General features: G+C 61.2%; 56 protein-coding genes and 1 riboswitch (2 of these 57 cut by a window edge). Of the genes, 23 read left to right on the plus strand and 33 right to left on the minus strand.

Annotated elements, in window-relative coordinates:
- Positions 1-458 carry the end of an NADPH-dependent 2,4-dienoyl-CoA reductase gene (locus HCZ30_RS04265; RefSeq protein ID WP_167636658.1) on the plus strand. The gene continues 1,567 nt to the left of window position 1, outside the view, so 458 of the gene's 2,025 nt are visible here — the last part of the coding sequence; its start codon lies off the left edge, out of view; the stop codon is at positions 456-458.
- A 155-nt stretch (positions 459-613) separates the two neighbouring features.
- The gene (locus HCZ30_RS04270) at positions 614-1,519 is read left to right on the plus strand and encodes a LysR family transcriptional regulator (protein WP_167636660.1); all 906 of its coding nucleotides are present in this window, start codon (positions 614-616) and stop codon (positions 1,517-1,519) included.
- Here the strand turns inward: HCZ30_RS04270 and HCZ30_RS16800 are convergent, their stop codons facing one another.
- Genes HCZ30_RS16800 through HCZ30_RS04285 form a run of 3 tightly spaced genes read right to left on the minus strand, consistent with a single transcriptional unit; the run spans position 1,520 to position 3,879 of the window.
- Positions 1,520-2,440 (minus strand): OmpA family protein, encoded by a 921-nt coding sequence (locus HCZ30_RS16800; RefSeq protein WP_167636662.1) that lies wholly within the window; start codon positions 2,438-2,440, stop codon positions 1,520-1,522.
- 3 nt (positions 2,441-2,443) lie between these two features.
- Positions 2,444-3,160, minus strand: a complete 717-nt coding sequence (locus HCZ30_RS04280; protein WP_167636664.1) for a GNAT family N-acetyltransferase — start codon at positions 3,158-3,160, stop codon at positions 2,444-2,446.
- On the minus strand, positions 3,157-3,879 hold the full coding sequence (locus HCZ30_RS04285; protein ID WP_167636666.1) for a competence/damage-inducible protein A: 723 nt from the start codon (positions 3,877-3,879) through the stop codon (positions 3,157-3,159). The genes HCZ30_RS04280 and HCZ30_RS04285 overlap by 4 nt, the downstream gene beginning before the upstream one ends.
- A gap of 41 nt (positions 3,880-3,920) precedes the next feature.
- Here HCZ30_RS04285 and sfsA point away from each other — a divergent pair, with 41 nt between their 5' ends.
- The 3 genes from sfsA to HCZ30_RS04300 are packed head-to-tail and all read left to right on the plus strand — an operon-like array spanning position 3,921 to position 6,167.
- On the plus strand, positions 3,921-4,649 hold the full coding sequence (gene sfsA / locus HCZ30_RS04290; RefSeq protein ID WP_167636668.1) for a DNA/RNA nuclease SfsA: 729 nt from the start codon (positions 3,921-3,923) through the stop codon (positions 4,647-4,649).
- Positions 4,650-4,691: 42 nt separating this feature from the next.
- A complete protein-coding gene (gene map, locus HCZ30_RS04295) occupies positions 4,692-5,504 on the plus strand; it encodes a type I methionyl aminopeptidase (protein WP_167636670.1) in 813 nt (270 codons plus the stop codon).
- Positions 5,505-5,552: 48 nt separating this feature from the next.
- The gene (locus HCZ30_RS04300; RefSeq protein WP_167636672.1) at positions 5,553-6,167 is read left to right on the plus strand and encodes a hypothetical protein; all 615 of its coding nucleotides are present in this window, start codon (positions 5,553-5,555) and stop codon (positions 6,165-6,167) included.
- Here HCZ30_RS04300 and HCZ30_RS04305 read toward each other — a convergent pair.
- Genes HCZ30_RS04305 through HCZ30_RS04315 form a run of 3 tightly spaced genes read right to left on the minus strand, consistent with a single transcriptional unit; the run spans position 6,164 to position 8,585 of the window.
- Positions 6,164-6,811 (minus strand): HAD family hydrolase, encoded by a 648-nt coding sequence (locus HCZ30_RS04305; protein ID WP_167636674.1) that lies wholly within the window; start codon positions 6,809-6,811, stop codon positions 6,164-6,166. The two genes, HCZ30_RS04300 and HCZ30_RS04305, sit on opposite strands and share 4 nt — an antisense overlap.
- A complete protein-coding gene (gene rsmD / locus HCZ30_RS04310; protein WP_167636676.1) occupies positions 6,811-7,371 on the minus strand; it encodes a 16S rRNA (guanine(966)-N(2))-methyltransferase RsmD in 561 nt (186 codons plus the stop codon). The genes HCZ30_RS04305 and rsmD overlap by 1 nt, the downstream gene beginning before the upstream one ends.
- Positions 7,368-8,585, minus strand: coding sequence for an NAD(P)/FAD-dependent oxidoreductase (locus HCZ30_RS04315; RefSeq protein ID WP_167636678.1), 1,218 nt, complete (start codon positions 8,583-8,585; stop codon positions 7,368-7,370). The genes rsmD and HCZ30_RS04315 overlap by 4 nt, the downstream gene beginning before the upstream one ends.
- 83 nt (positions 8,586-8,668) lie before the next feature.
- Between HCZ30_RS04315 and HCZ30_RS04320 the strand changes: the two genes are divergently transcribed.
- Entirely contained in the window at positions 8,669-9,157 is a 489-nt protein-coding gene (locus tag HCZ30_RS04320) for a peroxiredoxin (RefSeq protein ID WP_167636680.1), read from the plus strand.
- A gap of 33 nt (positions 9,158-9,190) precedes the next feature.
- On the opposite strand, the gene HCZ30_RS04325 is transcribed toward HCZ30_RS04320, so the two are convergent.
- Genes HCZ30_RS04325 through HCZ30_RS04355 form a run of 7 tightly spaced genes read right to left on the minus strand, consistent with a single transcriptional unit; the run spans position 9,191 to position 15,780 of the window.
- Entirely contained in the window at positions 9,191-10,039 is an 849-nt protein-coding gene (locus HCZ30_RS04325) for a mechanosensitive ion channel family protein (protein ID WP_167636681.1), read from the minus strand.
- Positions 10,023-10,304 (minus strand): 4a-hydroxytetrahydrobiopterin dehydratase, encoded by a 282-nt coding sequence (locus HCZ30_RS04330; protein WP_167636682.1) that lies wholly within the window; start codon positions 10,302-10,304, stop codon positions 10,023-10,025. The genes HCZ30_RS04325 and HCZ30_RS04330 overlap by 17 nt, the downstream gene beginning before the upstream one ends.
- The gene (locus tag HCZ30_RS04335) at positions 10,304-11,476 is read right to left on the minus strand and encodes a GNAT family N-acetyltransferase (protein WP_167636684.1); all 1,173 of its coding nucleotides are present in this window, start codon (positions 11,474-11,476) and stop codon (positions 10,304-10,306) included. Before HCZ30_RS04335 ends, HCZ30_RS04330 begins: the two co-directional genes overlap by 1 nt.
- A gap of 31 nt (positions 11,477-11,507) precedes the next feature.
- Positions 11,508-12,257 (minus strand): glycerophosphodiester phosphodiesterase family protein, encoded by a 750-nt coding sequence (locus HCZ30_RS04340; protein WP_167636686.1) that lies wholly within the window; start codon positions 12,255-12,257, stop codon positions 11,508-11,510.
- On the minus strand, positions 12,257-12,718 hold the full coding sequence (locus HCZ30_RS04345; protein WP_167636688.1) for a RidA family protein: 462 nt from the start codon (positions 12,716-12,718) through the stop codon (positions 12,257-12,259). The genes HCZ30_RS04340 and HCZ30_RS04345 overlap by 1 nt, the downstream gene beginning before the upstream one ends.
- A 33-nt stretch (positions 12,719-12,751) precedes the next feature.
- Positions 12,752-14,047: an HlyD family type I secretion periplasmic adaptor subunit gene (locus HCZ30_RS04350; RefSeq protein ID WP_167636690.1), complete on the minus strand. Its 1,296-nt coding sequence runs from the start codon at positions 14,045-14,047 to the stop codon at positions 12,752-12,754.
- On the minus strand, positions 14,044-15,780 hold the full coding sequence (locus HCZ30_RS04355; protein ID WP_167636692.1) for a type I secretion system permease/ATPase: 1,737 nt from the start codon (positions 15,778-15,780) through the stop codon (positions 14,044-14,046). Before HCZ30_RS04355 ends, HCZ30_RS04350 begins: the two co-directional genes overlap by 4 nt.
- Positions 15,781-15,958: 178 nt before the next feature.
- Between HCZ30_RS04355 and HCZ30_RS04360 the strand changes: the two genes are divergently transcribed.
- Genes HCZ30_RS04360 through HCZ30_RS04370 form a run of 3 tightly spaced genes read left to right on the plus strand, consistent with a single transcriptional unit; the run spans position 15,959 to position 17,720 of the window.
- Positions 15,959-16,699 (plus strand): MlaA family lipoprotein, encoded by a 741-nt coding sequence (locus tag HCZ30_RS04360; protein ID WP_246212593.1) that lies wholly within the window; start codon positions 15,959-15,961, stop codon positions 16,697-16,699.
- Positions 16,699-17,295, plus strand: a complete 597-nt coding sequence (locus tag HCZ30_RS04365; RefSeq protein WP_167636697.1) for an MlaC/ttg2D family ABC transporter substrate-binding protein — start codon at positions 16,699-16,701, stop codon at positions 17,293-17,295. Before HCZ30_RS04360 ends, HCZ30_RS04365 begins: the two co-directional genes overlap by 1 nt.
- A complete protein-coding gene (locus HCZ30_RS04370; RefSeq protein WP_246212595.1) occupies positions 17,295-17,720 on the plus strand; it encodes a hypothetical protein in 426 nt (141 codons plus the stop codon). Before HCZ30_RS04365 ends, HCZ30_RS04370 begins: the two co-directional genes overlap by 1 nt.
- A 29-nt stretch (positions 17,721-17,749) precedes the next feature.
- Here HCZ30_RS04370 and HCZ30_RS04375 read toward each other — a convergent pair whose 3' ends face one another.
- Entirely contained in the window at positions 17,750-19,879 is a 2,130-nt protein-coding gene (locus HCZ30_RS04375) for a transglycosylase domain-containing protein (RefSeq protein ID WP_167636699.1), read from the minus strand.
- 265 nt (positions 19,880-20,144) lie between these two features.
- On the opposite strand from HCZ30_RS04375, the gene HCZ30_RS04380 reads away from it, so the two are divergent.
- The 3 genes from HCZ30_RS04380 to HCZ30_RS04390 all read left to right on the plus strand — a co-directional run bounded on the left by HCZ30_RS04380 (position 20,145) and on the right by HCZ30_RS04390 (position 22,314).
- Complete coding sequence (locus tag HCZ30_RS04380; RefSeq protein ID WP_167636701.1) at positions 20,145-20,483, plus strand: P-II family nitrogen regulator; 339 nt, start codon at positions 20,145-20,147, stop codon at positions 20,481-20,483.
- A 24-nt stretch (positions 20,484-20,507) separates the two neighbouring features.
- Positions 20,508-21,836 carry an ammonium transporter gene (locus HCZ30_RS04385; RefSeq protein WP_167636704.1) on the plus strand — a complete coding sequence of 443 codons (1,329 nt, stop codon included), beginning with the start codon at positions 20,508-20,510 and terminating at the stop codon, positions 21,834-21,836.
- A gap of 139 nt (positions 21,837-21,975) precedes the next feature.
- Entirely contained in the window at positions 21,976-22,314 is a 339-nt protein-coding gene (locus tag HCZ30_RS04390) for a P-II family nitrogen regulator (protein WP_167636706.1), read from the plus strand.
- A 36-nt stretch (positions 22,315-22,350) separates the two neighbouring features.
- Here the strand turns inward: HCZ30_RS04390 and HCZ30_RS04395 are convergent, their stop codons facing one another.
- The 3 genes from HCZ30_RS04395 to smpB all read right to left on the minus strand — a co-directional run bounded on the left by HCZ30_RS04395 (position 22,351) and on the right by smpB (position 25,013).
- Entirely contained in the window at positions 22,351-23,535 is a 1,185-nt protein-coding gene (locus tag HCZ30_RS04395; RefSeq protein ID WP_167636708.1) for an aromatic amino acid transaminase, read from the minus strand.
- Positions 23,535-24,401 carry a 3-mercaptopyruvate sulfurtransferase gene (gene sseA / locus HCZ30_RS04400; RefSeq protein WP_167636711.1) on the minus strand — a complete coding sequence of 289 codons (867 nt, stop codon included), beginning with the start codon at positions 24,399-24,401 and terminating at the stop codon, positions 23,535-23,537. Before sseA ends, HCZ30_RS04395 begins: the two co-directional genes overlap by 1 nt.
- A gap of 135 nt (positions 24,402-24,536) precedes the next feature.
- Positions 24,537-25,013, minus strand: coding sequence for an SsrA-binding protein SmpB (gene smpB / locus HCZ30_RS04405; protein ID WP_167636713.1), 477 nt, complete (start codon positions 25,011-25,013; stop codon positions 24,537-24,539).
- A 102-nt stretch (positions 25,014-25,115) separates the two neighbouring features.
- Between smpB and HCZ30_RS04410 the strand changes: the two genes are divergently transcribed.
- Positions 25,116-25,565 (plus strand): ion channel, encoded by a 450-nt coding sequence (locus HCZ30_RS04410; protein ID WP_246212597.1) that lies wholly within the window; start codon positions 25,116-25,118, stop codon positions 25,563-25,565.
- Here HCZ30_RS04410 and HCZ30_RS04415 read toward each other — a convergent pair whose 3' ends face one another.
- Both HCZ30_RS04415 and dapA read right to left on the minus strand, forming a co-directional pair.
- Complete coding sequence (locus HCZ30_RS04415; protein WP_348640348.1) at positions 25,566-26,441, minus strand: DMT family transporter; 876 nt, start codon at positions 26,439-26,441, stop codon at positions 25,566-25,568. It abuts the gene before it with no gap.
- On the minus strand, positions 26,438-27,307 hold the full coding sequence (gene dapA, locus HCZ30_RS04420; protein WP_167636715.1) for a 4-hydroxy-tetrahydrodipicolinate synthase: 870 nt from the start codon (positions 27,305-27,307) through the stop codon (positions 26,438-26,440). Before dapA ends, HCZ30_RS04415 begins: the two co-directional genes overlap by 4 nt.
- Positions 27,308-27,453: 146 nt before the next feature.
- Between dapA and HCZ30_RS04425 the strand changes: the two genes are divergently transcribed.
- The gene (locus HCZ30_RS04425; protein WP_167636717.1) at positions 27,454-29,439 is read left to right on the plus strand and encodes a transglycosylase SLT domain-containing protein; all 1,986 of its coding nucleotides are present in this window, start codon (positions 27,454-27,456) and stop codon (positions 29,437-29,439) included.
- On the opposite strand, the gene HCZ30_RS04430 is transcribed toward HCZ30_RS04425, so the two are convergent.
- A complete protein-coding gene (locus HCZ30_RS04430) occupies positions 29,436-30,314 on the minus strand; it encodes a DMT family transporter (RefSeq protein ID WP_167636719.1) in 879 nt (292 codons plus the stop codon). The two genes, HCZ30_RS04425 and HCZ30_RS04430, sit on opposite strands and share 4 nt — an antisense overlap.
- Positions 30,311-30,982 (minus strand): tRNA (5-methylaminomethyl-2-thiouridine)(34)-methyltransferase MnmD, encoded by a 672-nt coding sequence (mnmD, locus tag HCZ30_RS04435; protein WP_167636721.1) that lies wholly within the window; start codon positions 30,980-30,982, stop codon positions 30,311-30,313. The genes HCZ30_RS04430 and mnmD overlap by 4 nt, the downstream gene beginning before the upstream one ends.
- A gap of 47 nt (positions 30,983-31,029) precedes the next feature.
- Between mnmD and HCZ30_RS04440 the strand changes: the two genes are divergently transcribed.
- Positions 31,030-32,070, plus strand: a complete 1,041-nt coding sequence (locus HCZ30_RS04440) for an NAD(P)/FAD-dependent oxidoreductase (RefSeq protein ID WP_167636723.1) — start codon at positions 31,030-31,032, stop codon at positions 32,068-32,070.
- Here the strand turns inward: HCZ30_RS04440 and HCZ30_RS04445 are convergent.
- Positions 32,067-32,618 (minus strand): NADPH-dependent FMN reductase, encoded by a 552-nt coding sequence (locus tag HCZ30_RS04445; RefSeq protein ID WP_167636725.1) that lies wholly within the window; start codon positions 32,616-32,618, stop codon positions 32,067-32,069. The two genes, HCZ30_RS04440 and HCZ30_RS04445, sit on opposite strands and share 4 nt — an antisense overlap.
- A 73-nt stretch (positions 32,619-32,691) precedes the next feature.
- On the opposite strand from HCZ30_RS04445, the gene HCZ30_RS04450 reads away from it, so the two are divergent.
- Positions 32,692-34,323 (plus strand): thiamine pyrophosphate-binding protein, encoded by a 1,632-nt coding sequence (locus HCZ30_RS04450; RefSeq protein ID WP_167637078.1) that lies wholly within the window; start codon positions 32,692-32,694, stop codon positions 34,321-34,323.
- A gap of 71 nt (positions 34,324-34,394) precedes the next feature.
- Here the strand turns inward: HCZ30_RS04450 and cobO are convergent, their stop codons facing one another.
- Together cobO and cobN are read right to left on the minus strand one after the other, a co-directional pair.
- Complete coding sequence (cobO, locus tag HCZ30_RS04455) at positions 34,395-35,003, minus strand: cob(I)yrinic acid a,c-diamide adenosyltransferase (protein WP_167636727.1); 609 nt, start codon at positions 35,001-35,003, stop codon at positions 34,395-34,397.
- Between the two features lie 472 nt (positions 35,004-35,475).
- Entirely contained in the window at positions 35,476-39,201 is a 3,726-nt protein-coding gene (gene cobN / locus HCZ30_RS04460; protein WP_167636729.1) for a cobaltochelatase subunit CobN, read from the minus strand.
- 48 nt (positions 39,202-39,249) lie between these two features.
- Here cobN and HCZ30_RS04465 point away from each other — a divergent pair, with 48 nt between their 5' ends.
- A complete protein-coding gene (locus HCZ30_RS04465; RefSeq protein WP_167636732.1) occupies positions 39,250-39,426 on the plus strand; it encodes a hypothetical protein in 177 nt (58 codons plus the stop codon).
- Here HCZ30_RS04465 and HCZ30_RS04470 read toward each other — a convergent pair.
- Together HCZ30_RS04470 and cobW are read right to left on the minus strand one after the other, a co-directional pair.
- On the minus strand, positions 39,423-39,878 hold the full coding sequence (locus HCZ30_RS04470; protein ID WP_167636734.1) for a GNAT family N-acetyltransferase: 456 nt from the start codon (positions 39,876-39,878) through the stop codon (positions 39,423-39,425). The genes HCZ30_RS04465 and HCZ30_RS04470 overlap by 4 nt on opposite strands.
- Positions 39,875-40,936 carry a cobalamin biosynthesis protein CobW gene (gene cobW, locus HCZ30_RS04475; RefSeq protein WP_167636736.1) on the minus strand — a complete coding sequence of 354 codons (1,062 nt, stop codon included), beginning with the start codon at positions 40,934-40,936 and terminating at the stop codon, positions 39,875-39,877. The genes HCZ30_RS04470 and cobW overlap by 4 nt, the downstream gene beginning before the upstream one ends.
- A 35-nt stretch (positions 40,937-40,971) precedes the next feature.
- A riboswitch (cobalamin riboswitch) is annotated at positions 40,972-41,190 on the minus strand.
- Positions 41,191-41,401: 211 nt separating this feature from the next.
- Here cobW and smc point away from each other — a divergent pair.
- A complete protein-coding gene (gene smc / locus HCZ30_RS04480) occupies positions 41,402-44,857 on the plus strand; it encodes a chromosome segregation protein SMC (RefSeq protein ID WP_167636738.1) in 3,456 nt (1,151 codons plus the stop codon).
- On the opposite strand, the gene HCZ30_RS04485 is transcribed toward smc, so the two are convergent.
- The 7 genes from HCZ30_RS04485 to HCZ30_RS16860 all read right to left on the minus strand — a co-directional run bounded on the left by HCZ30_RS04485 (position 44,809) and on the right by HCZ30_RS16860 (position 50,341).
- Positions 44,809-45,741 carry a glycosyltransferase family 2 protein gene (locus HCZ30_RS04485; RefSeq protein WP_167636741.1) on the minus strand — a complete coding sequence of 311 codons (933 nt, stop codon included), beginning with the start codon at positions 45,739-45,741 and terminating at the stop codon, positions 44,809-44,811. The two genes, smc and HCZ30_RS04485, sit on opposite strands and share 49 nt — an antisense overlap.
- Positions 45,741-46,904 (minus strand): lytic murein transglycosylase, encoded by a 1,164-nt coding sequence (locus HCZ30_RS04490; RefSeq protein ID WP_167636743.1) that lies wholly within the window; start codon positions 46,902-46,904, stop codon positions 45,741-45,743. Before HCZ30_RS04490 ends, HCZ30_RS04485 begins: the two co-directional genes overlap by 1 nt.
- A gap of 54 nt (positions 46,905-46,958) precedes the next feature.
- The gene (gene cbiB / locus HCZ30_RS04495; protein ID WP_348640349.1) at positions 46,959-47,858 is read right to left on the minus strand and encodes an adenosylcobinamide-phosphate synthase CbiB; all 900 of its coding nucleotides are present in this window, start codon (positions 47,856-47,858) and stop codon (positions 46,959-46,961) included.
- Entirely contained in the window at positions 47,855-48,787 is a 933-nt protein-coding gene (locus tag HCZ30_RS04500; RefSeq protein WP_167636745.1) for a threonine-phosphate decarboxylase, read from the minus strand. Before HCZ30_RS04500 ends, cbiB begins: the two co-directional genes overlap by 4 nt.
- A complete protein-coding gene (locus HCZ30_RS04505; RefSeq protein ID WP_167636747.1) occupies positions 48,787-49,158 on the minus strand; it encodes a DUF1636 family protein in 372 nt (123 codons plus the stop codon). Before HCZ30_RS04505 ends, HCZ30_RS04500 begins: the two co-directional genes overlap by 1 nt.
- Before the next feature lie 107 nt (positions 49,159-49,265).
- The gene (locus tag HCZ30_RS04510; protein ID WP_167636749.1) at positions 49,266-50,240 is read right to left on the minus strand and encodes a glutathione S-transferase family protein; all 975 of its coding nucleotides are present in this window, start codon (positions 50,238-50,240) and stop codon (positions 49,266-49,268) included.
- 29 nt (positions 50,241-50,269) lie between these two features.
- Positions 50,270-50,341, minus strand: coding sequence for a hypothetical protein (locus tag HCZ30_RS16860; protein ID WP_432442754.1), 72 nt, complete (start codon positions 50,339-50,341; stop codon positions 50,270-50,272).
- Between the two features lie 182 nt (positions 50,342-50,523).
- Between HCZ30_RS16860 and HCZ30_RS04515 the strand changes: the two genes are divergently transcribed.
- The 5 genes from HCZ30_RS04515 to cobJ form a co-directional block, all read left to right on the plus strand.
- Positions 50,524-51,804: a sirohydrochlorin chelatase gene (locus HCZ30_RS04515; protein ID WP_167636751.1), complete on the plus strand. Its 1,281-nt coding sequence runs from the start codon at positions 50,524-50,526 to the stop codon at positions 51,802-51,804.
- Between the two features lie 71 nt (positions 51,805-51,875).
- Positions 51,876-52,514, plus strand: coding sequence for a precorrin-8X methylmutase (locus HCZ30_RS04520; protein WP_167636753.1), 639 nt, complete (start codon positions 51,876-51,878; stop codon positions 52,512-52,514).
- On the plus strand, positions 52,511-53,707 hold the full coding sequence (cbiE, locus tag HCZ30_RS04525) for a precorrin-6y C5,15-methyltransferase (decarboxylating) subunit CbiE (RefSeq protein WP_167636755.1): 1,197 nt from the start codon (positions 52,511-52,513) through the stop codon (positions 53,705-53,707). The genes HCZ30_RS04520 and cbiE overlap by 4 nt, the downstream gene beginning before the upstream one ends.
- Positions 53,704-54,405: a precorrin-2 C(20)-methyltransferase gene (gene cobI / locus HCZ30_RS04530; RefSeq protein WP_167636757.1), complete on the plus strand. Its 702-nt coding sequence runs from the start codon at positions 53,704-53,706 to the stop codon at positions 54,403-54,405. The genes cbiE and cobI overlap by 4 nt, the downstream gene beginning before the upstream one ends.
- On the plus strand, positions 54,396-55,090 hold the start of the coding sequence (gene cobJ, locus HCZ30_RS04535; protein ID WP_167636760.1) for a precorrin-3B C(17)-methyltransferase. It continues 1,147 nt past the right edge of the window; only the first 695 of its 1,842 coding nucleotides appear in the window; it begins with the start codon at positions 54,396-54,398; its stop codon lies off the right edge, out of view. Before cobI ends, cobJ begins: the two co-directional genes overlap by 10 nt.

The following is a 55,090-nucleotide window of genomic DNA, read 5'->3' on the forward strand; positions in this document are numbered from 1 at the left end:
ACCTGCCCGAATGGCTGACCGAATGGGGCGTCACCGATCCTGAACAGCAGCGCGGCGGTATCGCTCCCGAAGGACCCCAGCCGACCGAGCCGTTGCGTCAGGTGACGCTGCTTCAGCGGAAGGCCGAAAAGCCCGGTCGTCGCCTCGGCAAAACGACCGGCTGGATTCACCGTGCGACGCTTCAGATGAAGGGCGTAAAGATGAAGGGCGGTGTGAACTACGAACGCATCACGCCCGAAGGCATCTGGATCAGCGAGGGCGAGGCGCGCGAGAACGAGCAACTGATCCCGTGCGACACCATCGTGCTGTGTGCAGGACAAGAATCGGACCGCTCTCTGGCTGACGAACTCGCGGCAAAGGGGATTCCCTGTCACGTGATCGGCGGCGCGGATGTTGCGGCGGAGCTAGATGCGAAACGTGCTATCGATCAAGGGACGCGTCTCGCTGCGAGCCTTTAATTACAGGCCTCTCTACGCATTCCATAAGATAATTCGCTAAAATTCCGTTCACCATAGCATGGGCGGAATCCGCGATATTGTCAGGCAACGGCCCAGATTGTGCCCGATTTGGACACGATAACCAGCTTGAGGAATTGGTAGAGAGGACCACGCGAATGGATCGCCTCACAGAGATGGAAGCGTTCGCCACAGTTGTGGATCAGGGTGGATTTACAGATGCAGCCAAGAAGATGGGCATCTCGAAATCGGCCGTGTCCAAGCACGTGTCGTCCCTTGAGGCGCGCCTTGGCGCACGCCTTCTGAACCGCACCACGCGCCGCGTGAGCCCGACCGAAATCGGCCTTGCATACTACGACCGCGCGCGACGCGTTTTGAATGACGCAGGCGAGGCAGACGCGCTGGTCACGTCGATGCAATCCGCGCCGTCGGGTCTGCTCCGCATTAGCGTTGCAACGGACTTCGGCGTGAATCACCTTTCGCCTGTGCTGAACGGCTTCCTTCAGGAATTCCCCGACATCACCGTGAACATGGTGCTGAACAACCGCTACGTGGAGCTGATTTCCGAAGGTTTCGACATGGCAATCCGCGTGGGCGAGCTGGAAGACAGCACGTTGCGCGCCCGCAAACTGACCGACACCACGCTGCGCATGATCGCCTCGCCGAGCTATTTCCAGCAGTATGGCCGTCCGCAGAAGATCGACGATCTGAACGACCACAAGCTGCTGCACTACTCAAATCAAGCGAACAATGCCGTCTGGAAAATCACCGCGCCGAGCGGCGAGAAGCGTCAGGTTCGCACTGCCGGCTGGCTTACGGTCAATGATGGCCAGTCGCTGCTGAACGCATGTGCGTCGGGCCTCGGTATCGCTTACCTGCCGTCGTTCCTCTATGCGGATGCGATGAAGCGAGGGCTTGTGCAGGAAGCCATTCCGGACCTTCCGGCAGAGAAGCAGGGTATCTATGCCGTCTACCCGCCGGGTCGTTTCACCCAGCCGAAGGTGCGCGCGTTCATCGATTTTCTGGTGAATTCGTTCGCGGACAAGGGCCCCGATAACTGGTGATCAGTTACTAAGCGCGATGGCCTCGACCCGCCGGTTGGCGTCGCGGCCATCTTGCGTCAGGTTCGACCTGCGTGGCGCGAGGTAGCCCATGCCCTGCGCATCCATGCGGTCGCGCGAAATGCCATAGGTTTCGGCAAGGCGATCTAGCACAGCGCGGGCACGTGCCTTCGACACGTCGATATTGGCGTTCAGCGAACCTTGGCTATCAGTGTGGCCGACCAGAGCTATCCTTACCGTTGGGTTAGATTCGAGATAGGTTGCCAGATTGGCGAGCGATTGGTAGGTGTCGCCGCTCAGTTCGGACGAGCCTGTCTCGAACGTCAGATCCCAAAGCTCCACATGACCGGTCGTCATAAAGGCGCTGGCCATGTCGTCACTTGCCGGTTCCTGTTCGGCAGCGACAACCGGCGCGGCTTCGCTGTCGGCCACAGGCTCTTCGTTTAAACGGCCGATGCTGATAACCTCCACATACCCAGCGCCGAGCGTTTTGCTGACGAACAGCACAACCGTTTCACCCGCCTTTTTCGCGAGGAGATAGCGGTAATCACCGAGGTCAACGAGCATTGCGGGCGGCGGCGTCAGGTCCAGACCGAAGCGGAAATCGAAGCCGCCGCAACTATCGGTGCGGCACTCGAAGCCGATTGTGTATCCGTCCTCGGTCAGTTGCTGCCGCAGAGGGGCAATCAGCTGTAGCGTTGTGAGGCGGTCGGCATCAATGCGCCAGACCTGCCGTGCGACATCACCCGCGGTGTCTTCGGCGCTCATCCCGCGGTCGATATTCCAAGGTCCGGTCGGTACGGCGAAGCTCGTTGCGGCTTCGGTGTCTTCGTAAACAAGCGTCGCGTTTCCGGGCAAGGAAATCGCGGTCGCCAGCGTGGGCAGCAGCATAAATATGAGCGCAATGGAAAGACGGATCGCCACAGGTCACTCCGCCTTGATGCGGTAGTGGTAGTCCGCGACATGTTCGAAGCCCATGCGCTGGTAAAGCGCGTTTGCGGGGCCGTTAGCTTTGACGACGAGGAGCGCGATCTCCTCAGCTCCGTTCTCGCGTGCCCAGAAGGCCATCGCGCGGATCATGTGTTGCGCAAGGCCGCGACGACGGAAGCGGGGCAGGGTGACAAGGCCATGGAACATCGCGACGCCGTTGTGGATGCCGACATATCCCGTGCCCGCAGGGGTATCGTCCAGACGCCCAAGGATGGTCATACGTTGGCATTCTGCACGCTCCATGACCGCAACGCGGGCAGGGCCGACGCCATCCTCCAGCCAGATTTCGCGCTCAACGGCGAGCGGGGGCCAGACCTCGAACGTTGTGACGGCAGGAGGGCGGTCTGTCGCGATAGGTTCGATCGGGGCGCTCATCAGCGTCACAGGGTCTTTGATCACGTAACCCTGTGCGGCGAGCATCTCGTCCAGTTCCGTATCGCCATGCCGGATCATAAACAGCTTGGGCTGGTCCAAGGCGGTCATCTGCGCTTCGGCGGCGGGCAGATCGGCAAGCGTACCGCTGCCTGTAGTCGCCGAAACGCGGCTGCCAGCACCGAGGCCCTTGCGGAACGTCCACGGCCCGTCGGTCCACTTTTCCGCCGCAGGCCACGTCGCGTCAATCACGTCATAGAGCGTTTCGGGACTGGCCGTCATGCAGGGAAAAGTCCCGCCAGTTTCACCATTGCCGCATCGAGTTTTGCGGCATCCGTGCTGCGCATCACGATGTTCGCGCCGAACATGCCGTTTTCGGTGAACGGGTAGGAGCCGATGGAAATCTCGGGGTACTCCGCCGCAAGTTCGCCAAGCGGGCCAGCTATGTCGCCCTCGCCGCGGTTGATGCGGTAGGTCTGTGAAAGGAGCGGCGCGCCGCCTGTGAGGGTCGGCAGGACCGAGGCCACCATCGCCTCGAACACCGACGGCACACCCGCCATGACGTTCACGTTTTCCATGGTAAAACCAGGGGCGATGCTGACGGGGTTTTCGATCAGAGTTGCGCCGTCAGGAATGCGGGCCATGCGCTGGCGGGCTTCGTTGAACTCTTTGTTCTGGCGTTTGTAATGCGCGTCAAGCAGGTCATACGCATCCTTCCGCACACCAATATTCGCGCCGAAAGCGGCGGCAATGCAGTCCGCGGTGATGTCGTCGTGCGTCGGCCCGATACCACCCGAAGTAAAAACGTAGTCACAGCTTTTGCGCAGGGTATTCACCGCATCGACAATCACGTCGCGGTCGTCGGGCACCATACGCGCTTCTTTCAACTGGATACCCGCTTCGGTCAGCTGGCCCGCGAGGAAATGCATGTTCGCATCGCGGGTGCGGCCAGAGAGGATCTCGTCACCGATAATCAGGATTGCAGCGGTAGGGTTCGACATCGGCTTCTCCAAATCTGGTCTCTTCGGTATAGGGTTCGGCTATGAAGTTTTCCACTCCTCTTGTGCTCGCCCGTCTGATCCGTCGCTACAAACGCTTCCTTGCCGATTGCAGGCTGGAGGACGGGACGGAAGTGACTGCGCATTGTGCAAATCCGGGGAGCATGATGGGGCTGGCCGAGCCCAACTCCAAGATCTGGCTGGAGCCGAACGACGATCCCAAGAAGAAGCTGAAATACGGCTGGCGTCTCGTAGATCACGAGAACGGCCACTTTACGGGCGTGGACACCTCCGTGCCGAACCGCGCGCTGAAACTGGCATTGCAGGAGCGGCGCGTGGCTCCGCTTGCCGCCTATTCGGACGTGCGGGCCGAGGTGAAATACGGTGACAACAGCCGCGCCGATTTCCTGCTGACCGAAGACGGCCTGCCCGATGCATGGGTTGAGGTGAAATCGGTGACGCTGTGCCGTCAGGATGGACTTGCAGAATTCCCCGACTCTGTGACCGCGCGCGGGGCAAAGCATATGGCAGAACTCGCCGAAATGGCGCGTCAGGGGCATCGCGCCATTCTGCTGTTCCTTGTGCAGCGGACCGACTGCGATCTGGTGATGCCTGCACACGACATCGACCCGAAATACTCTGCTGCGCTGAAGGCCGCGATGGATGCGGGTGTCGAGGTTATTGCCCTCGGGACCACGATCACGCCTGAAGGTGTCGAAGTTGCCGCAGAAATCCCGTTCACGTTTGAAGGCGGTAGGGGTGGCCCTGCCTGACGTTCGGGATTAAATAAGCCCAAGTTTGATAGGAGTGGACCAGTGAGCGACGAAGATCTGCGCGGGCGCGTGACCCGAGAAGGTATCCGGATTTACGACGATGCGGACTTTGCCGGTATGCATGCGGCTGGTCAGGTCGCGGCGCAAATCCTTGATGACATCGCTCCGTTCGTTCAGGTCGGCGTAACCACCGGCGAGCTTGACGAGCGCATCACTGCGATGGTCGACGAGTCCGGCACCACTTCGGCCACCATTGGCTACCGCGGTTACCAGCACGCCAGCTGCATCAGTGTGAACCACGTCGTCTGCCACGGTATTCCGGGCAACAAGGCGCTGAAGGACGGCGATATCCTGAACATCGACGTCACCGTCATCAAGGACGGTTGGTTCGGTGACACGAGCCGCATGTACGTTGCGGGCAAACTGCCGCGTAAGGCAGAGCGTCTGATCCAAGTGACCCACGACGCGCTGATGCTCGGCATTGAAGCCGCAAAGCCGGGCAACACCTTCGGTGACATCGGTCACGCCATCCAGACCTACGTCGAAGCCCAGCGCATGTCGGTCGTCCGCGATTTCTGTGGTCACGGTCTGGGCCGCGTGTTCCACGCTCCGCCGAACGTGCTGCACTACGGTCGCAAGGGCTCGGGGCCGGTGCTGGAAGAGGGCATGTTCTTCACCATCGAGCCGATGGTGAACCTCGGCCGCGCCGAAACCAAGGTTCTGTCCGACGACTGGACCGCCGTGACCCGCGATAAATCGATGTCGGCGCAGTTCGAGCACTCGATCGGGATCAAGGCTGACGGAGCGGAGATTTTCACGCTCTCCCCCGGCGGCATTTTCCACCCGACCTACTGATTTCTGCGGTTCTCTTCACGGAGCGCCGCTTTACTTTGGCACCTCCGAATGACCACCGAGACGAACCAGAAAGTTGCCACGCGGGACCATGTCCTGCTGCGCTGGCTGAGGGCCGTTCTGTCGTTCTTTGGTCAACTGGCCGAAGCCACGGTCGTGAGGCTGGCTTTGATGGTGTTGATGGCGTGGGTTTACCTCGACGCGCCGGACCTCGACCTGTCGCTGATGTCGGTCCTGCATCACCGCTCGATCATCACCCACTCACTGCTGCCCGCGCTCGTTTTCCTGATCTTCCGGCGAGAGGTCGGAGCCGCTCCGTTGGCGGGTGCGATTATCGGGATCAGCGTCCACATGTCCTGCGATATGCTGTCGCCGATGGTGGGCTACGGGCAAATCTGGTTGCCCGCGCCGTTCAAGATGCCGCTCGGGTTCTTTAGCTATTTCTGGATCGCGGGGAACGCGCTGGGCGGATACTTCATCGCGTACCGCTTGATGCAACGATACCTGCCCGAAGGTTTCGGGAAGCCAGTGTTCATCGTCCTCGCCGGAGCGATGGGCGCTTACTACGGGATTGAAAACGAGGGCTATCTGGGTGCCTTCGTCATCGCCACGCTCGTCCCGCTGCTGGTCGCGATCCATGCGTGGCGGGGACGTAGCAAGGTCTAGCCAACCAGCCGTTCGTGCAGTTCCTGCATCGACATGACGATCTCTGCGCCAGTTGGCTCCAGTAATTCGCGGCCGCCGTGTTCGTTGTAGCCGTAGAAGCGCGTACCGGCGTTCCGCGCAGCGCCTTCACCAGCGACGCTATCGTCGATCATGAATGTGCGCTCCGGCGCGGCCTTCGCCTGCTCCATCGCCATCTTCAGCATGCCGGGCTGGGGTTTGGGTGCGCCGCTGGTGTGGCCGGAGTACATGCGGCCATCGGCAAAGCGGTCGAACAACCCGTGCGGCCCAAGCGTGTGCTGCATCTTCTCGATCGCGCCGTTTGATGCGATGGCGATGCGGGTGCCTTGCGCTTCTAGCGCGTCGAATAGTTCGACAACGCCAGCCGAGAGCGGGACGCCTTCGGCCAGCACTTCGAACATTTCCTCGTAGACCTGCGCGCTCCAATTATCAGGCAGATCGAGGTTTTTCAGACGTCCGGTGCGGTGGATTTCATGGATGGTCTGCCCGACGAACAGCTCATGCACATCGTCTGCCTGAATCTCCATTCCGTATTTGCGCAGGTGCTTGGCGATCACGGCGCAGGTCGGACCTTCACTGTCGACGATCACACCGTCGCAGTCGAAAATAACAAGATCGGGGGTCATCAAATGCTTTCTAAAAATGTCACATGCGTATCCCCGTATCGCCGCTGATTGAGGACTTCGAAACCTTCGGGCGCAAGCTGGGGGGCGCTCTCTTCGAAAACGATGAGAGCTTCGTCCGCGATCCAGCCATTTGCCTTGGCGTTGGTCAATGCCGTCATGCCGAGGCCCATGCCGTACGGCGGGTCGAGGAACACGAGCGATGCAGGCGCGGCGGTGCAGGGGCCAAGCTTCGTCGCATTACGCACCACGATGGTGGTGTCGGCCTGACGCTTACATTTCGCAATGTTCTCGCGAATCAGTTTTTGCGCAACGCGCCCATCGTCGACAAAAGTGACATGGCTCGCGCCGCGGCTGATCGCTTCAAGGCCGAGCGCGCCGGTGCCTGCAAACAGGTCCAGCACAACCGCATCGCTAATCGGATCGCCGAAACGACCACCCATCAGGACGTTGAACAGGCTTTCGCGCACGCGGTCCGTGGTCGGGCGCAAATGCGCGCCCGGATCACCTTTGCCGACCGAGGCCAGAGCCAGTCCGCGATGTGCGCCGCCGATGATCCTCACGCGCGGAGCAGAGCCTTCATGTTGGTGTTCTCGTCGCAAAGGATCGCAGGTTCGACCGACTTGCCCGCTTCGATGAGGCGCTTGGCGACCATGTAGTCTTTGGCGGCGTTCATGGCATCGCAGGCGATCAGCTTGCCGCCCTTGAAGTACCAGTGCACGCGGCTGTCCGGCGCGTCCGAGAAGGTTTTGACGTGCACTTCGTCGTAGCCGAGGTTCAGGCCAGCGATCTGAAGTTTGGTGTCGTATTGGTCCGACCAGAACCACGGCTTCGGCGTGTAGGGCACGTTCTGGCCAAGCATGTTTTTCGCCACGACCTCCGCCTGATCAATGGCGTTGCCGACGCTTTCGATGCGCAGGCGTTGGCCTTCATAGGTAAGGTTCGCACAGTCACCCGCAGCCCAGACGCCAGGCATGGAAGTCGCGCCATGAAGGTCCGTGTCGATGCCGTTGGAGCAAGCGATTCCCGAAGCATCCGCGAGGATCGTGTTCGGCAAAATGCCTACACCGGCAATGGCGAAATTGACGTCCAACTCAGTGCCGTCGGTCAGGATCGCGCCAGTCACGCGGTCGGTGCCGGTCAGGCGGTCGAGGCCGACACCCTCGATAATCTTCACGCCATTGGCAGTATGGAGATCGCGGAAATAGTCAGAGGTCTGTTCGCACGCGACACGCTGCAAAATGCGCGGCGCCATTTCGATGACGGTGACGTTCAGGCCCTTCTTGGCCGCGACCGCCGCAGCCTCAAGCCCGATGTAGCCGCCGCCGATGACCAGCAGGTTGCGACCGCCTTCGAACTCGGGCGCCATCAGGTCGACGTCAGCCAGATCGCGGACGGTATAGAGGCTGTCCAGCTCGCCGCCGATTTCGCCCGGCAGGACGCGCGGGTAGGAACCGGTGCAAAGCGCCAGCTCGTCGTATTTCATCTCGACCTCGCCCTGAAGGATGATGGTCTTCTCTTCGGGACGCAGTTCGACCACGCGGGTCTGAAGCATCACGTCGATGTTGTTGTCGGTGTACCAGTCCTCAGAGCGGAGCATCAGGCGATCAAGGCCCATCTCGCCCAGAAGGTACGCTTTGGAGAGGGGAGGGCGCTGGTAGGGATGCACAGGCTCTGCGCAGATAAGCGTGATTTTCCCGTCAAATCCCTCGGAGCGCAATTTTGCAACGAGCGAAGCCCCCGCCTGGCCGCCACCGACGACTACAAAATGCTGCATTTTCCCCTCCGATTTTTGTGTTCGTTGTCGCTCGAACCTATATCCTCGGTTCGAAGACATTCAATTCCGAACAGGGGAAAACTATGACGATTTCCGTTGGCGACAAACTACCCGAGGCAACTTTGTTGCGTATGGGCGCCGAAGGTCCCGAAAGCGTAGAACTGTCGACGCTGACCAAAGGCAAAAAGACCGTGATCTTCGGTCTTCCGGGCGCTTACACCGGCACCTGCACCACCTCGCACGTGCCGAGCTTTATCAACGCCAAGGACGATCTGGCCGCCAAGGGCGTGGACGAGATCATCTGCGTTTCGGTCAACGATCCGTTCGTGATGGGCGCTTGGGGCGAATCGACCGGTGCGTCGAACGCAGGCATCCAGATGCTTGGCGATCCGTCTGCTGCATTTATCAAGGCGATCGGCCTCGATTTCACCGCGCCTCCTGCAGGCCTCTACGACCGTTCGCAGCGTTTCGCGCTGTTCGCCGAAGACGGCGAAGTGAAGGTGTTGAACCTCGAAGACAATCCGGGTGTCTGCGACATCTCCGGCGGCGCTTCGATGGTCGACCAGATCTAACGAAAAAGCGGGGCCAGTTGGCCCCGCTTTCTTTTAGTCGGCAGGCTGTTCGTAAACAGTCCGCGTCGGGAACGGAATTTCGATCCCGTTGTCGTCCAGCGCTTCTTTGACCTTACGCTTCATGTCGGCCTGATACTGGAAGTAATCCGAGGCATTCACCCAGACACGGCACAGGAAATCGACCGAGAAGTCGCCGAGGTTGTTCACCTGCAAGAACGGCTCCGGATCGGTGTGCGAGCGCGGATCGCTCATGATGGTGTCGCGGATCACCTGCTCGGCCTTTTTCAGATCGCTACCGTAGCTGACGCCAAAGGTCCATTCGGCGCGGCGTGTCGGGTTGACCGAGTAGTTGATGATCGTGTTACCCCAAACCTCGCTGTTGGGAACAATGACGTGCACGTTGCTGAGGTTCGCGAGCTCTGTGTAGTTGAGCGAGATATTCTTGACCGTACCTACCGAGTCATTGATCTCCACGAAGTCGCCCATTTTGATCGGACGGAAGAGAATGATCATCACGCCTGCTGCGACGTTAGATAGCGTGCCTTGAAGCGCGAGGCCAATGGCAAGACCGGCCGCACCGAGAACCGCAACTATCGAGGTCGTCTGGATGCCGAAAGTGTTCAGAACGAATAGCGCGGCAAAGGTGAGGACGATGTAACGCGCAATGTCGCCGAGGAAGTGGAACAGCGTATCGTCAAGCTGGCGGTGGGATTCACCGACCGCGATGATGCGGCGGCGGACCCAGCCCGAAATGGCAAAGCCAAGGACGACGATAAGGATAATAGCGAGGATATCACCGGCGAGTCCGGCGAGAAAATCAAGCGTCAGGTAGTCGCCAACAGTGTTTCCATTCCAAATTTCAGTATTAAGTAGCTGTTCCATCAAGTCCCTTTAATTCATCAAATTTTTTGGCCAGTTTGACGTCTTTTTCCGTCAGGCCACCGGTGTCATGTGTGGTCAGCTTAACGTTGACCGTCTTGTACACATTGGACCACTCGGGGTGGTGATCCCACTTTTCGGCCCAAATGGCCGCACGCGTCATAAACCCGAAGGCTTCGACAAAGTTCCTGAATACAAAGGTTTTGCAGACGGCTTTGCCCTCATCGCAGAGGTCCCAGCCCGCATCTGTCAGTTCTGTCGTATCCATTAATCCTGCTCTTCTACCGTTGTCTGTTTGAACGGGCCATAGCTCGTGAGAATTTCTATTTCCTCGTCCACCATCCGTTTTTCCTGAACGATGAAGTCCTCGACCGCCTGCCTGAAGCGGCTGTCGGCAATCCAGTGGAGCGAGTGCGTTTCGTGAGGCAGGTAGCCGCGCGCCAGCTTGTGTTCACCCTGCGCGCCCGCTTCGACCCGCAGCCCGTGGGCAATGGCGTAGTCGATGGCCTGATAATAGCAGAGCTCGAAGTGCAGGCAGGGGAAGAACTCCGTGCAGCCCCAATAGCGGCCGAAAATGGTTTCGGCCCCGATGAAGTTCAGCGCACCCGCAACGTAGCGGCCGTCAAGTTCGGCAAGCACAAGAAGCACGTCGTCGCGCATGGTTTCCTGCACGAGGTCGAAGAATGCGCGGGTCAGGTAAGGCGAGCCCCATTTGCGGCTGCCGGTGTCCTGATAGAACTGCCAGAACGCGTCCCAATGTTCGGGTTTTAGATCATCACCCGTGAGGTGGATGATCTCGCCGCCAAAAGCCTGTGCTTGCTGACGCTCCCTACGGATCGTCTTGCGTTTACGGCTGGAGAGTTCGGCAAGGAAATCATCGAAGGTCTCGTAGTCACGGTTTTCCCAGTGAAACTGCTGACCCGTCCGGTGAAGGAGGCCGAGCGCCTCGCCTGCGATGGCTTCGGCTTCAGTGCAGAACGTGACGTGGAGCGATGACAGCCCGTTGTTCGCGGTGACCTCGACAGCGCCCTGCACCAACGCGGCTAACCCCTCCGCCTCGAACCCTTCGCGAGTGAGGAAGCGGCGACCAGTGGCGGGGGTAAAGGGCGCGGCGATCTGGAGCTTGGGGTAGTACTCGCCGCCAGCGCGTTCGTATGCATGGGCCCATGAGTGATCGAAAACGTATTCGCCCTGACTGTGACCCTTGGCAAAGAGCGGCGCCACGCCAATGATCTGTCCGCCTTTGTGGACCGACAGATAAAGCGGCTGCCAACCGGTCCGCGGCCCGACCGAGCCGCTCTGCTCCAGCGCGAACAGAAAACGGTGTGTCATGAAGGGATCGAGGGGTCTGTCGCCCGTCGCAAATGCGCAGGCGTCCCACTCTTCGGCAGGGATTTCCGCGATGCTGTCGTGGGTTCTGACTTCTAGCGCTTCGGTCATACGGGCAATGGTGTGTGCCCGCGCCAAATGGTCAAGCGCGATAACCCTCGAAGGTCACATTATCTGCAATCTCTCGTGCAGCTTTTTCCGCCTCTGTCGACCGAATGGTCCAACATAGGATATTCGCGCCGTTCGCTTTCAACTCTGCGATGCGGGGATCGGCCAGATCGGTGTGCTGATGGCTGACAAAGCAAGAGCCGGTGCGCTCGTAATCGGGGATGCCGCGGAGCGCCTCTCGGGTCGCTGCGGGAATCGTTGGCCAGTCTTCGGCGGCGTAGTTGCAGGTCGTCAGACCGCGCGGCACCTCGGGCAGAAGTTCTGCCATTTTGGCGATGGAGTGCGGATTGAACGACATCAGCGCGACGGGACCGGAGTAGCCTTTGAGCGTTTCCGCAGTCGCGGCTTCCAGCGCTCCGATATTCGGGCCAAGCGCGCCGTCCTGATCCTTGATCTCGATGAGCAGGGGAACCTTGCCGTCCACGGTCGCCAGCACCTCTGCCAGCGTCGGAACGCCCTCGTCACCGCCAAGCAGTGTCATCCGGGCAAGTTCGGCTGCGGTGCGCTGGGCAATCGGGCCGTTTTCGCCTGTCAGTCGGGTGAGGCTGTAGTCGTGGAAGACCATAGCCACACCGTCCTTGGACAGTTGGAGGTCGATTTCGATCCCGTAGCCTTCATCGATAGCCGCGCGGATGGCGGCCAGACTGTTTTCGGGTCGGCCCGCTGCCTTGTCGTGGAAGGCACGGTGGGCAATCGGGTAGTCGATGAAGCTACGGGGAATCATTATTCGATCTCGAAAATGCCGTCGATTTCGACCGCAACGCCGAGCGGCAGCGCGGCCACGCCGACGGCGGAACGCGCATGACGGCCCTTGTCGCCGAGCGCTTCGACGAGGAAGTCCGACGCGCCGTTGATGACTTTCGGCTGTTCGTGGAAGTCATGCGCAGACGCAACAAAGCCGTTCAGCTTCACAACGCGCTTCAGGCGGTCGAGGTCGCCGTCACATGCTGCCTTGAGCTGGGCAAGCAGGCTGATGGCGCACTGTTTGGCCGCCGCAGCGCCCGCCTCGGCGGCCATGGTGTCGCCGAGGCGACCTTTGACCAGACCGTTGGCGTCCTGCGAAATCTGGCCCGAGATGTGAACCAGATTGCCGCTGATGACGAACGGCACGTAGTTGGCGGCCGGGGCCGGAGCTTCGGGCAGGTGGATGCCCAGTTCGGTGAGTTTCTTTTCGATAGCAGACATTGTTTATCCCTGTGTCCGTTGGCGTCCTGTTGTTCAGGATTCGCGGAAAGAATGCGTGAAGAAATCTGTAAGCGGCTTTGTCAAAAACGCCATAGGGCTGCGCTCTCCCGTCCTGATAAACGCCTCGACAGGCATACCCGGCACAATGACGCTACCTTCGGGCAGTCGTTCGGCTTCACCGTCATTGAGCACGATTTCAATGCGATAGTATGACATACGGCTCGCTTCGTCTTCGAAAGCGTCCGCCGAAATGGTGACGACGTGGCCGTAGAGTTCAGGCGTCTGGCGTTGATCGAAGGCCGAGAATCGCAAAGTCACCTCTTGGTCGGTGCGCACGAGGTCGATGTCTCGCGTGAAAATCCGCGAGCTGATGACCAGCGGGCGGTCCTGCGGCACGATGTAGAGCAGCGGCTCTGCGGGCTGGATGACGGCGGCTTCGGAGAAGATGGTCAGGCCGTAGACCACACCCGCGACGGGTGCTCGGATATCGAGACGGTCGAGACGCGCGGCCAGCGTGCGGCGACGTTCGCGCAGTTCCAGTTCGACAGGTTGCAGTTCGCGAAGCTGCGAAATGGCCTCTTCGCGGCGGGTGGTTTCAATGCCGAGGATCGCGAGTTCGATCTCGGTAATGCGGCCCTCGGATTGGGCGATGCCTGCGGTCAGCTCGCCCTGACGCCCCTCAAGGTTCGCCTGTTCACGTTGGAGCGCAAGGACCCGGGTCGCTTGGGCAAGGCCGCGATCAAGAAGCTGCTGCTGGTCGGCGAGTTCGGATTCGATCAATTCGAGCTGGGTGAGAAGAGACGCCTGCTGCGCCTCGATGCCTTTGATCTGTTCCTGCGTCTGCTCGATCCGGCGGCGGTACTGTTCGATCTGGGTATCGGCAGAGGCACGGCGCGCGTCGAACAGGCTGGCTTGGCCGTTCATCAGCGCGACAGCAGAGTCGCCGCCTTCGTCGGTGAGGAATGCGTCGAAGGTGACGTCCTCGGAATTGTCACGCTCCGCTTCGAGGCGATTACGGCGGGCGATAAGCTCGAAAAGCTGGCCTTCGATGACCGCTAGTTCACTGCGCAGTTCGTCGGCATCCAACTGGATGAGCAGCTGGCCTTCGGTGACGGTTTCGCCTTCGTCGACCAAAATTGCATCGACCACACCGCCGTATGGGTGCTGCACGACCTGACGGTTGCGATCAACCTCGACACGGCCCGGTGCGATGACGGCGCCGCTGAGTTGGGCAAATGTCGCCCATGCCATGAAGCCGCCAAAGAGGATGACGACCGAGAAAAGGCCCAGCATGACGAGCGGGCGGACGGACCACTTTTCCTGACTCATGACACGCCTCCCGGACCGGATTTGTCGATAATCTCTTGGTGGTTGCGGGTCACGCTGCGCAGGACTTCGTCCTTGGGTCCGAAGGCGCGGACCTGTCCGCCTTCGATCATCATCAACATGTCGCATTCCTGAATGGCCGCAGGGCGGTGGGCCATGATCATCACGCAGCGGCCTTCGGATTTGAACGTGCGGATTGCCTCGTTCAGCGCGACGGAGCCTTCGTTGTCGAGGTTCGAATTCGGCTCATCGAGGACCAGAATGACCGGATCGCCATACATTGCGCGGGCCAGACCGATGCGCTGGATCTGACCGCCCGAGAGGCGACCACCCAAGGCGGACACGCGGGTGTCGTAACCATCGGGCAGCTTTAGGATCATCTCGTGTGCGGCGGCACGTTTGGCGGCCTTGATCACTGCGGCATCGTCTGGCGTCGGAGACATACGGGCTATGTTTTCCTTGATCGTCCCGTCGAGCAGCTGAACACGCTGCGGAAGGTATCCGATGTGCGAGCCGAGGACATCGGGCTCGTATTGGTCGAGCGACGCACCGTCGAGGCGGATTTTCCCGCCCGCCGGACGCCAGACGCCCGTTACAGCCTTGGCCAGTGTCGACTTGCCTGCACCGGACGGACCGATGACGCCCACAGCATTGCCCGGCTCCAGACGGAAGTTCGCCATACGCAGCGAAGCCTGTGCCTCTCCCGGCGGAACGATAGTCACGGATTGCGCATCGAGGATCGCGCGCGGTTTGGGCAGTTCGGTGCGCGGCTGTTCGACGGGGACTTCGCTCAGCAGGACCGACAGATTGCGCCAGCCTTCGCGAGCACGGACGACGTTGGCCCATTGGCCGATAATCTGCTCGATCGGAGCGAGCGCGCGGCCCAGCAGGATCGAGCCCGCAATCATAGCACCTGCCGACATCAAGCCTTGCAGCGCGAGGTAGGCACCGAGGCCGAGCATCGCGGACTGCAAGAAGAGACGCAGCGCCTTGGATAGCGACGAGAACGTGCCACCCTTGTCAGCCGCGCTAATGGTCGCGGCCAACGACTCCTCGCGCAGCTTTTTCCAGCGGGCGAAGGCCGAATTGCGCATCCCCAGCGACTGAACCATCTCGGCTTCGGAGCGGATGAGCTGCCCCATTGCCTCGGACGCTTGCGTCTGACGGTTGGCGTTCTCCAGCGGAACCTTCGTCGAAAGCTGGTTGGCGATCGTTATCATGATAAGCACAAACGCGCCGACCAGAGCGAGGTAGCCGAGGTAGGGGTGGAAAATGAAGATGCCCGCGAAGAAGATCGGCATGAACGGCAGATCGAACGCCGACATCAGAGCGGGTGAGATGATGAACCGCTGAATCGATTCGAGGTCGCGCAGACCGCTGGCCGCTTGGGGGATGGCTTTGTTGATCGAATGCGCGCGAAGCGACGCTTCGAACACGCGCCGGTCAAGCCGGGACTGGAAACGCGCACCTACACGGCCCATCACGCGGCCACGAACGTAGTCGGTCAGCGCCATGCACAGGTAAAGATAACCGACGAGCACCGTTAGCGCGACGAGCGTCTGGACAGAGCCCGAACCCATCACACGGTCGTAAACATTCATCATGTAAAGAGGACCGGTCAGCATCAGGATGTTCACCACGAAACTGAAAATGGCCACTAACCAGTACAGACCGCGACTCTCCTTGCGAGCGGCGACAAGCTCTGCTTCGCCGCGCTGGGTGATTGGGGGTCTCATTCGTCGTATTGTCCCTTGGTGCGTCCGAGTTGCGACATCGTTGCCGCTCGCGCAATCGTTCTATTCTATTCCGGCCAAATTACCGCTAGGACCGTTATGCAGCGCGTATGCTTCCCAAACAAGACAATCGGGTGACAGCGCAACCTCTGGCGGCACGGAAACCACAGGACCAGTCCCTTTGAAACCAGTATTTGTAAGCCTTCCCGTACTCCTCGCACTCGGCGCCTGTTCGGTTGCGCCCGAGGGGCAGTCGATCCACGACCCCTATGAGCAAACAAACCGTCAGATCCACGAATTCAACGTCGGGTTGGATCGCGCACTTCTGCGCCCTGCGAGCCAGGCGGCCAACACGCTTCCTGATGGCGTCACCCAGACCGTGACGAATTTTGCCGACAATGTCGCGCTGCCGGGGCTGATTGCGAACGGTATCCTGCAAGGCGACGTCAAAGGCGCGAGCACGAACACCTTCCGCTTTGTCATCAACTCGACCGTCGGTTTCTACGGCCTGTTCGATGTTGCCGACATCATCGGCCTCTATGAAGAAGACACTGATTTCGGCGAGACGCTGGCTGTCTGGGGCGTGCCCGAAGGAGCCTATGTCGAGCTGCCGGTTCTGGGCCCGTCGACCGAGCGTGACGCCGTCGGTGAGATCGTCGATATGCTTTACGATCCGCTCGGCAATTGGGTGACCGACGAACAATTGGCATACGGAACTGCCGCGAATGTGGCCGATAAGATCATCACACGCGGTGCTTTCGGAAATTCTGTCGACTCGGTTTTGTATGACAGTGCAGACGGTTACGCCCAAGCACGACTTCTTTACCTTGAAAATCGTCGATACGACTTGGGCCAAGAGCAGTCGGACGCCTATATAGATCCTTACGCAGACCCGTATTTCGATCCCTACGAGGACCAGTAATGACCTTCGCGCTCAACCGCCGCACGTTTATCACTCTCGCCGGAGCAGCAGCTCTGCTCCCTGCCAGCGCCTTTGCGCTCAGCAGCGATCAGGCCCGTCAGCTGGTCGACGCCCTCGTGGCAGAGATCAACGCGACCATCGCTTCCGGCAAGTCCGAGAGCGCGATGATTCAGGACTTTGCCGGCATCTTTGATCGCTACGCCGATGTGCCGATCATCGCCCGCACCGCGATGGGCGTTGACTGGCGCCGTGCGTCGGCCGACCAGCAGAAGCGTTTTACCGAAGCATTCAAAGGCTACGCTGCTCGCAAGTACGGTGGCCGCTTCCGCGAATTCGTTGGTGGCCGTATCGAAGTGCGTGACGTTGTGACCGTTCCGAACGGTGTCGAAGTCCGCGCGATGGCGATTCTGCCGGGACAGGCGCCGTTCGAGGTCAGCTTTGTCATCTCCGACGGTTCGGGTAGCCCGCGCTTCATCAACCTCTTTATCGAGGGGGTGAACATGATCACGTCCGAACGTACCGAAATCGGCGCGATGCTGGACCGCCAGCGCGGCGATATCGATGCGATGATTGCCGACCTGCAAAAAGCGTCCTGATGCTCAAGCAGGCCGTTTTTCTGACTTTTCTTCCCGTCGTGGCGTTCGCTGAAGGCTATGACGGGACTTACCGCCAGACAGCCAACTCCGAATGCGGATTGGTCGGTGTGGACGGCGGGGCGCTCCAGATCAAAGACGGCATCTTCTACGGTGTCGGGATGGAGTGCCGCATGACCGATCCGGTCGAAGTCGACAACATGTCGGCCACTCTCTACGTCATGGAATGCTCGGGCGAGGACGAACAGTGGTCCGAACGCGCATTCGTCATGAACGCAGCAGAGAACGAGGGCCTCATCATGGCGTGGGACGGATATGCCTTCCGCTACGAACGCTGTGTCGACCCTGACGCGGTTGTCGAGGCCGCGACGGAAGTTGAAATTCCCGACGAGGCGGAAGTCACCGAAGTCTCGGCAGAGGTGGAATGAAAAAGGCGCCCGATAGGCGCCTTTCTTGTTTAGCGTTGTAGTTCCCGCAGGATCAGATTGATCAGGTTTTCCGCCTCGGCATCCGACATGACAGGACCAGCCGGTTCGCTGCTTGGCGCGATGGTCGGGAGGGGCAGCGGCACCATGTCTTCGAGCACCCGCACCATCGTCTCGTGCCAGATTTCAGCGGGCAGGCTGCCGCCCGTCACGCCCGACATCGGGGTGTTGTCGTCGTAGCCCATCCAGACGCCGGTTACGTAATCAGCGGTGAAGCCGATGAACCATGCGTCGCGCAGCGCCTGCGTGGTGCCGGACTTGCCCGCGATTTGCCAGCCGTCGATACGAGCGCGCTGGCCAGTGCCGTGCTCGACAACCTGCGTCATCATCCACGTCAGCTTGCGGGCGTTCTCCTCGCGGATCACACGCTCGCCAATGCCGCCACCCGATCCCATGAGGGGAGTGTCGTCACGGCGCAGGCGCAGTTCGTTCATACCGTAAGGCGTGACTGACGAGCCGCCGTTCAGGATGCCAGCGTAAGCGCCGGTCATCTCCAGCGGCGTCGATTCCGATACGCCGAGCGCGAGGGCAGGGCCCTGCGCCAGTTCGGCGGAGAGGCCGAAACCGTTGGCGACCGAGCGAACCGCTTCGCGGCCAACCGACTCTGACAGAAGAATCGTCGGAATGTTGCGGCTTTCCTGAAGCGCTTGCGTCAGCGTGATCGGGCCTTTGAACTGGCGGTCGTAGTTCTGCGGACACCATTCGCCCGAGCCCGCGATGTTCATACACATTGGGGCATCGTTGATGATCTCCATCGGACGGTGGCCGAGTTCCAGCGCAGCAGCAAAGACGAACGGCTTGAACAGCGACCCCGTCTGGCGAAGCGCCTGTGTCGCGCGGTTGAACGAACCACCCGAGGTCAGCTCGCGTCCGCCGACCATGGCGCGGACCGCGCCGTCAGCCGACATGACAACAATAGCTGCCTGCGCGTTGGAGCCTTCTTTGACCTTGTTCTCGAACACCCACGCTAGCGCGTCTTCGGCGGCTTGCTGGATCTTCGGATCGAAGGTGGTGCTGATGATGACGTCTTCGGTGGTGTCGTCGGTGAAATACGACGGGCCGGAGTCCATTACCCAGTCCGCGAAATAGCCGCCCTCGCGCCCGCGCGCGTTTGATACGATCTGCGCGGGGTTGTTCAGTGCGTCCTGAGCCTGCGCGGCGGTGATGTAGCCTTGATCTTCCATCAGACCGACAACCACGCTTGCGCGGTCCCACGACCGCTGGAGGTTGGAGGTCGGCGCATAGGATGATGGCGCTTTGAGCAGGCCGGCGAGCAATGCCGCCTGAGCAGGGTTCACTTCGGACGACGATACGCCGAAGTAGCGCTGCGAAGCGGCCTCGAATCCACGCGTACCTGCGCCAAGGTAGGCGCGGTTCAGGTAGATCGTGAGGATCTCGTCCTTGGTGTACTCTAGCTCCATCGACATCGCGTAGACGGCTTCGGTGATCTTGCGCCAAAGCGTGGTTTGGCGGCAGTCGGCCTCGTAGGCAGCTTCGCTTTCCCAGATAGTGCGGTCGAACGGCTGGCCCTGACAGAGCAGCTTTGCGGTCTGCTGGGTAATGGTCGAGCCGCCCGAACCGGACAGAGGGCCATTGCCAGAGCGAAGGTTCGACCGGATCGCGCCAAGCACGCCGCGCGGCGAGACGCCGAAGTGACTATAGAAGCGTTTGTCCTCGGTCGCGACGACAGCATTGCGCAGGTTGGGCGATACGCTTTCCGCGGTAATCATCCCCGCAAACTGGTCGCCGCGCCATGCAAACTCGCGTCCGTTGCGATCCAGCATCGTGACAGAGCCGCGCGCACGTCCGTCGATCAGTTCTGCCATATCGGGCAGGGTGGTGGACTTGTACCAGACAGCGCCCGCGATGATCAGCGCCACGATAGCGCCGCCGCGCCAGATGGTGCCCCAGATCAAACGGAGGATGCCGCCGAAGAGCGCGAGGATCATCCCGATCGGGCCGCGGCGCTTGCGCGGGGCGGGTGAACGGCGCTTCTTGGGCGACTTCTTCTTTGGCTCGGGCTTCTTCGCTGTCTGCTCCGCGCGTCTGCTATACCGGTTATCAGCCACCAACGGCGGCCGGTTCTTGCCGGATTTGCTCATGTGCTGCTCGTCTGCGTTGTTGTTTTGGGGCGAGTCTATCTGGTGCCGCTAGAATTGTAGAGAGCGAAGATTTGCCTGCTTTTGAGTTTTCTATCGGCGCATTTTTTAAGCAAAACGCACAAAATGTAGAAAATTTAGGCAGTATTGGCCTGCCTGCGCAGCTCTCTATCCCGTGATTGCTTGAGAAAACGGCATGTGTGGCGCCTCCATGTCTCCACGTACGCCGGTTAACGGACGTCGAGATATAACTCTCAAGGGGAAGAACGTGAAACTCATCATTGCTACTATCAAGCCGTTCAAGCTCGAGGAGGTCCGTGAGGCTGTGACCGCCATGGGCGTACGCGGAATGATGGTGACCGAGATCAAGGGCTTCGGCTCGCAGTCGGGTCACACCGAAATCTATCGCGGCGCTGAATATGCTGTGAACTTTGTTCCGAAAGTGAAGCTCGAGATCGTGGTGCCTGACAGCATGGCAGACCAGCTGGTTTCGACCATCGCCACCACCGCCAAGACCGACAAGATCGGCGACGGCAAGATCTTCATTCTGGACGTCGAAGGCGCTGTTCGTGTGCGTACCGGCGAAACGAACGACGACGCTCTTTAAGACGCTCGATTGGGAAACGAACTTATGAAACTCACAAAACTCCTCCCCGCCGCAGCGCTCATCGCGCTTCCGGCAGCGGGCTTTGCCCAGGATGCGACGGCAGGCGTTGACGCCTCGACCGACAGCGTCTTCATCTTCAACTCGCTGCTGTTCCTCATCGGCGGCTTCCTCGTATTCTGGATGGCAGCAGGCTTCGCAATGCTCGAAGCTGGCCTCGTTCGCACCAAGAACGTTGCTATGCAGCTGACCAAGAACGTTGCCCTCTTCTCGCTGGCAGCGATCTTCTACTACCTCATCGGCTACAACCTGATGTACCCGCTCGGCACTTGGTCGATCGACGGCGTTCTGTCGGGCGTCTGGAGCACTGCTGCTCTCGAAGCTGTTGGCGTTGCACGTGATGCAGCCGACGACTACGGCTACGCGTCGACCGGCTCGGACTTCTTCTTCCAGCTGATGTTCTGTGCGACCACTGCTTCGATCGTTTCGGGTACCCTCGCCGAGCGTATCAAACTGTGGCCCTTCCTGTTCTTCACTATCGTCCTGACCGCGATCATCTACCCGCTGCAGGCTTCGTGGAAGTGGGGCGGTGGTTTCCTTGACGCTGCCGGCTTCCTCGACTTCGCTGGCTCGACCGTTGTTCACTCGGTTGGTGGCTGGGCTGCTCTCGCTGGTCTACTCGTCCTTGGTCCGCGTATCGGCAAGTACAAAGACGGCAAGACCATTCCGATCCCGGGTTCGAACCTGACCCTCGCTACCCTCGGTACGTTCATCCTGTGGCTCGGTTGGTTCGGCTTCAACGGCGCATCGCAGCTCGCAATGGGCACCGTTGGTGACGTCGCTGACATCTCGCGCATCTTCGCTAACACCAACGCTGCTGCAGCAGGTGGTGCGATCGCCGCAATGGTCCTGACCCAGCTGATGTACAAAAAGGTCGACCTGACCATGGTTCTCAACGGCGCACTGGCTGGCCTCGTTTCGATCACTGCTGAACCGCTGACCCCGACCCTGGGCGCAGCTACCATCATCGGCATGATCGGCGGCATTCTGGTTGTCCTCGTTGTTCCGCTGCTCGACAAGCTGAAGCTCGATGACGTTGTCGGTGCGATCCCGGTCCACCTCGTCTGCGGCATCTGGGGCACCATCGCTGTTGTCTTCACCAACGGCGACGCATCGCTCGGTACCCAGCTCTACGGTATCATCGTAGTCGGCATCTTCACCTTCGTCGTATCGCTGGTCGTCTGGTTCATCCTCAAGGCAGTCGTGGGTATCCGCGTCACTGAGGAAGACGAGATCAACGGTCTCGACATGGCTGAACTCGGCATGGAAGCCTACCCGGAATTCTCGAAGCGCTAATAAGCCCTTCACTTCCGCTAAGACTAAAGGCCCGGGCGCTCGCGCCCGGGTTTTTTGTTGCCTTTCTCCATGAACTTAGCCCAAAATTGAGCTAACTACAGGGTGCATGCTGCCCCTCATATTTCCGGAGGATATCACCGTGAAACTCATTGTTGCCGCCATCAAACCCTTCAAGCTCGACGAAGTCCGCGAAGCCGTCACTGCTATCGGCGTTCGGGGCATGATGGTGACCGAAATCAAAGGCTTCGGTTCGCAGTCCGGCCACACCGAAATCTACCGCGGTGCAGAGTACGCGGTGCATTACGTGCCGAAGGTAAAGCTGGAGATCGTCGTGCCCGACAACATGGTCGATCAGGTGATCGAGACCATCAGTTCGAAGGCCAACACCGGCAAGATCGGTGACGGCAAGATCTTCATCATGGATGTGGAAGGCGCCGTGCGGGTACGTACCGGCGAGATGGGCGAAGACGCCCTGTAAGGAAAAAGGCGGGTCTTTCGACCCGCCTTTCTTTTATCAGACGCCTGCTTTGACGATCGCTTCGGCCAGAAGCGGAACCGTCTCCACGTTCAGGCCCGCAATGTTCATGCGGCTGTCGCTGACCATGTAGATACCACTGTCGGCACGCATCTGTTCGACCTTTTCGGGCGTGGTGCCGATCTGGCTGAACATACCGCGGTGCTTTGCGATGAAGTCGAAGCGGTCGGTGTTGGTCAGGCGCCTCAGTTCGTTGGCCAGCTGTGTACGCAGACCGAGCATGGTGTTGCGCACCTCTTCCAGCTCTGCTTCCCAGTCGGCGCGCAGCGCGTCGTCGTTCAGAATGGTCGCCACGATGCGGGCACCGTGGTCCGGCGGGAACGAGAAGTTCTGACGGTTCAGGAATTGGAGCATACCCTGAGCCAGCTTCGCCTGAGCCTCGTCACGGGCGATGGTCATCAGGGCGCCGGTGCGCTCGCGGTAGATACCGAAGTTCTTGGAGCACGAAGCAGCGATGATGCACTCGTCAACGCCCGCAGCAACCAGACGGGTTGCCTGAGCGTCGGCGTCCAGACCGTCACCGAAACCTTGGTATGCGATGTCGATCATCGGAACCGCGCCTTTGGCCTTCAGCAGGGCAACGACTTCTTTCCACTGTTCCAGCGTCAGGTTGGCACCGGTCGGGTTGTGGCAGCAGCCATGCAGCAGAACGACGTCGCCCGCCTTGACGTTGGCGAGGTCGGCCATCATGCCGTCGAAGTCCACATCACGGGTCGCGGTGTCGAAGTAGGTGTAGGCCGTGTGGCGCATATCCAGATACTTCAGGATCGACAGGTGGTTCGGCCACGTCGGGTTCGACACCCAGACGGTAGCCTGCGGGGTCGCCTTCTTGATCAGTTCGAAAGCCTGACGGATCGCACCGGTGCCGCCCGGCGTGGTGACGCCCGAAATACGTTCGCGGGCGACAGCACCGTTCAGAACGAGCTTGATCATGCCTTCGATGTACATCGGTTCACCGGCGAGGCTGGTGTAGGATTTGCTTTCCTGCGTTTCCCAGATCTTCTGCTCGGCAGCCTTCACAGCGCGCATCACCGGTGTCACGCCCTTGGGGTCTTTGTAGACACCAACGCCAAGGTCGATTTTGTCGGTGCGAGGATCCGATTTGTATGCCTGCATCAGCATAAGGATCTTGTCAGCGGGTTGTTCAGTCAGATGCTCGAGCATCATGCGTCTCCGGTTTCGATGGGAAGATCGGCGTACATGCCCCATTCGGACCACGAGCCATCGTAGAGGGAGTAATCGGTTTTGCCCATGCGTTCGAGCGCAAGGCAAAGCACCGCTGCGGTCACTCCCGATCCGCAGCTGGTGATGGCAGGTTTATCGAGGTTCACGCCTGCAGCTTCGAACGTGCGGCGCAGCGCATCGGCATCCTTCATGGTGCCGTCTTCGTTCAGCACGTTGCCGAAGGGCACGTTCTTCGCACCCGGAATGTGGCCGGAGCGCAGACCCGGACGCGGCTCTGCGACTTCACCGCTGAAGCGGTTCGCGGCGCGGGCGTCGATGATCTCATGGTCACGCAGCTTGGCAGCGCGGGCGACCTCGGTCACGTCTTTGATCAGGTTCTTCTGGACGCTCGTCACCATATGGCGGTCGCGGATGACGGGCTCTTCGTCGGTGACAGGGCGGCCTTCGGCCTTCCACTTGGGGAGGCCGCCATCAAGCACAGCGACACTCTTGATGCCGAACAGGCGGAACAGCCACCATACGCGGGCCGCGCTGAACAGGCCGGCACCGTCATAGACAACGACCTGATGGCCATCGCCAACGCCCATGGCGCGCATGCGGCTCATGAACTTTTCGACCGGCGGTGCCATATGCGGCAGGTCCGAGCGGAGGTCCGAGATTTCGTCGATGTCGAAGAAACGCGCGCCGGGGATATGTTCGGCGGCAAATTCGGCTTTGGGATCGCGGTTGGCGGTCGGCAGGTACCACGAAGCATCCAGAACGCGGAGCTCGGGGTCTTTCAGGTGTGCGGCAAGCCACTCGGTCGAGACGAGTGTTTTGGGGTCGTCCTGAAATTGTTGGCTCATGCGCGGTGCCCCCTCACGATCCGGTCAATCAAATTTCCCCTAACCCCGCAGTATTCGAGACGCAAGGGGAAGCACGCCCCTGCGCCATTTTCGTCAACAAAAGCTGGGATAAAGCGACATATTGTGAGCAGGTCGTCAGACCGAGTGGCGAAGCAGGCGCTGTTTTTGGCGAGCCCAGTCACGCTTGGCGTCCGACTGACGCTTGTCGTGGTTCTTCTTACCCTTTGCGATGCCGATCTTCATTTTGATGATCCCGCGATCGTTGAAGTACATCACCAACGGAACGATGGTCATGCCTTCACGCTTGGTCGAGTTCCACAGACGCGCCATTTCGCGCTTGCTGACCAGCAGCTTGCGGTGGCGGCGTTCTTCGTGGCCCCATTGGCGTGCGGGCTCGTAGGGCGCGATGTAGCTGTTGATCAGCCACAGTTCGCCGTTTTCGACCGATGCATAGCTTTCGGCAATATTCGACTGGCCGGTCCGGAGGGATTTGACCTCGGACCCCGTAAGAACCATGCCGACCTCAAGGTCTTCCTCGATCGCATAGTCGTAGCGTGCACGCCGGTTTTCGGCGATGACTTTGTAGTTCGTGTTTTCCGGTTTCTTGGCCATAGCGCACCAGATAGGCTGTCACGCGGCTCGCGGCAAGGTGAAGCAAGGGCTGGCGGTGCCCCGTTTCGTGGTTAAAGTTACAAAAAACTCCGAGGCAACACGATGATCACCCAAATCCTGATCGGCAGCATCCTGATGGTTCTTTCGATCATCGTGGCCGGCGTGACCTATCTGCTGGCCGAGGCGATGGGTGCGCGCCTGACAGGTTGGCTCAACCGCCCGCCGTTCCAGATTAAACTGCTGTCGGTGCTTTCTGCTGCGGCGCTGCTGATCCTCGTGCAGATCTCGGTGAGCGTTTGGCTGTGGGCGATCACGATGTGGAAGATGGACCTGTTCGCCACACTGGATCAGTCGGTCTATTTTGCGCTGACCTGTTTCACCACGCTCGGCTTCGGAGACGTGCTTTTGCCTGACGAATGGCAACTGCTTGGCGGACTTGCTGCGACGAACGGGATGGTCAACTTTGGTTTTGCTGCCGGTATGATGGTTGAAACGATGCATCTCGTCCGCCGCAAGCAGGTCGATGCGAAGGACAAGAGCCTCGAAAGTTGATCAGCGGCGACGCACGCGGAGCAGGGTGAACACACCGCTCCCAACCACGATCAAACTGCCGATCAAAGTGAGCGTTGGAATGCTTTCGTTGAACATCAGCGCGCCGAGGATCGCACCGAAGATCAGGCGCGAATATCGCCACGGGGTCACAGTCGCCACGTCGCCGCGACGCATCGCAATGGTTAGCGCGTAGTAACCCATGATGCCGCCGACGATGGCGCAGAAGAGGACGCCCAGTTCTCCGCCCGACATGGGGACAATGTCGGGATTGAACGACCAGATCAGCGCGCCGGCAATCGACAGCATGGCATAGCCGTTCAGGCCAAGTTGGAAGTTGGAAAGGCTCGGCGCGGCAGCGCGGGTGGCAAGGTCACGGCCAGCAAAGCCGATCATGCCCGCAACAGCCAGCATCGCGAGGATGTCGAACGTCGCGGACCACGGGCGCAAAATCAGCATCACGCCGACAAGGCCGATCATGATCGCGGTCCAGCGCCGCCAGCCAACGGGCTCTTTGAGGAACAGCGCGGCACCCGCGACAACGACGAGCGGCGTTGCCTGAAGGATCGCGGTCGCGGTGATGATCGGGATCAGCGTGAAGGATGCTGTGTAGGTGATCCGGCCCATAATCTCGAACAGGGCGCGGATACGCATCGTTGGGCCGAAGTATTCGCGAGAATACAGCTTCTGGCCCGAGAGTTTGATGAGCACAGCGAAAACAACCATCCCGCTGAGGCCGGTCATCGTGACGACCTGTCCGAGCGGGAGCGTTTCTGCGCCGAGTTTGAGGAGGGCGTCTTCGATGGCGAACCCCGCCATCGAAGCAATCATGAACAGGCTGCCGATCAGGTTTTCCCGACCGGATGCCGGCGCGGTCACAGAAGACCTGCGTGCGCCATGGCTTTCTTGATCAGCTCTTTCGTCCCGTCTTCCAGTTCGGTCAGCGGCGAGCGGACTTCGGCAGAGCAAAGGTCGAGCAGCGACATCGCGTACTTGGCGCCTGCAACACCCGGTTCGGTGAAGATCGCGTCGTGCAGCGGCATCAGGCGGTCCTGAAGTTCGAGAGCAGCCGCGAAATCACCGCGCAGGGTGGCTTCCTGAAATTCCGAGCAAAGCTTCGGCGCGACGTTCGCAGTGACCGAGATGCAGCCTTTGCCGCCATGAGCGTTGAAGCCCAGCGCAGTGGCGTCTTCGCCCGACAGCTGGATGAAGTCGTGGCCGCAGGTGATGCGGGTGCGCGGCACGCGGCACAGATCGCCGGTCGCATCCTTGACTGCGACGATCTCGGGCAGCTTGGCAAGTTCGCCCATGGTCGCCGGAGTCATGTCGATGACCGAACGACCCGGAATGTTGTAGATAACGATCGGCAGGCCGATCTTGGCGCACTCTTCGAAGTGTACCATCAAGCCGCGCTGGGTCGGCTTGTTATAATAGGGCGTCACAACCAGCGCAGCGTCAGCGCCAGCATCCTTGGCGGCCTGCACCAGACGAACGGACTCGATGGTGTTGTTCGAGCCAGCGCCGGCGATCACCGGAATGCGGCCGCCCACCTGTTCGACAACGGTTTTAACAACGAGGTCGTGCTCTTCGTGGCTCAGCGTCGGGCTTTCGCCAGTGGTGCCGACGGGAACGAGGCCGTGCGAGCCTTGGTCGATGTGCCACTCGACAAGTTTTTTCAGCGTGTCCAGATCCACAGTGCCGTCCTTGAACGGCGTTACCAGCGCGGGCATCGATCCTCTGAACATAACGTCTTTCCTTGTCGTGTGGTGGGCGTGAGTCGCCCACAGTGAAAACGGGCGGAACCTAGACGGCTTTCCGCCGCTTGCCAAGTTTGTGAGTTGAGGTTTAGCGCCTCTCCGCTAGGCTTTTAGGCGAGTAGCAGAGAAAAGATATGGCAAAACGTACATCAATACTGGCCGCGTGTTTTGCTGCGGTCCTTCCTTTCAACGCAATGGCTCAGGATGCGGTGCTTACCGCAGCCTTCGAAGCCGCATCGGACGACGACTGGGAAGGCGCCTACGGACTGGTCGGCGTCGACCTTGTGGCGCGTGATGTCGTGACGTGGGAGCGGCTGCGGCGCGGCGAGGGCGACTTCCTCGAATACGTCCAGTTCATCGACAGCCACGAAGATTGGCCGACAATGACCCAGCTTCGCGCGCGCGCCGAAGAGGCGATGGCTGACGGTGCAGAGAATGACGTTGTTGTATCCTTTTTTGATGGCGAAGATCCGCAGACCGGAACCGGAGCGTTGTTTCTTGTCCGCGCCCTTGTCGCCGCAGGTGAAAGCCAGCAAGCCGCGAAAGTGCTGAGTGACACTTGGGAAACCTACGGCCTGACCGACGAGGAGCACGCCCAGTTCGTCGAAGCGTTCGGGAGCCTGCTGGAGCCTTGGCACTGGAAGCGGACCGAGAACATGCTCTGGCGCTGGAAGACGACCGACGCGCGCCGGATGCTGCCTTTGCTGGATGACGACCACCGCGCTCTGGCCGAAGCCCGCATCGCGCTGATTTCCAAATCCGGCAACATCGACGAACTTGTCGATGCAGTGCCTGCCTCGCTCGCCGATGATCCGGGATTGGCATATGACCAGTTCAACTACCTGTCGGATCAGGGCGAACGTACGCTCGCGATCGAGATTCTGAACAGCCGCACTGACAGCGCCGCTACGCTTGCGCAGCCTTTCCGCTGGTCAGGTTGGCGCCGCTCGCACGCACGTTGGGAAATGCGCGAAGGGCGCTATGACAGCGCCTATCGCCTTGCCAGCAAACACTTCCTTACGCCTGACGACGGCGAGCCATACGCCGATCTGGAGTGGCTGGCCGGTTATGTCGCGCTGCGGTTCCTTGATGATCCGCGCCTCGCGCTTGAACATTTCCGCAAGCTGGAAGCCGCTGTCGATAGCCCGATCTCCGACGGTCGCGCAGGCTATTGGCTGGGGCGCGCGTATGAAGTGGCGGGTGATCCCGAAATGGCTGCCGTGTCATACCGCGAAGGGGCGGAGCACCAGACGGCATTCTACGGGCTGCTCGCATCGGAAAAAGCGAACATCCCGCTGGACCAGTCCATCGCGGGCAATGAAACCTTCCCCGCATACGAAGGGTCGGAGCTTGCCGAAAACGAGGTCGTCAAGGCGGCGTTCATGTTGCTCGACGCAGGTGAGCGGGGCAAGGCTGTTTCGTTCTTTGCCGAATTGGGGCGCACTCTGGACCGCGAGCAATTGGGCACCATCGGACAAGAGCTGACCTCCCGAGACGATCCGTTCTTCCTCGTACTGCTCGGGAAAAGCGCTGCCGCGCGCGGGATCATCATTCCCGACCTCTATTTCCCGCTGCATGACCTGGCGAACATGGACTTACCGGTCGAGCCGGAGCTTGCTCTGTCGATCGCACGCCGCGAATCCGAATTCAATCCGGTTGTTGGTAGTTCGGTCGGCGCGCTAGGCCTGATGCAGTTGATGCCCGGCACCGCGCAGGATGTCGCGAATGATCTCGGAATTGACTACAGCAAGCCCCGCCTCACGTCCGACTGGCAGTACAACGCGACGCTCGGCAGCCGGTACCTCGAGATGCTGGAAGAGATGTTCGGCAACACGCCTGTCATGATCGCCGCAGGCTATAACGCCGGTCCGGGCCGTTCGCGTGACTGGGCTGCGCAGCGCGGTGATCCGCGTAAGGGCGAGGTTGATCCGATCGACTGGATCGAGATGATCCCCTTCCGCGAAACCCGCAACTACGTGATGCGCGTGACCGAAAGTATTCCGGTGTACAAAGCCCGCCTGAGCGGAGAGGTCGGTCCGGTGAACTTCACGTCTCTCCTGATCGGCAGCACGCCAATGCCGGTGCCGCGTGCCCGCCCGTGGGACAATGCGCCGAACTAGGCCGCCGCGAGCTTCTTTTTCCGCTCGCGGAAGAACGTGAACAGCCCTGCGCTAACGACGATGATCGCTCCGACGACCACGTTGATGCGCAGGGTGTCATGGAACACCAGCACGCCGATAGACGATGCGAAGGGCAGTTGCAGGTAGGCGAAGGGCTGCACCGCACTGGCCTCTGCCACGTCGTAGACCTTGATCAGGATGTAATGGCCGCTGGCGGCTGACACGCAGAGCGTCGCCATCAGGAACCAGTCGAAGGTGCTCATCGGCTCCCAGTACCAGATGCCGACGGCTGTCATCGCGATGGCTCCGGAAACGCCTGTCCAGAAAAAGGACGTCGATGGGCGGTCGTGGCGTGCAACGTAGCGGGTCAGGATGCCGTAAACAGCAAACATGACCGCAGCGATCAGCGCCCAGAGCATGTCGGGCGTGAACACCCCGTACCCGGGTTGCAGGATCACGAGGACGCCGAGGAAGCCAACGGCGATGGCCGACCAGCGTTTCCAACCGACTTTTTCGCCCAGCACCGGACCGGAGAAGGCGACGATGAGCAGCGGATAGCAGGCAAAGATCGCGTGCGCTTCCACCAACCCCAATCGGACGAAAGCTACAATCGTCATGCAGATTTCCGCGACGAGCAAGACGCCTCGGAAAATCTGGAGGCCGAGGACCTTGCTGCTGGCCACCTTGCGGACCGACCCGCCGCGATGCTTGGCCATGAAAATGACGAAGGCAGCGAAGAACCAGTAGCGGACCATCACGACCATGCGGACGTCGTATGTGTCGGCGAGGTGACGCGACAGACCGTCCTGCATCGCAAAGATAAAGGTCGCGCAAATCATCAGGATGATGCCGAGGCGCGTGTTCTGTTCGGTCATGCTTTGACAGCTTTCGTCATGTGGCGCTTGCGGCCAAACCCCGGAACGCGTTCGACGGTGAAGCCAGCGAGCTCCAAATTGCGGCGGACGTGCCCTGCGGCGGTATAGGTCGCGGCAGTGCCGCATTGTTTGGTATGCGCGCCGACTTCAGCCATCACATCGCTTTCCCACATCTCAGGGTTCTTTGCGGGGCTGAAACCATCAAGAAACCACGCATCGGCTTGTAGCGAGTGTGCCGGCAGTGTCTGACGAACATCGCCTTTTACGATGCGCAAGCGAACAGGGCCGAAATCCAGCTCATCACCTTGGTCAATCTGCGCCAGCAGCTGCGCGGACCACTTCGACAACTCTGGCCAAGCAGCGAGGGCGTTCGCCATGTCTTTCTTTGCCATCGGGAAGGCTTCGAACGTTGTGAACGTCAGCGTGCCGTTCGCGCCGGCTTCCTCCCACGCTTTCCACGTCGTCAGGAAATTCAACCCCGTGCCGAAGCCGAGCTCTCCGATATGGAAATCGCCGCCGAACCGCGCGGGCAGGTCGTTGCCCTGAAGGAAAACGTATCGTGTCTCCTCCAAGCCGTTATCGAGCGAGAAGTAGGGGTCGTCGAACTGCCGCGACACGGGGATGGTCCCGTCCCGCCAGTCCAGCTGGGCTTGTGGCTGGTCGTTCATGAGGGCATGCCTTAAGGATGCGGCGAATGTGAACGCGGGGTTGTGAAATGGCAATGGTCGATGTGACGGTCTACGGGGCAGGGGCATTTGGCCTGTCGGTCGCCTACGCCTGCATTTCGCGCGGGGCCAAGGTCCGCGTGATCGACCCTTTCGGTGTGGCCGCAGGATCGTCGGGCGGCATCGTCGGGGCGCTCGCGCCGCATGTGCCCGAAAATTGGAACGACAAGAAAGCTTTCCAGTTCGACAGCCTCGCGATGGCGGAGGAGTTCTGGACCGAGATTGCCGACGTGTCGGGGCAGGATCCCGGTTACCTGCGCTCGGGTCGTTTGCAGCCGCTGGCCGACGAGAAAGCCGTGGAACTGGCTAAACAGCGCGCCGTGACAGCTGCCGAACTTTGGCAGGGCAAGTTCGACTGGCAGATCGTTGACGCTGATGACTACGGCGACTGGGCCCCGCAGAGCGGCAGCGGCAAACTCATCCATGACAATCTCACCGCGCGGGTCCATCCGCGCAAGGCGACCCACGCGCTCGCCGCTGCGATCATCGCCAAGGGGGGAGAGATCACAGACGCGGGCGCTCCTGAAGGCAAGGTCGTCTATGCCACCGGTTGGAAGGGCCTTGTCGAGCTGTCAACGCAAAAAGGGAAGTCGGTTGGCGCAGGCATCAAGGGCCAGTCCGCGCTGCTGAAGTTGGACGCGATCCAGAAGCCGCAGCTCTTTGCCGATAGCCTCCATATCGTTCCGCATATCGATGGTACTGTCGCCATCGGCTCGACGACCGAGCGCGAGTTCGATGATCCGTCATCCACCGACGCGCAGCTTGAAGACGTGATCGCCCGCGCCATCGAAGCCTTCCCCGTTCTCGCCGGCGCCAAAGTAGTGGAGCGCTGGGCTGGCGTGCGTCCGCGCGCCAAGAGCCGCGCGCCCATGCTCGGCGAGCATCCGTTCGAGGCGGGCGCCTATATAGCCAATGGCGGGTTCAAGATCGGGTTTGGCATGGCTCCGAAAGTCGGGCTGGTTATGGCCGATCTGCTGCTGGAAGGTGTCGACGCAATCCCCGACGGCTTCAAACCCGACGCGAGTTTCTAGCGTACCGGATTGCAGGCTGCGACGAGGTCTCTGAATGCCGCAACATGGGTGGTCAGCGCCCGCCGCGCACGTTCGTCCGTCAGATATCCGTCTTCGTCAAAGCAGTCCGCAGGGTTTGACACCAGAACCTCCCGCCCGTTCATTACCAGCGGTCCGAACGGGGCCAGCGCAAGGCGGAGCGCGAACTGGGAACGGTCGCCGCCACCGCGCCCTGCCGCTGCCGAGATGATCGACACAGGCTTATCTGTCCACGGATTGTCGGGCAGTCGGCTGATCCAGTCGAGCGCGTTTTTCAGCCCGCCCGGTAGCGATTTGTTGTACTCGGGGGTGGCGATAATGACCGCATCCGCCTTGCTGATCCAGTCTGCAAGTGTCTGGACGCTTTCGGGAATACCGTCTTCGTCTTCGAGATCGCCGTTATAAAGCGGAAAGCGAATATCGCCCATCCTGTAGAGGTCCGGTGCAAACTCGCGAATGGCTTCCTGCAAGAGCATGAGGTTGTAAGACCCCCTTCTGAGCGACCCGCAGATCCCGAGAATTTTCGCCATTCATGTTCCCTACTTGCTGATCCGGCTCCATCCGATCAGAGTGCAACGGATGTCTAATACGGGAGGTAGAATGATGCGTCACGGCGGCAAGGTTCTTGCGGATCAGTTGTCCATTCTGGGCGTAAAGCGTGTGTTTTCTGTTCCGGGCGAAAGCTTTCTGGCGGCTCTCGACGGCCTGTACGACAGCGGCATCGAAAACATCGTCTGCCGCCACGAAGGCGGCGCCGCGATGATGGCAGAGGCTTATGGCAAACTGACCGGCACCCCCGGCGTTGCATTTGTCACCCGCGGACCGGGCGCGACCAATGCCAGCGCAGGCGTGCATGTGGCCCGTCAGGACTCGACGCCGATGGTCCTTTTCGTCGGGCAGATCGCACGTGACCACCGCGATCGTGACGTATTTCAGGAGGTCGACTACCGTGCCATGTTCGGACCTCTGGCGAAATGGGTTGCCGAGATCGATCAGACCGACCGCCTGCCCGAATACATCGCCCGCGCGTTCCACATCGCACAAACGGGCCGTCCGGGACCGGTCGTTCTGGCTCTGCCCGAAGACATGCTGAGCGCTACTTGCGACGTTGCCGACATGCGCCCGCCTGCTCAGATCGCCTCGCCTGCCGTCGATGCTCAGGTGGCCGCTAATTGGCTCGCCGAGGCAACCAACCCGCTCGTCGTCGTGGGTGGGCCGCATTGGTCGGCGGACGCCGAGGACGCACTTGCCCGCTTCGCCGACGCCCACCAGATCCCTGTCGCAGCCGACTTCCGCCGTCAGGATTACCTGCGCAATGACCACCCTTGCTACGCTGGCGATCTGAACGTCGCGATGAACCCCGCTCTGGCGCAGCGACTGGCGAATGCCGACCGCCTGCTGGTGCTGGGCTCACGCCTTGGCGACATCGAAACCAAGGGCTTCACGCTCGCCGATCCGACCCGCCAACAGCAGCGCATTTTCCACGTCCATGCAGACATCGCCGAGCTTGGCCGCCTCTGGCAGCCCGACCATGCAGTCTGCATGCGCGCTGACGAATTCGTAAAGGCTCTGGCCGCGGTGCCGCCCGTCAAAACCTTCGAAAAGAAAGCGTCCGACGCCAAGCAGGCTTACAAGAAATGGGTCACCCCGATAGAGACGCCCGGTGCGGTCAAACAGGAAGGCGTGATCAAATGGCTGTCGGACAACCTACCGAAAGATGCGATTGTCACCAACGGTGCCGGTAACTACGCCGCCTTCCTACACCGCTATTTCAGCTACAAACAATACGGCACGCAGCTCGCGCCGACGTCCGGCTCAATGGGCTACGGATTTCCGGCGGCGGTGTCGGCGTCGCTTGAACACCCTGACAAAACCGTTGTCTGCCTCGCGGGTGACGGCTGCATCCAGATGACGCTCAATGAGATGTCGACAGCCATCCAACACGGCGCAAAGCCGATCGTCATCGTGATGAACAACGGCCAGTACGGCACGATCAGGATGCATCAGGAGCGCAGCTACAAGGAACGCGTCTCCGGCACTGCCCTCGCCAATCCGGACTACGCTGCGCTCGCTCGGGCCTATGGAGGTCACGGTGAAACCGTCGAAACCCAAGCCGACTTTGCCCCCGCTTTCGAACGCGCCCGCGCGTCCGGCACGCTGGCAGTCATCGAATGCCGCATCGATCCCGAGGCCCTCAGCACCGGCCAAACCCTCACCCAAGTGCGCGGCGGCTGATCTTCATTCTGACAGAAATACCTCGGGGGTGAGGCCGCAAGGCCGAGGGGGCAGCGCCCCCTCGTCGCCGATCAGTATTCGACGCCGATCTGGGCCTTGATGCCCGAACGGAACGGGTGCTTGAGCAGCTCCATTTCCGTCACGAGGTCAGCGATCTCGATCAGGTCTTCATGCGCATTGCGGCCCGTAAGGACGACGTGGGTCATGTGCGGCTTCTCGGTCGAAAGGAACTCGACCACGTCGTCGATTTTCACATAGTCATAGCGTATCGCGATGTTGATCTCGTCGAGCAGGACCATCGAATTTGCCGGATCGCGGATGAGGTCCTTGGCCTTTTCCCACGCCGCCTGCGCCATTTCTGTGTCGCGGGTTTTGTCCTGCGTTTCCCACGTAAAGCCTTCGCCCATCGTATGGAATTCGCACATATCACTGAAGCGCTCGAGGATCAGGTCGCGCTCGCCGGTGCTCATGCCGCCTTTGATGAACTGCACAACAGCGCTTTTCATCCCGTGGGCGATGTGGCGGAAGATCATACCAAAAGCAGCGGTCGATTTGCCTTTGCCCTTGCCAGTGTGAACGATGATCAGGCCCTTCTGGTCCGTCTTCGTCGACATGATCTTATCGCGCGCGGCTTTCTTCTTGGCCATCTTGAGGGCGTGGCGTTCGGTATCTTCCGTCATGCAAATCTCCTGTTTGGCGCAACTGTGAGGGTTTCGCTGGCGAGGTTCAAGACAGCAAAAAAGGGCGCGTCTGTTGCGCGCGCTTTCGCACACGATTGATCGGTGATTGTTCAGCCGGAAGGGCAACCGATAGCGGACAACCGAAGGTGCAGCGGCTGAGGTCGAACGTCGAACCGATCATACGGATTTGCTGTAAATGTATCGGGTTCGCGGTTGTGGCGAAACTCGGCGGGAACCTTCGCGGGCGAGAGGGTGTTGATATAGCAACCGCCGCAGCGAGCCTCCCCGGCTGTGGCCCTTAGTCAACATATTTGGAATGCGTCGCACCTTCGCGCCGTTTGTCACTTCCCGTTACGAGCGTATCGGGGCAAAGGGCGGATTGTGCATACGCAGCAGGATTTACAATGCAGTATTTCGCTTTGTCTATGTTTGTTCTGTACTTCGCTGTCGCCGCAATCGCGACTGTCTGAGTTCAGTTGAGCAAACCGGCTATCCGCGCTCGGGCAGAGTTCGAGCGCGGTTGCCAAAGTCCTCTATCCATTGCCTCATTGAGCCTTTCCGCGATCTCTCGCAGTGCTGCCGGATTAACGTCCTCAATGAATTCGCGCGTGTCGTCATCTTCGATGAATGCGGACTCCACCAGATCGAAATGGTGGTTCTTCACGGCTCCGGTCGTTGCTGCAAATGCGAAGAGGTAATCGACCGTCGCCGCGATTTCGAACGCACCCTTGTAGCCGTGACGTTTGACGCCATCGATCCATTTGGGATTGACCACGCGGCTGCGCACGACGCGGCCGATTTCATCATCCAGAGTGCGAATGACAGGTCGCTCGGGGCGGGAGTGGTCGTTATGATAGATGGGACGATCCGTGCCCTGAAGCGTGCTGATAGCCGCCGCTGCGCCGCCTTCGAATTGGTAGTAATCGTCCGAGTCGAGGATATCGTGTTCGCGGTTGTCTTGGTTCTGCACGACAGCTTCGGTCTGCGATAGACGCTCGCGGAAGCCTTGGTGATCGGCAGTACCCTCATCTTTGGCACCGTAGGAATAACCGCCCCATTCGATATAGGCGTTGCCGAGGTCGGCTTTGTCGTTCCAGATCCGTTCGTCGATCAGGGCCTGTAGACCCGCACCGTAGGCACCCGGCTTGGAGCCGTAGACACGCGACTGGCTTTCGCCTTTGCGCGCGCGGTCGGCAGCGGGATTCAGATCGGCGGTTTCATCAAGGGCCTGAACGGCGCGGGCGGCACTGTCCACGAGGGCGATCAGTTGTGGGAAGGCGTCGCGGAAGAAGCCCGAAACACGCAGCGTCACGTCCACGCGGGGACGGCCAAGGATGCCTTGGGGCATAATCTCGAAACCGGTGACGCGGCGGTTCGCGCTGTCCCATGTCGGCTTGACGCCCATAAGCGCCAAAGCCTGCGCAATGTCGTCGCCTCCCGTGCGCATGTTGGCGGTGCCCCACGCGGTGACAAGCATGGTGCGCGGCCAGTCGCCGTGGTCTTGGAGGTGCTTTTCGATCAGCAGGTTCGCGGATTTCCAACCAAGCTGCCACGCGGTCGGGGTCGGCACGGCGCGGCTGTCGACGGAGTAGAAGTTCTTTCCCGTCGGGAGCACGTCGAGGCGTCCGCGCGTCGGCGCGCCGGATGGACCTGGTGCGACGGCTAGGCCGCTCAGACCGTTCAGCAGTGCTTGCCCTTCGTCGGGGCCGCAGGTTTGGATAATCGGGCGGATGTTGCCGAGGATTTCCGCGATGACTTCGGCAGATTTCGGTCCCGGCGGTGTCGCTTGCGTCGTTGCCTCCGCATCGCCCCACCCGCCGTCCCGCAGGAGTGTCTGGGAGAGGTCTTCGAGGCGCTCGACAGTATCACCTGTGGTTCGCCATGTGCCATCGCCGCTCAGGATGTCGGGTGTCGGGCCCGTCCAAGGCGTTCCGAGGTCCGCCGAGAGCGGATCGAAATCGAGCACAAGATCGTCAGCCAGAGCGCGCAGAAGCGATGCGTTCGCGCCCTTGCCGTCGCCGCGTGGCACGCGGGCCAGAGCGATGGCAAGGTCAAGCGCTTGTTGGCCGGTCGGGGACTGGCCGAAGATATGCAGGCCGTCGCGGATCTGCGCTTCCTTCAGTTCGCAAAGGTAGGCGTCCAGCTTCGCGAGGTCCTGTTCCTGATCGCCCGTCATACCGACGTCGGAGGCGAGCCCCGTGACTTCGGACAGCGACAGAATTTCACGGCGGAGCGTATCGATGCGGCGGGGATCGACGCCAGCGGCCTCATAGTATTCGTCCACCAGCGCTTCGAGATCGCGCAGCGGGCCGTAGCTTTCGGCGCGGGTCAGCGGCGGGGTGAGGTGGTCGATGATCACGGCCTGCGCGCGGCGCTTGGCCTGCGTGCCTTCGCCGGGGTCATTGACGATGAAGGGGTAGACGTGGGGTGTTGGGCCGAAGACGGCCTCGGGGATGCAGATTTCCGACAGGGCAATGGATTTCCCCGGCAGCCATTCGAGGTTGCCGTGTTTGCCCATGTGGACGATCGCCTGTGCGCCGAAGTGGTGGCGGAGGTAGAAGTAAAAGGCGAGATAGTTGTGCGGCGGGACGAGATCGGGCGAATGGTAGGTCTCGGTCGGGTCGATGTTGTAGCCGCGCGCGGGCTGCACGCCAACGACGACGTTGCCGTAAGTTTTGATCGAGAGCGCAAAACCGGCTTCGCCGGTGGCCTTCGGCGAAGGTATTGGGGTCAGAATGAAGGGGTCGTCCTCCGGTGCGCCCCAGCGGTCGGTGATCCGCTGTTTGACGTCCCAAGGCAGGGCGTTGAAATGGTCGAGATAGATTGAAAGTGGCAGATGCTCGCCGCCTTCCTTGCTGGCGCGGTCGGTGAGCCAGTTGGTCGGGCCAGCGGTGATGTGATCCATCAGTGTGCGGCTATCAGGCGTTTCGGTTTTATAGCCTGCGGTGTTCAGCAGTGAGAGGACGTGGGCCGTACCTGCGGGTGTGTCGAGGCCGACGCCATTGGCGAGGCGGCCGTCCTTGTTGGGGTAGTTCGCGAGGACGAGGGCGATTTTGCGATCCTGCGGCGCGGTCCTTCGAAGGTTCGTCCAGTTCGCCGCGAGGCGGGTGACGAAGTCGATCCGGTCGCCGCGCGGCTGATAGGTTGCGATGGGGCACTGGGTGGCTTCGTCGAAGTAGGCCTCCCCTTTAAAGCTGACAGCGCGCGAGAGGATGCGGCCGTCGACCTCGGGCAGGGCGACGTTCATCGCGATGTCGCGGGCGGCGAGGCCGTTGAGGCCCTCGCTCCATGCTTCTTCGGTGCCGCCCGAGAGGACGACCTGAAACACCGGCGCGTTGTTGGCGAAGGGCGCGGCGAGCGGGTTGGCGCTGGCCTTGTCGCCGTGCGGATTGCCGACGGCAAAGGATGTGCAGTTGAGGATGACGTCGGGCTTGGCGTCGGTGAAGAGCGTTTCCAGCGTGGCGACTGACACGGGGTCTTTCAGCGAAGCGACAAACACTGGCAGCGGGTTCAGTCCTGCGCGGAGCAAACTACGGGTCAGGCGATTGATCGGGGCGAGGCCCGCGCCTTGGACGAGCGCACGGTAGAAAACCACCGGAACGATAGGTGCGCCGTCGACCCAAGCCTCTTTCAGGTCGGTAAGATTTGCTTGGCCATGGCCGGGCCAGTAGATGCCGGCACGCAAAAGCGGAGAGGCTGCGGCGGGCTTTTCGCGGCCGTTCAACATGGATTGAGCGTAGGCGAGGAAGTTCGTCGCGTTCTGCGGGCCGCCTTCGACAAGATAGCTCCAGAGGGCATCATAGTCCGTGCCGCTCACCGTCGAAAGGCTGCGCAGTTCCTGATCGGGCTTGTCGTCACCGGGGAGGGCAGCGAACGGAATACCGGCCTCGTAGAGGCGGGCGGCATATTGTTCGAGCCCATATTTCCAGTAGCCCGCGCCGCCCAGAACGCGCGCGATGACCAGCCGCGATTTTGTTGCGCAGTCGTCGAGGTGCAGGTCCACCGACATCGGATGCATAAGGTTCATCAGACTGGCGAGGCGCAGGTCCGGCGCGTCCTGCATTTCGGCCCGCGCTTCGGAGAGGGCGGCAAGTTCCGTATCGGCGGCGGTAATCACCACGATGTCGGCGGGCGTCTGTCCGAGGTCGACTGGCTCTTTATCGTCCACGTTTCCGGGTGTCGCAGCGAGCAGGTGCATTGTATCGGACCTTTAATTCGGGCATCAGCGCGGCAAAGGAGCCACATCATGGTTGATTATAGTAAGTTCGGACCTTCGACCGGTCGCAAAGGTTTTCCGCGCCACAAGGAACACAACTCCAAAGGCACGGACAAGAACCCATTCGCCGGTCGTAACGACAAGAGCGTTCTGCTCGAGCGGATGAAGAAAGCCGCCGCCGAGAAGAGCGAGCAGAAAGACGATTAATCCGTCAGGGGTTTTTCCATAAAGATGGAAGACTTCGCATCGGGATAATCGCCGAACGGGCCGCAGCGGGTGAAGCCGTGGCGCTCGTAAACGCGGTGCGCTGCATGAAGCACGTTGCCGGTTTCGAGTTTCAGCCACGGCAGACCTTCGGTGCGGGCTTCGTCCTCGATCTGGCGCAGGATCGCACTTGCGATACCTTTGCCGCGCGCGGCCTCGTTCGTGAACATCGACTTCACTTCGCCATAGCCGTCCTTGATGGACAACGCGCCGGTCCCAAGAATGGTGTCACCTTCGCGCGCGGTGAAGAAACGGATGCTGTCCACGCAGAGATCGTCGATATCGAGGTAGAAGTTGTCCTCGGGCGGGAACAGCGACTGCATCAACGCGTGCGACGACTTGAGCAAAGCCGTCGCCTGCGGGTGATGCGGACTGTTCTTTTCGACGAAGATCATGCCGACAGAGCTGCGGTGATCGCCGCCTGATCGAGGCCCGCTTCACCTATAACGACAAGGCGCGTGCTGCGCTCGCCGCTGAACGGCTGGTCGAAGTAGGTCTCGATCCGCGGGCCAACGGCTTGCAGGGTCTGGCGCATCGGCTTGCCTTCGACAGCGACAAAACCCTTCAGGCGCAGGATGTCGTGCGCTTTGATCACGTCGACGACCTTGGCCGAGAACGCCTTCGCGTCAGCGACCTCGCCGAGGGTCACGACGAACGACTCGAATTCGTCGTGGCCGTGCTCGTGTTCGTGGTCATGATCGTCGTGGTCGTCATCGTCGTGATGGTGGTGGTGATGCACTTCGTGACGGGCATCGAGGTCGTTTTCCGCACCGATGCCTTGGCCGAGGAGAACGTCGACCGGAAGTGCGCCCATGGTCGCTTTGACCACCTGCACACCGTCACGGCTTTCACCCTTCAGCTTGGCGGTCAGTGCTTCGGCTTCGTCAGCGGACAGAAGGTCGGTCTTGTTGACGACGATCATGTCGGCGCAGGCGATCTGGTCTTCGAACAGCTCGGACAGCGGCGTTTCGTGGTCGAGGTTTTCGTCCAGTTTGCGCTGGGCATCGACAGCTTCGACGCTGTGCGCGAAACGGCCTTCGGTCACGGCTTTACCGTCCACAACGGTCACGACGCCATCCACGGTCACCTTGGTCGAGATACCCGGCCAGTTGAACGCACGCACCAGCGGCTGCGGCAGGGCGAGGCCCGAAGTTTCGATGACGATGTGGTCGGGCTTGTTTTCGCGCTCGAGCAGCTTTTCCATCGTCGGGATGAAATCGTCGGCTACTGTGCAGCAGATGCAGCCGTTCGACAGCTCCATCACGTCCTCTTCGGTGCAGGTCTCTTCGCCGCAGCCCTTGAGGATGTCGCCGTCAACGCCGAGGTCACCGAATTCATTGATGATCAGCGCGATGCGCTTGCCGTTGGCGTTTTGCAGCATGTGACGGATCAGCGTGGTTTTACCTGCGCCAAGGAAACCGGTCACAACGGTTGCGGGGATTTTAGCGGCCATAATTCTCTCTTTCATCGTCCGTCACACCCGACGGCATGGTTATATCCGGCGCGGTCGGTCTCCTGGCTCGCGGGTCAAGGCGCTTTCCTGCCTTCCCGAGCGGACCCAGTGGCGGAGTGGAAAACGCTCTCCGCATACAGTCGCGGGGGCGGCTGCGGATTTGGCCTTCCGGAGGGGATCCGGCCTTACCGCATTCCCGGTTATCCTCGGATGCTTTGCACCACGGAAGAGGCACCGTGCGGCGTCTTTGTGCGCTTTGTTTTGCTGGGGCGTCAAGGCGGATTGCGACAGCATCGCGCGCAGGAACGGCGGTGTGAATGAACCAAAGCTGCCTGTGCTCTGGCCGTAATTCTGTCGATATATTGTGGATAACTAGGGGCCGGATAGCAGATTGTGGGCAGTTTCGTTGACTCGCCGCCGATCTGCCGTCCAACTTGAAAGCAACGGAATCAGTCAGGTGACCACGTGAAGTTCAACAAACTGCGGCTCAACGGGTTCAAAAGCTTTGTCGACCCGACAGAGCTGGTGATTGCCGAAGGTCTGACCGGTGTGGTCGGGCCGAACGGGTGCGGGAAGTCGAACCTCCTCGAGGCGCTCCGCTGGGTGATGGGCGAAAACCGTCCCAAGGCGATGCGCGGCGGCGGCATGGAAGACGTGATCTTCGCCGGAACCACCAAGCGGCCCGCTCGCAATTTTGCCGAGGTCGCGCTGGTCATCGACAACGCCGAGCGCCTCGCGCCTGCTGCGTTCAACGATCAGGACAACCTCGAAATCGTGCGCCGCATTACGCGGGACATCGGCTCGGCCTACAAGGTCGGCACCAAAGAAGTACGTGCTCGCGATGTGCAGATGCTGTTCGCCGACGCGTCGACCGGTGCGCACTCGCCCGCGCTTGTGCGACAGGGCCAGATCTCCGAACTGATCAACGCAAAGCCCAAAGCCCGCCGCCGCATTCTCGAGGAAGCTGCGGGTATTTCGGGTCTGTACCAGCGTCGTCACGAAGCAGAATTGAAGCTGAAAGCGGCGGAGCAGAACCTCGAACGTGTCGATGACGTGGTAGAACAGCTGGCGAACCAACTCCAGCAGCTTGCCCGTCAGGCCCGTCAGGCCGCCCGCTACCGCGAGATCGGCGAGAACCTCCGCAAGTCGGAAGGGATGCTGCTCTATCGCCGTTGGAAAGAGGCCGAGGACGCCCGCCTTGCCGCTGTCGCTGTCTTGCGTGAACAGACCGTTGCCGCATCGCAGGCCGAAAGTGCCGCCCGTGCCGCGACCGCCGCCCGCGTGAAATACGAAGACGGCATGCCCAAGGTTCGTGAAGAAGAGGCGATCGCCGGCGCCGTGCTGCAACGACTTCAGGTCCAGCGCGACTCGCTCAAAGAACAGGAACAGCGCGCGCTGGAACGGATCCAGACGCTGAAAAACCGCATCGACCAGCTTACCCGCGATATGGAGCGCGAGGCTGGACTGAACACGGATGCTGTCGAAACCATTGACCGTCTGGAATGGGAACAGCGTGAGATTGCCAAGGCCAACGAGGGCCAGCCCGAGCGGTTCGAGATCGCTCAGGAAGCCGCCCGTGATGCCGCGTCCGTCATGCAGGAGCGAGAGGCGGAACTGTCCGAGCGGACCGAGGACGTCGCCCGACTTGCCGCCCGTCACCAATCAACACAGCGTCTGATCGAAGACTGCCGCAAGACGCTGGCCAAAGCTGACGCCGATGCGGAGCGTGCTAAGGCTGCTCTCGTCGATGCGGAGGCCGCGCTGGCCAAGGCCGAGACCGATTTCGAAGCGGCGACCGAAGCCGAGGAAATCGCACAGGCCACCGCCGAACGTGCCGAAGAAACCCTCGCCGAAGCCGAGGTAGCGCGTGCCGACATCCAGCAGCGCGAAGCGGATGCGCGGGCGCTCCGGTCTTCGGCCGAGGGCGAAGCCAATGCGCTGCGCGCCGAGGTTGCCGGTCTCGCCAAACTCGTCGAACGTGAAAGCGGCGGTGACGGGCAGGTGCTTGATCTGCTCACCGTGCGTTCTGGCTATGAAAAGGCGCTGGGCGCGTCGCTGGCGGATGACCTGCGCGCGCCCGCAATCGACGGCAGCAAGGCGTCGGGCTGGGCCGAACTGAGCGCATATGCGAACCCGCAATCGCTTCCCGCTGGACTGCAGCCGCTGGCCGATATGGTTGACGTGCCCGCAGTTCTGGCGCGCCGCATCGCGCAAGTCGGGCTGGTGGCCCAAGCGGATGGCGCGCGGCTACAGGAGCAACTGCTGCCCGGTCAGCGCCTCGTCAGTGTCGAAGGCGACCTCTGGCGGTGGGATGGTTTCCGCGCCGGTGCTGAGGATGCGCCATCGGCTGCCGCACTCCGTCTCCAGCAGATCAACCGCCTGAGCAGCCTGCGCGAAAACCTTGAAGCCGCCGAGGAACGCGCCGACGATGCCCGCGAGTCCCACGAAGCGCTGGTCACGCGCCTGAGCGATCTGACGCAAGCCGACCAGATGGCCCGTATGGCCCGCCGCAACGCCGACCAACAGGTCGCCGATGCAGGCCGTGCACTGTCGCGTGCCGAGGCCGACCGTAACCTTGCCGAGGGCAAGCGCGAGACCTCGCAATTGGCACTCCAACGCCATCTAGAAGAGGCCAACGCCGCTCAGCGTGCGATGGTCGAGGCCGAGCGGCAGTCCGGCGATTTGGCCGATCTTGACGACGCACGTTCCGGTATCGAAGACCTCAAGATGATGGTCGAAGCCGCGCGAATGACCATGATGACCCGCCGCGCTGCCGCCGAAGAAGTACGCCGCGAGGGCGATGCGCGGACAAAGCGCCTGCAAGAGATCACCAAGGAAATTAGCGGTTGGCGGCACCGCCTCGATACGGCGTCGAAGCGGACGCAGGAGCTTGAGGATCGTAAGGTCGAGAGCGAAGAAGAGCTCTATGAAGCGGCAGCGCAACCCGAGGAAATCGCGGAAAAGCGCGAAGAGCTGATGGAAGCCATAGCAGAGGCCGAAGAGCGCCGCAGCGAGGCATCCGACAAGTTGGCCGAGGCCGAAAACGGTCTGCGTGATGCGCAGTTTGCCGAGCGCGATTCCGAACGTCTGGCGTCCGAAGCCCGCGAGGCCCGCGCCCGCGCTGACGCCCGGAATGAGGCAGCCCGCGAGACCGTCCATGCCGCTGCCGAACGTATCCGCGAGGATCTGGAAACCACGCCGGAGAAGCTGTTCGAAACGCTGGACATGACGCTTGAGGAAATCCCGAATTCCCACGAATTAGAGTCTCAAGTGAACGCTTATAAGCGCCAGCGTGATGCTCTCGGCGCGGTGAACCTGCGGGCCGAAGAGGACGCGGTCGAGGTGCAGACCGAGCACGATACGCTGGTCGGTGAAAAGGCAGACCTCGAAGAGGCGATCAAGGCTCTACGTCATGGGATTTTCGGGCTGAACAAGGAAGGCCGCGAGCGCCTTTTGACCGCATTCGAGCAGGTGAACGAGAACTTCTCGAACCTGTTCCGCCACCTGTTCGGCGGCGGTGAGGCGAAGCTGGTTCTGGTGGAATCCGACGATCCGCTCGAAGCCGGTCTGGAGATCATGTGCCAACCGCCGGGCAAGAAACTGTCGACGCTCTCGCTGCTGTCGGGCGGTGAGCAGACCCTGACCGCGCTGGCGCTGATCTTTGGGGTATTCCTCGCTAACCCCGCGCCGATCTGTGTGCTGGACGAGGTCGACGCGCCGCTCGACGATGCGAACGTGACCCGCTTCTGCGATATGCTGGACGAGATGACGCGCCGCACGCAGACGCGCTTTCTGACCATCACGCACCACGCGGTGACGATGGCTCGCATGGACCGCCTGTTCGGGGTGACGATGGCCGAGCAGGGCGTCAGTCAGCTGGTTTCGGTTGACCTCAAGCGCGCCGAGGCGATGGTCGCGTAAAGGCGCATGGCAGAGACCTTGGCGGGCAGGTCGAGGTCGATGTCCTTCAGCAAACCGCGATCCATACAGATCGACACCTTGTCCACGTCCATCGCGGCGGCGGTCTGGTAGAAGTGATCGAGTTCTTCTGCGCTCGCCTCCGACAGGATTTCCAAGAGCTCGGGCACACCCAAATAGGCGCCGGTCTTGGCACGGGCGGGGAGCCGCGATTTCCAGTCGTCAGGATCGTGCGCGTGGAAATGCAGCAGCGGCAACTCGTCGGCAAAGGGGTATCCCTTCACCCGTTCGCCGTCGATCAGGGCGGTGTGGATGCGAACCTCCAGCCCCTCTATGCCTTTGCGGTAGAACGATTTCCCGACCGAATGGCTGAGGCTCCCGCGTTTCATAATCGGCGCGTAGTCCTCGAACACGGCATAGAACAGCTCGCGCTGCTCTTTCCAGAGGATAGGCGCGCGGAACAGATGCGCGTCAAAAACACCGCCGTTTTTCGGGGAGTGGATGGCCTCCCACGGGCGCATCCTGACAACGGGTGATGCTTCATCGGCACGGGCAAGGACAGCTGCGACAGGCTCGCTCGGATATATAAATTCGTCGCCGTCCATGTGGGCGAGCCAGTCGACTTCGTCGCGGTCATAGATGCTCTGGGCGTTACGTGTCTGGCGGCCCTCAATCTTGATCGGCCGCCCGCCACGTGCCTCCCAATGATCAGCATCGCAGCGGATAACCGTCAGGCCCTTGATCCCCTCGACCACATCAGCGGCGGGGTCGTCGGGATCATCGAAGTGCAACCAGATCTGCGCAGGTTTGAGGGCGAGGTGGTGGGCAACCCATGCCTCTACCTCTGCCACCGGCGCTTTGATCGTAGTCGCAATTCCCCAGTTCATTACAGGCTGTTCAACAGTTCCCGAGTGGGCCAAGCATCGGCTGGCATTCCGAGGCGCTCTTGTTCGGTCTGCACGGCCTCGCGGGTCATCTCGCCAACGATACCGTCAACGCCGCCAACATCGTGGCCGCGGGCCTGAAGTTTGCGCTGGAGCGACATGACCTCCTCGCCCGACAATGCCGGCGTCGGGTTGCCTGCGTTGTAAGCCGGTGCGCCCATGATTCGCGTGCCGAAGTAGGCTGCGGTGGTCACGTAAACCATCGACTTGTTCCACTCGAAATAGACGTGGAAATTCGGATATGCGAGGAAAGCAGGCCCGTTGCGGCCCATCGGCAGCAAGATCGACGCAGGCAGGTTCGCGATCTGGCCCGTGCGTGGCTGAACGCCAAGGCTGGCCCATTCGGCGCCGCTCATTTCGTGGTTCAGACCCGTGAGCGACCAGTCGAGGTTCGACGGCAGGGTAACTTCTTGCAGCCACGGCTCGTTAGGACGCCAGCCGAGGGACGACAGCATCGACGCGCCAGACATCAGCGCATCCTCGGGCGAGCCTTTCAGATCGACGTGACCGTCGCCATCGCCATCACGACCGTTGGCGATGATGTCTTCGGGCAGCATCTGCACCTGACCGATTTCACCCGCCCAAGCGCCGGTGGTGTTGGTCGGGCTGAAGTCGCCGCGGCGATAGAGTTCAAGCGCAGCGAAAACCTGCGGACGGAACAGTTCGGGGCGGCGGCAATCGTGCGCCAGAGTGACCAGAGCGTTCAACGTGTTGAAGTTGCCTTGCACCTGACCGAAGTCGGTCTCGAACGCCCAGAACGCCAGCAGTACACCTTTGGAGATGCCATATTCACGCTCGATACGGTCAAACGTCGAAGCGAAGCGCTGCCCATAAGTGGCGGCGTTGTTTACGCGGTTCTGCGAAATGAGGTTGCGTGAGAACTCGATAAAGTCCTTCTGGAACACGCCCTGCGCGCGGTCGGCGCGGAGCACGGCGTCGCTCTGGCTCACATTTGCGAAGAAGTTGTTAACGGTGTTGGCGTCGAAACCGCGAGACATTGCCTCGGATTTCATATCGTTGACGAAGTTCGAAAAGGTGCCGCCGCATTGCTGGGCCGAAACGGAGCCCGCCAGACAGATCGCGGCGAGGGTGAGGGGAATACGCATGTGTCCTCCTAATGACTTGGACAGAGCGTAGCGCGCAGGCCGAAGGGCGCAACCTCAGAAAACGGAAATCAGCAGAGCCGCGCCGAGCGCGATACCCCAAGCGATCCAGAGGTGTCGCACCGCACCGTCGATATCCTTCGGCCCTGCGAGTTTGCTGCCTTTTGCGTTGACCCAAGGGTACTGGCGCATCTCGCCGTGGTAGGCGCGAGGGCCGGAAAGGGCGAGGCCGAGGACGCGGGACAGCGCCGCTTCGGGCCAGCCTGCGTTGGGGCTGCGGTGGAGTTTGGCGTCGTCATAGATATCGCGGAACGACCATAGGTCGGGGCGTAGAGCGACGAACAGCAGCGCGGTGAGGCGCGCGGGGATCAGGTTGAGCAGGTCGTCGAAACGCGCCGCCGCCCAGCCGAATTGTTCGTGCTTCGGCGTGCGGTATCCGATCATGCTGTCTGCCGTATTTGTGATCTTGTAGACCAGCAATCCGGGCAAGCCGCCGACGATGAACCAGAATAGCGGGGCGATGATGCCGTCGCTGAAATTTTCTGCCGCGCTTTCGATCGCGGCGCGGGCCACAGCGGGTTCATCCATGTCCGAGGTATCACGTCCCACGATCATGGCCACGGATTTGCGGCCCTCGGAAACAGAATAACGGAGGGCGCGGGCCACGTCCTGCACATGCTCGACCAGCGACTTCTGCGCGAGGAGCATAGCGCCGACAATGATCTCGGCCCAGATCCAAGGGAGCGCCTGTAGGACGACGCCAAGGAGCGCGAAAATAGCGACCAGCACAGCGAAGGAGGCGATGCCTTTGTCTTTCCGGTGGGAGCCGTTGTTGAACGTGTCGTCGATGAAGCCGACGCAGCGCCCCATGAGCACCGCGGGATGCGGAAAGCGGTTCCAGAGCCATTTCGGCTCGCCCAGCCAAGCGTCGAGCAGCATCGCGAGGACGACGCTCACAGCGCGGCCTCCAGTTGGCGCCAGCCGTCGGGCGCGGGCAGGCCGAGGCGAACCCACGTCTTGGAATAGGGGAAGATGCGGGACCAGACATGGCCGCTGGCCAGTTTGTCCTGCCATGCGGCGGCATCGTCGACGTCGTAGAGGCGGAACAGCGTGGTGCCGCCGACGACCTTTGCGCCTTTGCCCGTCATCAGCGCGTCCAGACGGTCGGCATCCTGCGCCAGTCGTGCGCGGGTGTCATTGGCCCATTTGTGGTCGGTCAGAGCGCGGGCGCCAATCTCCAACGCTGGGCCGTTGACGGACCACGGCTCTTGGAGGGTCTTCATCTGGGCGATCAGCTCGGGGCGGGCAATCATGAAACCGAGCCGCAGACCAGCGAGGCCCCAGAACTTGCCGAAACTTTTCAGCACGACTACGCCATCGTTGCTGGCGAGCTGGACGTGGGACTGCTCTGGGCACACGTCGCAGAAGCTTTCGTCGATCACGGTCAGCGCGTGGCCTTCCGTAACCGCAGTCGGCCAGAGCTTTCCGTCGGGGTTATTCGGGTGAACGTAGACGTGCGTGCCCGAAGCCTCCGACCCGTCGCCGAGTTTGTCCGCGCCTTCAAAGGCAGCTTTGTATTCGTTGTAAGTCGGCGCGGGGATGTATGCGCCGCGACCCGTAATATCGGGCAGGCGGGAGATCAGCGCGGAGGCACCGTTCGCGGGCAAGATCGCGCAATCTTCGGGCACATTCCAGAACGACCGTGCGGCGGCTATGAGGCGCTCCATGGCTCCGGTGTCGGGCAGGGTATTCCAGGCAAGGGCGGAGATTTCGCCGACAGGATACGGCACCGGATTGATGCCAGTGGACAGGTCCAGCCAGCCGTCGCGCGTACCGCCCCAATGGGCAACAGCCGCATCGACACCGCCGCCGTGATCGCGAGCCATCAATCGGTCTCCGGCAGGGGGAGGTGGCGGGACACGAAGTGCCCTTTGACGCCGAGCGGCCACTGGCGGAACGGCACCTGACCGCTTTCGCTTTCGCTGTGCATCTTGGCGTATTCGACGATGGCTTCGGCAGCCTCCGCAGTCGGCTCGAATTTACCGAGCGAGTAGCCGATCTTGTCCTTGCCCTGAACGATGATGTTGCAGGACCGCTCGCAGCCCATGGTGCAGGACACGCGGCGCGCCTTCAGGCCGGTTCCGTCTGCTGCGGCTTCGATCTTATCGGCCAGCATGGCGCCATCCGTGACCTCGATGCCTTTTTCGGCCCAGTCATCGGTTTTGCAACCTTCGCAAATGGTGATCCAGCTCGTCATGTCGTCTTTCCTTGTCTGCGCGCCCCGTATCAACCCGATCCGGAGCGGCAAAACAAGAGTAGGCAGACGATAGCCCTAGCGATGCCGTCCAAGCGACGGCAGATCGGTCATCCGCGACCGTGTGGTTCGTTCCAGTCCAGATCGGGGCCCACCGGAATGATCCGGTGCGGGTTAATCATGTCGTGGCTGTAGTGGTAGTGGTGCGTGATGTGATCGAAGTGAGTGGTCTCCGCCACGCCCGGCACTTGGTAAAGCTCGCGGGTATAAGCCCAGATGTTCGGGTATTCGATCAGCTTGCGGCGGTTGCATTTGAAGTGGCCGTGGTAGACCAGATCGAAACGCGCAAGCGTCGTCCACAGGCGCCAATCGGCTTCGGTCATCTTGTCGCCGGTGAGATAGCGGTTTTCGGCAAGGATGCCTTCGATCCAGTCGAGGCTGTCGAACAGCGGACCTACGGCTTCGTCGTAGGCGTCCTGCGAGGTCGCGAAGCCCGACTTGTAAACGCCGTTGTTCACGGTGTTGTAGACGCGCTCGTTGATCTCTTCGATGCGATCGTGCAGCTCTGCCGGCCAGTAGTCATCATCGTTACCGGTGATGTCGTTGAAGGCCGAGTTGAACATGCGGATAATCTCGGAGCTTTCGTTCGACACAATCGTGCCGGTCTTCTTGTCCCAGAGCACAGGAACCGTCACGCGGCCCGACACGTCAGGCACGGCTTTGGTGTAGATGTCACGCATGAAGGGCAGGCCGAACTGGGTGTCGCCGGTCGCGCCGTCAAAATCGCTTTCGAACGTCCAGCCGTCGGACAGCATGTGCGGATGCACGACCGAGATGTCGATATGATCCTCAAGGCCTTTGATCGCGCGGAAGACCAGTGTGCGATGCGCCCAAGGACATGCATAGGACACATAGAGGTGGTAGCGTCCGCTCTCGGCTTTGTAGCCAGCCTCTCCGGTCGGACCAGCAGAGCCGTCTGCGGTGACCCAGTTCCGGAAGGCGGCCGTAGATCGTACAAATTTACCGCCGTGCGACTCGGTGTCGTACCACTTGTCGTGCCATTCGCCGTCTTTCAGAAAACCCATTTTCCGCTCCTTTGGTGTTGCGGGATTAGTTAGCGGCTTCGGCAAGCGACGCAACAACGCAGCTCGCGCATGTCACATGCGCTGTCGCACAGGTCGCAAATGAACCCGCCTGCGGCGTTTCATTGTTTGCTAAGGTGCTCCGGCCCCTGTAGACCACGCCAGACGAAGCCAACTCGGCCGGAAAGGTGGTGGCGCGGACGTCGACCCGAACGGGGACGAAAGCCCACGTCGTCGCACCACCGCCAAGGCGGGCTTCTGGTCATGGACGGAACGGAGGCCCGATATGAAAACCGGTGTAATGATTTGCGGACACGGCTCGCGGAGCCAGTCAGCCGTAGATGAATTCAAAGTATTGGCTGAAAAGCTGCCCGCGTATCTGCCTTCCGACTGGATGATCGACTACGGCTACCTCGAATTCGCAAATCCCGTGATCCGCGATGGTCTGGACAAACTGCGCGAAGCTGGCTGCGAGCGTATCCTTGCTGTGCCGGGGATGCTGTTTGCCGCGATGCACTCCAAGAACGACATCCCTACGGTTCTGAACACCTATGCCGCCAAGCACGGCATCGACGTGAAGTACGGCCGCGAACTGGGCGTAGACCCCAAGATGATCGCCGCCGCCGCTGAACGCGTGCAGGAAGCCGTCGCCAGCGCGAACGCCGAACATGGCGAGGTTCCGCTGCACGAAACCTGCCTCGTCGTGATCGGTCGCGGCGCGTCGGATCCCGACGCCAACGCGAACGTCGCCAAGATCGCGCGTCTCCTTTGGGAAGGCATCGGGTTCGGCTGGTGCGAGATTGGTTATTCGGGCGTGACCTTCCCGCTGGTCGAGCCGACGCTGCAACACGTGGCAAAGCTCGGCTACAAGCGCGTCGTGGTGTTCCCGTACTTCCTCTTCACCGGCATCCTGATCGACCGCATCTACGGTTTCACCGATCAGGTCGCAGCCGAACATGGCGACATCCAGTTCATCAAAGCCGGTTACCTGAACGACCACCCGAAGGTGCTCGAAACCTTCGCAGAACGCGTGAAGGAACAGGCCGGCGACACCCCCGTTCCAAACTGCGGCATCTGCCCGTTCCGCGAACAGGTGCTGGCGCTTGAAGGCGGCGAGCACATCCACATCAAGCCCGAAGAGCGCCTCGCCGCGCTCAAGGCGTCCGGCCACCCCGCTGCGGGCGATGTGCCTCCGCCGACCTGTGTGCTGTGTAAGTACCGCACGCAGGTGATCGGCTTCGAAAACGAAGTCGGCGCGGTTCAGGAAAGCCACCACCACCACGTCGAAGGTCAGGGCGCATCGGCTCCTGGCTCGAACGTGGCGGATTGCACCCTCTGCGACACGTTCTGCACCGGCCTCTGCCGCCTGCAAGCTGCGCACGGACATCACCACCATCACCATGGCGACCATGATCACCACCATCACGATCATGACCACGGTCACCATCATCACCACCATGATCACGATCACGACCACGGCCACGGGCACGACCACCACCATGCGGAATACCCGCACGCGGATCACCCGCTCGGCCCGAAGAGCGCGTTGAAAACCCGCAAAGCCTGATCTTTCACTCTGGCCCAAATACCTCCGCCGGAGGCTCGGGCTTCTACAGGAAGCCCGAAACGGACACCGACATGCGACCATACGAAAAAGACCCCAAAGCGATCTATGCCGAGAGCTTTGCCACTGTCCGCAAAGAGGCGCGGCTGGACCGCTTCCCGTCCAGCCTCCAGCCGCTGGTCACCCGCCTGATCCACTCTTGCGGCATGGTGGAGATTGGGGATCGTCTTGCCTACTCGCCGGACGCTTACAATGTCGGTCACGCGGCTCTACAGTCGGGCAAGCCCGTGCTTTGTGATTGTGAAATGGTTGGCGCCGGTATCATCCGCCGCTACCTGCCGGCGCAGAACGACGTCATCGTCACGCTGAATGACGAACGCACGCCCGCGCTGGCGCAGGAAATCGGAAATACCCGCAGCGCGGCTGCCGTCCGCCTCTGGGAGCCGCATATCGAGGGCGCAGTGGTTGCTGTCGGCAACGCGCCCACTGCGCTGTTCCACCTGCTCGAACTGATCGACGAAGGCTTCCCGAAGCCTGCCGTGATCCTCGGCTTCCCAGTTGGTTTTGTCGGTGCTGCGGAGTCCAAGGCCGAACTCGCCGCCAACTCGCGCGGCATTGATTTTGTCGCGCTACGCGGCCGTAAGGGCGGCTCTGCCATGGCGTCGGCGGCTGTGAATGCGCTGGCAGCGGGCCTGCCGGAGCTCGATAAATGACCGCTTGGCTTCATATCGTCGGGCTCGGCGAGGACGGGCTGGACGGGCTGGTGCCCGCGACTCGCACCGTGCTCGAAACCGCCGAAGTCATCATCGGCGGTGAGCGTCACCACCAGCTTGCGCCGAACATCGCGGCCGAGCGGCTCAGCTGGCCGCATCCGTTTGACGCGCTGATCGACGTTCTGCGTGACCTCAAAGGCAAGCGGGTCGTGGTCCTAGCGACGGGTGACCCGCTCTGGTACTCGGTCGGTGCGCGGATCGGTCGGTCGATCCCGAACGAAGAGATCGTTTTCCACCCGCAGCTTTCGGCTTTCCAGCTCGCCTCCGCCCGCATGGGGTGGAGCCTCGCGGACGTGGAGACCCTCACGGTCCATGGACGTCCGGTCGAGCAGATGATCCCCTACATCCGTCCGAATGGGCGGCTGCTTCTCCTGACGACCGGCAGCGAAACGCCGGGTCAGATCGCCGGTTTCCTGACCGAGCGCGGTTATGGCGCCTCTAGGATTTCAGTACTCGGCGCGATGGGCGGCGAAAACGAAGTCCGCTTTGATGGCGTTGCGAACGATTGGAGCCATGAGGTTCCCGCGTTCAACACAATGGCCGTCGAGTGCATTGCAGGCGATGACGCGCTGGTGCTGCCGCAGATGGGCCTGCCGGACGATGCGTTCGTCTCTGACGGCACGATGACGAAGCAGGAGGTCCGCGCGATCACCCTGTCGAAGCTTATGCCGATGCGCGGTGCACTGCTTTGGGACGTGGGCTGTGGTAGTGGCTCGGTCGCGATCGAATGGATGCGCGGCGCGCGTGATGCGCTGGCCATCGGCATTGAACCTAAAGAACAGCGCCGCGCCTATGCTGCGCAGAATGCAGCGACGCTGGGTGCGCCCCGCCTCAAACTCATCGACGGCCGTTCGCCCGAGGCGCTGGGCGATCTGCCCGCGCCGGATGCTGTGTTCGTCGGTGGCGGCGTCAGCGAAGAGGTCTTTGACATTGCATGGGCCGCGCTGAAGCCCCTCGGCCGCTTTGTCGCCAACGCCGTGACGCTCGAAGGCGAAGCGGTGCTGCGCGACCTCTATGCCAAGCACGGCGGCGATCTGGCCCGCATTTCGGTCGAGCGCGCCTCGCCCGTTGGCGGTCTGACCGGATGGCGCCCCGCGATGGCAGTCACTCAATGGAGCCTGATCAAACGATGAGCGGAATTCTGTACGGCGTGGGCCTTGGACCGGGCGCGGCGGACCTGCTGACCCTGCGAGCAGCCCGCCTGATCGAAAACGCCAAGGTCATTGCCTATCCGGCGCTGGTCGGCGGGTCGAGCTTTGCCCGCTCGATCGCCGAAGACCTGATCCCCGCAGGCGTGCAGGAAATCGTCATGGAAGTGCCCATGACCACCGAACGCAAGCCCGCGCAGGACGCCTACGACAAGGGCGCGGCAGAGATTGCGGCGGCGCTGGACGCGGGCGAGAATGTCGTCTGCCTGTGCGAAGGCGATCCGTTCTTCTACGGCTCATTCATGTACCTCTACGCCCGCCTGTCGCCGAAATTCGACGTGCAGATCGTACCGGGCGTGACTTCGATCACCGCTTGCGCTGCTGCTGCCGGACGTCCGCTGGTTGCCCGTAACGAGCGCCTGACCGTCCTCCCCGGACCGCTACCCGAGGCAGAGCTGCGCGCCCGCATCGAAGGTGCCGAAAGCGTTGCCATCATGAAGGTCGGACGCCATCTGGCGAAAATCCGCGGGGTGATCGCGGACCTCGGCTTTGAAGCGCAGGCCACTTACATCGAACGCGCGAGTCTCGACGCTCAGGTCGTTCTACCCCTATCCGAGGCGCCGGAATCCGCGCCTTACTTTTCTATGATTTTGCTGACGAAGGGAGCCGACCCATGGCTGTGAAACCGGTTGTGATGGCGCTTTCGCGCTCGGGCGAGAAAGTGGCGCACCGCGTCGCTGCCGCCCTCGATTGCGCAGTCCATGGCCGCGAAGGTCGTGTCGATCAGGCTGACGCCTATTTCGCGAATGCCCTCGACCACGCGCGCGATCTGTTCGCTGCAGGCGTGCCGATTGTCGGCGTTTGCGCGTCGGGCATCTTGATCCGCGCCGTGGCCCCGCTGCTGTCGGACAAGCGTTCCGAGCCGCCAGTTCTGTCGGTGAGCGATGATGGCGCTGTCGTCATTCCGCTGCTCGGTGGTCATCGCGGTGCGAACCGCCTCGCGGGAGAGATCGCGAAGGCGCTTGATGCGACCGCTGCGATCACGACCGCTGGCGATGTTGCGCTGAGTGTTGCGCTTGACGTGCCGCCGGTGGGCTACCGCCTCGCGAACCTCGACGATGCCAAATCTGCAATGGCTGCGATGCTGGCGGGTGAGGGCGTAACCGTTACCGGCGAAAACATCTTTGGCATCGAAGCCAACGGCGGCGCTGTTGAGTTGGTGGTCACCGATGCCCCTGCCGAAGATGGGCCGAAGCGTCTGGTCTACCATCCGCAGCAATACGTTCTCGGCGTTGGCTGCGCGCGCAATGCGGATACTGAAGAGCTTTGGGAGCTGGTTCAGAAGAGCCTTGCTGATGCGGGTATCGC

It is taken from the genome of Marivivens donghaensis, assembly GCF_011806565.1.
Taxonomy (GTDB): Bacteria; Pseudomonadota; Alphaproteobacteria; order Rhodobacterales; family Rhodobacteraceae; genus Marivivens; species Marivivens donghaensis_A.

Bases quoted from the DNA above. Each gene is read 5' to 3' on its own strand.
- HCZ30_RS04510 (WP_167636749.1), bottom strand. From the start codon at position 50,240: ATGGGTTTTCTGAAAGACGGCGAATGGCACGACAAGTGGTACGACACC.
- cobW (WP_167636736.1), bottom strand. From the start codon at position 40,936: ATGGCCGCTAAAATCCCCGCAACCGTTGTGACCGGTTTCCTTGGCGCA.
- HCZ30_RS04385 (WP_167636704.1), top strand. From the start codon at position 20,508: ATGAAACTCACAAAACTCCTCCCCGCCGCAGCGCTCATCGCGCTTCCG.
- HCZ30_RS04485 (WP_167636741.1), bottom strand. From the start codon at position 45,741: ATGAACTGGGGAATTGCGACTACGATCAAAGCGCCGGTGGCAGAGGTA.
- HCZ30_RS04470 (WP_167636734.1), bottom strand. From the start codon at position 39,878: ATGATCTTCGTCGAAAAGAACAGTCCGCATCACCCGCAGGCGACGGCT.
- HCZ30_RS04515 (WP_167636751.1), top strand. From the start codon at position 50,524: ATGAAAACCGGTGTAATGATTTGCGGACACGGCTCGCGGAGCCAGTCA.
- HCZ30_RS04490 (WP_167636743.1), bottom strand. From the start codon at position 46,904: ATGCGTATTCCCCTCACCCTCGCCGCGATCTGTCTGGCGGGCTCCGTT.
- cobI (WP_167636757.1), top strand. From the start codon at position 53,704: ATGAGCGGAATTCTGTACGGCGTGGGCCTTGGACCGGGCGCGGCGGAC.
- HCZ30_RS04300 (WP_167636672.1), top strand. From the start codon at position 5,553: ATGACCACCGAGACGAACCAGAAAGTTGCCACGCGGGACCATGTCCTG.
- HCZ30_RS04325 (WP_167636681.1), bottom strand. From the start codon at position 10,039: ATGGAACAGCTACTTAATACTGAAATTTGGAATGGAAACACTGTTGGC.
- sseA (WP_167636711.1), bottom strand. From the start codon at position 24,401: ATGAGCCAACAATTTCAGGACGACCCCAAAACACTCGTCTCGACCGAG.
- HCZ30_RS04505 (WP_167636747.1), bottom strand. From the start codon at position 49,158: ATGACGAGCTGGATCACCATTTGCGAAGGTTGCAAAACCGATGACTGG.
- HCZ30_RS04320 (WP_167636680.1), top strand. From the start codon at position 8,669: ATGACGATTTCCGTTGGCGACAAACTACCCGAGGCAACTTTGTTGCGT.
- HCZ30_RS04270 (WP_167636660.1), top strand. From the start codon at position 614: ATGGATCGCCTCACAGAGATGGAAGCGTTCGCCACAGTTGTGGATCAG.
- HCZ30_RS04410 (WP_246212597.1), top strand. From the start codon at position 25,116: ATGATCACCCAAATCCTGATCGGCAGCATCCTGATGGTTCTTTCGATC.
- HCZ30_RS04355 (WP_167636692.1), bottom strand. From the start codon at position 15,780: ATGAGACCCCCAATCACCCAGCGCGGCGAAGCAGAGCTTGTCGCCGCT.
- HCZ30_RS04430 (WP_167636719.1), bottom strand. From the start codon at position 30,314: ATGACCGAACAGAACACGCGCCTCGGCATCATCCTGATGATTTGCGCG.
- mnmD (WP_167636721.1), bottom strand. From the start codon at position 30,982: ATGAACGACCAGCCACAAGCCCAGCTGGACTGGCGGGACGGGACCATC.
- HCZ30_RS04370 (WP_246212595.1), top strand. From the start codon at position 17,295: ATGCTCAAGCAGGCCGTTTTTCTGACTTTTCTTCCCGTCGTGGCGTTC.
- HCZ30_RS04280 (WP_167636664.1), bottom strand. From the start codon at position 3,160: ATGACGGCCAGTCCCGAAACGCTCTATGACGTGATTGACGCGACGTGG.
- HCZ30_RS04445 (WP_167636725.1), bottom strand. From the start codon at position 32,618: ATGGCGAAAATTCTCGGGATCTGCGGGTCGCTCAGAAGGGGGTCTTAC.
- HCZ30_RS04500 (WP_167636745.1), bottom strand. From the start codon at position 48,787: ATGGCTCGCGATCACGGCGGCGGTGTCGATGCGGCTGTTGCCCATTGG.
- HCZ30_RS04315 (WP_167636678.1), bottom strand. From the start codon at position 8,585: ATGCAGCATTTTGTAGTCGTCGGTGGCGGCCAGGCGGGGGCTTCGCTC.
- HCZ30_RS04425 (WP_167636717.1), top strand. From the start codon at position 27,454: ATGGCAAAACGTACATCAATACTGGCCGCGTGTTTTGCTGCGGTCCTT.
- HCZ30_RS04305 (WP_167636674.1), bottom strand. From the start codon at position 6,811: ATGACCCCCGATCTTGTTATTTTCGACTGCGACGGTGTGATCGTCGAC.
- HCZ30_RS04465 (WP_167636732.1), top strand. From the start codon at position 39,250: ATGGTTGATTATAGTAAGTTCGGACCTTCGACCGGTCGCAAAGGTTTT.
- HCZ30_RS04395 (WP_167636708.1), bottom strand. From the start codon at position 23,535: ATGCTCGAGCATCTGACTGAACAACCCGCTGACAAGATCCTTATGCTG.
- sfsA (WP_167636668.1), top strand. From the start codon at position 3,921: ATGAAGTTTTCCACTCCTCTTGTGCTCGCCCGTCTGATCCGTCGCTAC.
- HCZ30_RS04335 (WP_167636684.1), bottom strand. From the start codon at position 11,476: ATGACCGAAGCGCTAGAAGTCAGAACCCACGACAGCATCGCGGAAATC.
- HCZ30_RS04330 (WP_167636682.1), bottom strand. From the start codon at position 10,304: ATGGATACGACAGAACTGACAGATGCGGGCTGGGACCTCTGCGATGAG.
- smpB (WP_167636713.1), bottom strand. From the start codon at position 25,013: ATGGCCAAGAAACCGGAAAACACGAACTACAAAGTCATCGCCGAAAAC.
- HCZ30_RS04440 (WP_167636723.1), top strand. From the start codon at position 31,030: ATGGCAATGGTCGATGTGACGGTCTACGGGGCAGGGGCATTTGGCCTG.
- dapA (WP_167636715.1), bottom strand. From the start codon at position 27,307: ATGTTCAGAGGATCGATGCCCGCGCTGGTAACGCCGTTCAAGGACGGC.
- cobN (WP_167636729.1), bottom strand. From the start codon at position 39,201: ATGCACCTGCTCGCTGCGACACCCGGAAACGTGGACGATAAAGAGCCA.
- HCZ30_RS04375 (WP_167636699.1), bottom strand. From the start codon at position 19,879: ATGAGCAAATCCGGCAAGAACCGGCCGCCGTTGGTGGCTGATAACCGG.
- HCZ30_RS04285 (WP_167636666.1), bottom strand. From the start codon at position 3,879: ATGTCGAACCCTACCGCTGCAATCCTGATTATCGGTGACGAGATCCTC.
- cbiE (WP_167636755.1), top strand. From the start codon at position 52,511: ATGACCGCTTGGCTTCATATCGTCGGGCTCGGCGAGGACGGGCTGGAC.
- HCZ30_RS04365 (WP_167636697.1), top strand. From the start codon at position 16,699: ATGACCTTCGCGCTCAACCGCCGCACGTTTATCACTCTCGCCGGAGCA.
- HCZ30_RS04520 (WP_167636753.1), top strand. From the start codon at position 51,876: ATGCGACCATACGAAAAAGACCCCAAAGCGATCTATGCCGAGAGCTTT.
- HCZ30_RS04340 (WP_167636686.1), bottom strand. From the start codon at position 12,257: ATGATTCCCCGTAGCTTCATCGACTACCCGATTGCCCACCGTGCCTTC.
- HCZ30_RS04450 (WP_167637078.1), top strand. From the start codon at position 32,692: ATGCGTCACGGCGGCAAGGTTCTTGCGGATCAGTTGTCCATTCTGGGC.
- HCZ30_RS04345 (WP_167636688.1), bottom strand. From the start codon at position 12,718: ATGTCTGCTATCGAAAAGAAACTCACCGAACTGGGCATCCACCTGCCC.
- HCZ30_RS04350 (WP_167636690.1), bottom strand. From the start codon at position 14,047: ATGAGTCAGGAAAAGTGGTCCGTCCGCCCGCTCGTCATGCTGGGCCTT.
- cobO (WP_167636727.1), bottom strand. From the start codon at position 35,003: ATGACGGAAGATACCGAACGCCACGCCCTCAAGATGGCCAAGAAGAAA.